This window comes from Serratia sp. PGPR-27 (assembly GCF_022678525.1).
Lineage (GTDB): Bacteria > Pseudomonadota > Gammaproteobacteria > Enterobacterales > Enterobacteriaceae > Serratia > Serratia nematodiphila.
Genome location: NZ_JALBYS010000006.1, coordinates 1 through 55,482, shown reverse-complemented (window position 1 = coordinate 55,482; position 55,482 = coordinate 1). Strand labels below are relative to the sequence as shown.

The window sequence follows — 55,482 nt, the reverse complement described above, 5'->3', positions numbered from 1 at the left end:
CGCGTAGCGCTGGTAATCCTTACGGGCACGCTCGTATTCCGCGTTCGCCCGCTGCACGTTGGCAGCGGACTCGCTGAGCGCCGCCCGGCGCGTTCTGATCTCCGCCTCTGCTCCGGCCAAGTCAGCCTCCAGCCTGGTGAGCCGCGCGCGGTAGCGGCTGTCGTCGAGCCGGAACAGCACCTCGCCTTTGCGCAGCAGCACGTTGGTTTTCTCCGTCACCTCAACGATCATGCCCGAGACCTGCGGCACCATCGGCACAGAAACGGCTATTTTCTGCGCCCGATCGCTGTACGGATGGTTGTAGTTCATCGTCAGAATCAGCGCGCCGACGATAACGATCCCGCCGAGCACAGCGGTCGGCACGGTCCATTTGTTGACCGGAATGCGGAACAGTTTAAATACGCCGTAGCTCAGCGCCACGTAGCTGAGAATAATGAGCAAATCCATAGGCTACGCTCAACTTACCGTGGGGCCGGGAACCGCCGTCGGCTTTTCCTGCAGGCGTTGTAATTCGGTTTCGAGCAGTGCGATGCGCGCCTGCAGATCCGTTGAGGATTCCGGCCTTTCACTCATGCCCCAGCCACGTTCCGGCCGATAGAGCGTCGCCCAGATCCACAGCAGCGGCCAAATGGCGTGCAGCGTAAACAGGCTGACCCAACCGGCAACGTGAATCGCATCCTGATGCGGGTGCCGGCGCTTTTTCGCCAGCAAATAAGGAATGTCATGAATAATAATGACGCCGTAGAATAATATCAGGAATACCGCAATCAGTACGCCTAACGCAAAATAGTTAAGAAACATGTAAAGTCCTGGTTGAGAATAATGGAAATAAATAATCTCTATAGCGTGTTATATTGTCTGATGTCGTTGGCGATGGTATCGATGGCATTCTTCACGTCGGTGACTTTCAGCTGTGCTTTCTCATTATTAAGATTTTCTCCCGAAGCCTTACGTACCACTTTAATCACTGGCTGGTTGGTCGCCGCATCGATAAACTCGCCTTCCATATAGACCGCGCTCTCCATAGTACGGTGCCCGGTTACGCTTTGCGTCGCGGCGATCAGCAGCGTGATTGGCAAGACTTCATAGACCTGCAGCCCTTTCTTCTGCGTGTCGATCGCTGTGATGGCGCCGCGGAAAATCAGGGTATGCTCGCGCGGCATGTCCACCAGCGTAAAGTGGGTGCCCATCGCCTGCTTAAACTGCTGGTTGGTGTAATTCAGGATATTGTCGAGCGCGCGTTGACTCACCATTTCGCTCGGTTTCGGCCGCGGGAAATAGATCATCGGTTGATAAACCAAATATTGATAACGGGAAAAATCGACGCTCTGATCTTTCCAATATAAAACGTCTTTGCCGGACGCGGATTGACCTTTATTGATATCGTCATAATTGGTCAGAAAGGTCGAGTATTTTTCTTTTTCGGTCACGGCGGACGAGCACGCGGCCAGTAATAACAGCGCAGGCAAAATCACCGTTCTTGTTACTTTCATTGACGGATTTCTCTTTATTTTTGTGGATAGCAAATAATCAAATCGAATGATACCCATCCACCCGTGATAAGTCATATGACAATGCCGCCAAAGATGTATATCATTTTTGATATACATACTCATACGAGCCGGCCAGTGAAAGAGAAAGACTTCCGTATTGAAGAGCTCAGGATTGTAAGCGTCATTGCTGAAACGGCGAGCGTCAGCAAAGCGGCGCAGCTGTTGGATATGCCGCAGTCCAATGTGTCGCGCGCCCTCACCGCGCTGGAGCGGCGGCTCGGGCTGGAGCTGTTCCTGCGCGGCCCGCGCACGTTGTCACTGACCGAGTTCGGCGAACAATTCTTGCGCCGCGCCTCGCAGTTGCTGAACGAGCATAGCGATCTGCTCGATATGGCCGGCACCTATAAGCGCAGTATGAGCGGCGTGGTCACGCTCGGCGCGCCGATAGGCATCCACGCTTTCCTGGCCAGCTATTTGCTGCCGCCGCTGCTGCACGCTGCGCCGGCGCTGACTGTCGATCTGGTGACCCGCAACCCCGACGAACGTGAGAAAAAATATGGCGCAGTATTCGACAGCGACTGCGATTTGCTGATCAGCTTTTTTCAGCCGCAAAACGAAAGCCTGATCGCCAGGCCCTTTACCCGTTTTCGCGTCGGGCTGTTCGCCGCGCCGGATTACATCGCCCGCATGCCGTTGAAGGAGCTGGATGAACTGTCGCAGCATCGCTGCATTACCTTGCGTATGCTGGGCGGCATCCGCAATACCTGGAGCGGCTACAATGCACAGGGGGAGTTGGTGCAGGTCGAGATCAACGGCACCAGTGTCTGCGATAACATTCTGCCGGCGATCGAGCTGGCCAAACAGGGCCTGGGCATCGTCTACGCCCCGTATTATTCCGTGGCCGCCGAGCTGGATGCCGGCACGCTGCAGCCTTGCCTGGCACGCGAACGCGGCATCGATATGCAGGCCTACCTGATCTACCGCCGGCGAGGCGTGTTGCCGCACCGCGTGCAGGTGACGATGGACAGCATCATGGAAAGCGTCAAACTGCACGCACACCGGCTGATGTAACCAAGAAAAACCCCGCCGCAACGGGGTTGAACGCCTCACATCGGCGCAAAATACCTCACCGCCCCTCTTTTTCCCCCAGGAAGAAATACCACAGCGGAATGGAAAGCAGCAGGGTGAACACCAGCGTATACAGCAGCACCATCAGGCTCTGCATGATCACCATCTGGGCGCTCCAGGCGCCGATCGGCAGCTGAAATTGCTCGACGGTACCGCCGAGGATCGCCCGGCCCATCACGCAACCGACCGCTACCGCCACCGTCGCCACCGCCGCGCGGAACTTGCGCACCTCGGCGCGGCGGGCGGCCGCTTCCGGCGTTTCGTCCCGCAAGCCTTGCCGCTGGCCGTGCCAGCGCCCTACGTCCACCAGCAGCAACGCCGCGAGGCTCACGCCCATCACCGGCAGACAATAACCCAGCGCCGCTGCCACCAGCAGCGTAACGGCGCGCGACGGCAGGGAAAGCGCCAGCCAGGCGGCGACCAGCGTATGCACCGGATGCTGCGCACCCGCCGCCGGGCGGCGGATCCACCACATGCGGTAACCCAACACGATCGTCAGGCACAGCCCAAGGCCAAACGCCGCCAGCAGCAGCTGATTCGGCAAGCCGAACAGAATACCCATGTGGGCGTCGATGCCCCAGCGGGTCAACTTGGCGATGAGCGGGAAGGTGTCGAACCGCACCTGGTCGACGACGGCGAAGCTTTGCGGCGCGATGGCGACCGCGTCCACCTGCGTTGGCCAGCTGCGATCCACTTCGGTCACCGTCCAGGCTTTGCCCTCGCCCTTCGGCTGGCGCAGCTCTATCTTGGCGGCATCGATCCCGGCGGCGCGCGCGGCGTGCAGCGCCCGATCCCAATCGCCGTTCAGCGCATTGGCCTGTGCGGCAGGGTTCATCTTCATGCCCGGCATCATCCCGCGGTGCTCGGCGTGCGGATCGGCCGGCGTCTGCGGCGCATCGGCCTGCAGGCTGGCGTTGACCTGCGGCGTCAGCCAGCCCAGGTTGGCCCGCAGCGCGTCGATGTTGCCGCCGGCCCACTGCGACCAGGTCAACCCGGTAGCCGAGAAGAACAGCAGCCCGGCCAGCAGCGCCACACCCAGCGTGATATGCCAATGGCGGTTAGCGGCGAAGCCCCCTTTCACCCTTTTCAGCTTGCGCTTCGGCCGCGTCGCCAGCCACAGCGCCACGCCGCCCAGCGCGGCCACCCACAGCCAGGATGCCGCCAGCTCACTGTAATTGCGGCCCATATCGCCGAGCAGCAGGCTGCTGTGCAGCTTATCCAGCCAGGTGCGCAGCGGCAGTACGCCGGAGGTGCCGTACACCGTCATGTCGCCCTTGATCGCCAGTGTGTAAGGATCGACAAACAGCGCGCGCGACTCGGAAGCGCCCAGATCGGCACTCACGAACTGCACGCGCGTGGTATCCGTCGCGCCGGGCGCCGGGCGCACGGCGTAAATGCGCGTCTCGGCACCCGCCACGCGGCGGGCGGCGGCGATTTGGTCGGCCAGCGATCTCGCCTGTCCGTGCGGTTCGGTGAAAAGCGCATCGCGATACAGCGCCTCTTCAAGCTGCGGGGTTAGCACATACAGCGTGCCGGTCAGTGCGGCGGCCAGAATAAAAGGGGCAACCAGCAGGCCGATATAAAAATGCAGCCGTCTGATCAGGTTCAGCATCGCGCCTCGCGGCGATGCGGCAGGTGGAGTTTTGGTTATTGAAGACATGGCCTTTCTCGTTTTTCAAACTGTGCACGCAGGCAAACCGTCCGCAGCGATACGGACGGCGTTACCCATGATCAAGCAATAAGGAAAAACGGCTGGCCGGGCGGCCCGCGCGGGCTTGGCCGCAGAGCAAGGCGCCGAATGGGCGGGGGGACGATGCGTGGCGCGCAAGGCAGGCGCGCAATACGCGCCATCAGCCACAGCAGCGGGACGAATACCCACAACAGCAGCGGCACGTGGATCAGCAGCTCACAATAGCCGCAGAAAATCATCTCCGCCGGATCCATGCCATGGTGGCCGGCATGCTCGGCGGCGGGCATCGCCATCCCATGCATGTCATGCGGCATGGCGGCTGCCGGCTGCGCCATGCCGCCCATCATCTGATGGTGCATCAGCGATTTCGACACCACCGGCGCAACAAACAGCAACAGCACCGCCATAATGGCGATGCAGGCGGTAAAGCGTTGCGGTAGCTGGCGTGGCACTCTCATCGCGGCGGCGAATTAACCCGGTCGGTGGCGAACAAGCGGCCAGTGTAACCCGCTCTACCTCCGGGGTGAACGAAAAAACGTTTCATTTCTCGCGGCATTCACCATGCCTAACTACATCTCTTGCTTATGCAAGGCGTCTGATTTTCATCCAAATCACTTCACCGTCAGCGTCACCGCATCCTGCTTGAAGCCATAGCGGCTCAGCGGCGTGATGACAACCGACGTCGGCTGCCCTTCCACCGCCAGCGTCTGCGTCTCGCCCGCCATCAGGTAGTAGTTCTCCAGCGTCACCACCTTGCCCGACGGCTGCAACGTCAGCTGCGGCGCCAGCCGCACCACGTGCAACCCGCCGTTGGTGAGCGTCAGCCGACCGGCTCCTGCGCTCAACCGCAGGTCGTCCCACGGCGTCTTGCTCACCGCCACCGCTTTCGGCTGCAGAATCAGCCCGATGCTCTGCCGTACCGGCATCCGCGCGCTGTTGTCCACCGCCTGCCCTATCCCCTCGAACGACGCCTTCAGCATCACCTCGTGCGGCAGCGCCGTACCCGGCTTCAGCACAAAGTTCACCTGCTGGCTCTGCCCCGCCTCGATGCGCGCTATCGGCGGCGACAGCAGCACCGCCTTGCTGAACCCTTTGCCATCCAAATCCTCCACCTTCGTCGCCAGCAATATCGGCTCCGACGAGCTGTTCCTGATGCTGAAGCTCACCCGCCCCGGGTTCTCCTCCAGCACGATGCCCATGCTCTCCAGCTGAAACGACGCCCCGGCGGAATGCGCCAGCCCCAGCGTCAACCACAGCCCGCCCAGCAGTTGCGCCAGTCTCCGTTTTATCGTCATGATTGCTCCTCTCTTCTCATCCATTATCGGACGAGCCGCCCGCCGCACGGCAGACGCCATCGCCCTCTTCGTACAACACCGACGGGTCGAACGCCGCCGGCACCGCGTAACTCACCACGCATTCGTTCATGTTCAGACGCCGCACCCGCAGCGCCTTGCCGATATCGTCGTTCACCAGCATCAGGTTACCCTCGCCTATCAGCGTGCCCAGCAGCTGCCCCCGCTCGTCGTGCACCGACGCCCCGGTCGGCAGCAGCGCGCCGCTCTCATCCCGCAGGGTCAGCAGCAGCTGGCGCACTTCGGTCACCCGAAAACGCCGCTCCGCCACAGTGCCGCGTGCCAGCTCAAGCGCCGCATCCGTGCTGTCCAGCCGTAGGTTCAGCGGTAGCGACAACGTATCGACCTGAGCACGCAGCGGCATGTAGGGCATCAGCACCGGCAGCAGCGCGTCACCGGCGAAATCCGTGACGCCATTGCCGCTGCCCGATATTTTCACACCGGACTGTCCTGGCACCTTCATCACCGCGAAGGTGTCGCCGATGCGCTGCGGCGACGTCACCCAGGTGCCGTTGGCCACCCCCAGCCCTCCCGACGACGACAGCGACAGCGATGTGCTACCTTGCCCGCTGCGCGAGGCGCCCAACCCAAGCCGGGTATAGGGCGTCTCGCCGTTCAGGTTGCCGGCGCTCTGATAGTCACCGTCCGCGTCCCGCGTCACGTCCAGATAGCCATTGAGCCGTTCGCTCAACGGCCCCTGCCAACTGCCGCCCAACGTCATTTGCTTGTTACGCCGCGCCTGCAACCGGCTGCTAACGCTGCCCGCCCCCCAAGGCAGACTCAACCCGGCATAGACCGCAGCACGATCATAAGCGGAAGACTGTAGGTTAACGCTTAACGTCGCCCGCCCCAGGCTCGCACCATATGCCAGTGCATGCGTCCAGCTGCGCCGGCTGCCGCGGTAATAGCGTTCATGCGACAGTGAGTAAGCCAGCACGCCGGCGTTCAGGGCTCGCCAGGAAAGTGCCAGCCCGCCGCTGTAGCGCAACCGTGCCGTCTCTGCCTCTACTGAGGACGGGTTTAGCAGCCCTTCGTCCGCCTCCCGGAAGCCTTCCGTGCGGTACTGTGACGACAGAGACAGCGCCAGACTCCGCCCCATAGCCACCTGCCCTTGGGTCTCCAGCTGCGCGCCAGGCTGCCGGCCACGGGTGAAAATAGCACTGCCCGATAACCAGTTGCCGCCGTCGTCTCCCAAACTGCCCTGCCAGCCCAGTCGTTTATAGGTATGAGCCAACAAACCGCCCACCGTTATCTGCCCCTGGCCGAGACGGAACGCCTTCTCCCCCAGCAGCAGCGCTGGCGGCGATGTCCCATAATGGTCGCCCCCGTAGGGCTGATAACGCCCTGCCGCCAAACGATAGCCGCCCGAGCGATCCGCTGGATCGCCTGTATCGGGCGTGACCGTAAAGCGTTGCCGCCGCCCGTCGGTTTCGATAACGGTGACCTCTGCCTCCACCCCGGCCATCACCGGCCCCAACTCGCTCAGCGAAAACGGCCCGGCTGGTAGCAGGGTGCGGAATATCAGTTGCCCGTGCTGTTTGACCTCTAACGTCGCCGGGTTCACAACGCTGCCCTGCAGCGGCACTGTCAGTGCAGCGTTGTGTCCTCCGATATCCACGGACGCCAGTTGCCCACCGCTCAGCGGCACGTTACCACTTAGTACGCCGCCGGCACTGAATTCGCCGAGCTGCACAAACGCACCCCAGCCAGGAAAATCTTTGCTCGCCGAGGTTTCGTACACCTCGAGCCGGCTACCGTTCTCGTCGTTGCTGTAGCTCGAACGGTTGCGCAGTACCCAGTTGCTGAGGTTGATGCCCGGCTCCAGCATCGCCTGCAGCGTCTGCTGATTGCCGTAGCGCCCCTGGCGGCGGTTGGCGTAAAGATCGTAGTTCAGCAGCAGCGCATGGCCACCTGACTGCTCGGTACGCAATTTATCCGGGTCGAACGCCACCTCCGGCAGGGTTATTTCCACCCGAAAGGCGCCGGGAAATACCCTCACCACCGCCTGCGGCCAATACGTCTCAAGACGTTCGCAGCGGCCTGGAGGCGACGCAACCCGTAAACGCAGCGTCTGTGCTAGCCGTTCATCCAGGCATAACTCACCTTCAGAGTCGAAGCGCACCTCCTCCTGGTAGCGCTGCGCCGCGTTGACCTCCAGCATCACCCGGTGTACGCCCGGCAAAAACCGAGCGGTATTGAAAAAGGCAGCGATGTCCGCGTTATACCCCAGTTGCGCCAGGGTTTTGACATCGAATCCGGAGGCAGCAGTTTTCGTCATCGGCCAGACCAACAGAAACAGCAGTGCCGATGCGCTTTGCCTGATAGACACGTCATCTTCTCTGGGTTAATTCAGGGAGTGATAGATTCAGAAAAAGGGGGAGAGAGCTCCCCCTGCGCTATCTATCCGGTATTACAGCCCGAAGCCGAACTCCAGCGTGGTAGACCCATCCAGACTAACGTCTTCACTCACCTCGCCGTGCATATCGCCGCTTTTGGCCAGGAAGGCTTCAACCAACAGCTGAGCGGTGAAGTTTTTACCGATAGCTAGCGTATTGCCTGAAGCTGAGGCCCAACCCACACGCTTACCGTGCTCAAGATTAACCACGGTTTGAGGTGAAGTGATCGACGTGTCTGAAGTAACGAACAATCTGCCAGTCACCCCATCAATCTGAGGGAAATAGGCCTGAATCGAATAGAACCCCAGCTTACCGGTAGTATTGACGTTACCGAGGCCAAAGGTTTTTCCTGTCTCACTGGCGCTGCCCAGACGGTTGTCGATAACGTTAAAAGTCATCGGTGTTTCAGCATCGCATTTCACCTCCATGGTACTGCCGCCTTTAACTCCCAGGCTAACCGGCTTGTCCTTGCTGATTCTCGTATGGCTGATGCTGCCATAATCGAAAATGCCCTCGTTAGGGAGTTTGACCTCACAGGTCGGCGCTATCAGTTCACCCACTACTTTAATTTCCGCGCTCGGGCCGGCGGCCAAACTCCCCCCGGTAACAAGCAGCGTGGCAGCTACCATCATGCGCAACGCAATTTTATTCATTAGTCGACATCCTTATATCGCTACAATCCAAATAACTTTTTCAGGCACTCAGATGCCGTACGCAAAATTAAGGGTGGAAGATCCATCCAGTTTTACGCTATCGGTAATAGGACCGTTCATGTCTTTAGAAGAAGCCAAATAAGGTTCAACCTCCAGCATTACGGAGAAGAGTCTTCCGCTGTTTTGAACATTACCCGACTTTGCCCAACCCGTGACGTTGTTTTTATCGACATAGGCCGAACTGACGGTAGAGAATGTCGTGGCGCCTTTCTGAACGCTGTACAGTGCTGAAGAAACGCCGTTAACTGCGGCATTAAGGGCATTGACTTTATAATAACCGAGTTTGCCGGAGCCATTGACACCACCCAGGCCAAAGTTGGCGCTGCCCGTTACGCTGGCAGTGCCTTCGCGGTTATCGACCACGGTGAAATTCAGAAAGGTTTCGGCTTCACAGTCAACGACCAACTGTTTTTGCGATTTAGCCAGCGCGGTGGCTGTCGTGGAGCTCACCAACGCATTGGACAGCTTGCCAAGATCGAAAACGCCATCGTTAACAATGGATACCTGACAAGACGGTACCGCCATTTGCCCTTTGACCTTCAGCTCTGGTGACATAGATGCCGCAGAAACCTGATTCGCCATCATCAAGACTGCGGCGATGCTTGCAGAGATTACTGTTTTTTTCATCATGAATATCCATACTCATAGTTAATATTATCCTGTTCAAAAAAGATGGCAGGATGTTAAACGAGGATAAATCCTCTCTTGCTCAATCAAATTCGTTGTCTTCACCCGCACAGGCGTAAAAACCATGTATGAATTTGACACTGCGCATTTATTGCTTTATTCAGAGCCCAAAAACAAAATTCAACGTTACCGAACCGTCCAGCTCCACTTTATCGGCAGTGGGAATGTCGGCAGCCAGAACCGGCGTCACCGAAATATCCATGGTATAAGTACGACCAAAGGCTCGCGTCGAATCCGCCAGCAACCAATCGGTACGCTCACCGGAAATCAACGCCACTTCGCTACCTGGTGAAGTCCCGGCCGCATTATGTGCGCGCAAAGCTGCCGGAACACTGTTCACCGTGGAACGAGACAGGCCCAACATAAAATACCCAATGGAGTTCCCATCGGACGCATTACCCAGCCCGAAACGACTCAGGTCCGACCCGTTGCGGCTGGCAGAGCGGTTATCCATCGGAATGAGCGTCAGGTAAGCATCGCCCTCACAGCGCACCTGCCAGGTTTGTTTCAAGGCCGGCAATCTCTGTACCTTCCCCCGGGGGCCTTCCCGCACGGTGCCAAAATCATAAACGCCATCGTTACCGGCAATAACGGTGCATCCTGAATGCTTTATTTTCCCGGACACTTTCAACTCAGCAGCAGGCGAGGCAATAAGTTGACCGGAAAAAAACATCAACAGGCTAAATACGCTTATTGGCCATAATTTATTTTGCAACAGTCTCTTTTTCATCACAGTGTGGTTTCCGTTCCCATTAGTCCATACCCTTTTAATCACACAAACCATTGACGAAATAAATAATTATTCATTCCAATGCGGAGGCGAAAAACATTCTCTCAATAGAGAGTCATCAATTTATTTTTCCAGGTACAGCTCAGTCGCGTCGTTTTCGCCACCGATACAGTAAGCGCTAATCTAGCGTCCCAGAGCTGGGATTAAAATATAAACCTAAACACCATCAACAATTCAGAACATAAGGTAAAAAAAATAGGTAAAAATAGATAAAAAGACATGAGAGCAGAAAAAAAACAACAATACAGCAGACAAACACCCATGATAATTATGCATAATTACCCAGCACAGATGTCAGTTAATGACATAAACAAAGCATTAAGCTCAAATGAAATAACCAAGATGAATCTTTTCATTAATTTCAATACAATAGCGAATAATATACCGTCAGTCAGACGCTCCCAATTCAGATTCAAAGAAAAAACGGCTCGCTTTTCCGCGTGCCGTTTTTTCCGTTGCAGATAATAAGCTGAATCTTGGTAAACAGCGGATCTGTTTACAGCACCCGCGAATAGACCCGCGAGGCCTCGCCCCAGGGGTGATACCCAAGCCCGTTATAAACGAAACCGCTGCGCTCGTAGTAACCCTCCAGATCGGTGCACAGGTGCAGCTGCGGGAAGCCCAACCGGCGAGTTTCCGCCGCCACATGCTCAATCAGCTTGGCGCCACAGCCCCGGCCGCGCTGCGTTTCCTCTACGTAGAGCGCACACAGCCAGGGATACAGCTCGCCGCGGCTGATAAAGTCGTTGGTAATCAGCCCCGCACAGCCGAGGATCTGGTCATTTTCCATCAACAGGTACCACTGCGGCAGCGGGTTGGCGGCGCCGAGGCTGCGGTTGATAGCGTCTTCATACATCATCAGCGTCTCTGCCGTGGCCCAGTGCCGCTGAAAATATGCAATGGCGCGCGGCGCCAGCTCGGGCGCTTGCCGCACCGAAATCATGTCCATCGTCATTCCCGTTATTCATGTTGTCAGCGTAGAATTATGCAGCAATATGCAGAGTATGGCAGCGGCATTCCGCCGCCGTCATTCATCCCAAGGAGTCATCATGACGCAAAACATCTATGACAATCAGGCTTTCTTCGACGGCTACGCGCAGCTCAGCCGCTCGCAGCACGGCCTGGACGGCGCGCCGGAATGGCCCGCCATCCGCCGCATCCTGCCGGACTTGCAGGGAAAAAGCGTGGTCGATCTCGGCTGCGGCTACGGCTGGTTTTGCCGCAGCGCGCGCGAACAGGGCGCAGCCAGCGTGCTGGGGCTGGACGTCTCGGAAAAGATGCTGGCCAAGGCGCGGGAGATGACTGCCGACGCGGGCATCGAGTACCGCCGGCAAGATTTGGCGCAGCTGCAGCTGCCGCCGGAAAGTTACGATCTGGTCTACAGCTCGCTGACGCTGCACTACCTCGAGGATCTGGCCGCGCTGTTCGCCACGGTTTACGCCGCGCTGAAACCCGGTGGGCAGTTCATCTTCACCGCCGAGCACCCGATCTACACCGCCCCGGCGCAGCAGGGCTGGCTGACCGACGGCAACGGGCAGAAATCCTGGCCGGTCAACGGCTACCAGCGGGAAGGCCAGCGCGTCTCCAACTGGCTGGCGGAAGGCGTCATCAAGCAGCACCGCACGCTCGGCAGCTATATCAACCCGCTGGCGCAGCAAGGATTTATCATCCAGCATTTGAACGAATGGGGCCCCAGCGCGCAGCAAATCGCCGCTACCCCGGCGCTGGACGAAGAGCAGGAACGCCCGATGATCTTCATTCTCGCCGCCCGCAAACCCGCCTGATGCTTGCCTGATTCACCTGCAGTACACCATTAACACCGCCAAATTTGGGGAGGCCGCCTTCCCCCAACGTTACTCACCAATCGGCAGATACCCCTGCCACAGCGGCCGGGCCGGTTTGCCGTGCGGGTTGGCCCGCAGATGAACGTGATACCCCTGCAACGCCTGCAGCAGCAGGCAGTCATCCACCTCGGCCAGGTCATCCTTGTGCTGCTGCGCGCTGTCGGTCAGCAGCACTCGTTTGGCTTTGTCTTTCGCCTCGTCGGCGGAGCGCGCCACGAACAGGCCGAACTGGTGCAGTTCCGCCAGCTCATCGCTGCGGTAACCGCCCACGTTAACGAAAAACAGCCTCTCTTCACCGGCGAACGGCGCGGGCTCCAGGCTCACGTCGTAACCGTCCGCCCAGTCGATGCGCGCATAGCCGTCGACATGCACCTTGCGTTTATCGCCGAACCACTTTTCGCGCAGCAGTGGATACGCCTCATCCGGCCGATCCGCCGCCGCGAACTGCACGTCGTGCAACTCAATATTGGCGCCCGGCGCCGTACCGCCCACATAAAACATCAATAATCCCGGCATGTTAGTCTGCTCTCCCTGGTGATAATCGCTGTATAAGTTAATACATAACGAAACATCTGCCAACGGTAGCGCCATTCTGTGTTATCAATAGGTGAGGTTTAATCTGTTGTGGAGGAACGCATGGCATTCAATATCGGTGATTTTGTACAACGCACCACCGGCGGCCCAAAGATGACCGTGGTGGCGATCGACGGCGAAACCCTGGTTTGCAGCTGGAATGAACTGGGTAAAGAGCAGCGCACGGAGGTGCAGGCCAGCGAGGTGGCGCTGTACCACGAAGACGGCGATTTCGGCGTCTGCTGAACGCTCGGGGCGCGCGCCGCGCCCCGTTATCGCCTCAGGCGCGAATGTCCTGATAGGCTGGCGTGGTATCAAACTCATGCTTGGCGAACGGGCACAGCGGAATGATTTTGCGCTGCTCCGCGCGCATTTTCTCCACCACCAGCGCCACCAGCTTTTTGCCGACGCCCTGCCCCTTCAATGACTCATCCACCCAGGTGTGATCGATAATGGTCAGCTTGTCACCGCTCGGCACGAAAGAGATCTCGGCGATCAGCTTGCCTTGCTCATCATTGATATAAAAACGCTTGTCGTCTGCCAAGATTTTATGATCCATACGATTTCTCCCTATATTTCAGTGCGCCGCTGGGGCAGCTGTCGATAACGCGTTTCACCTCGGCCGGCTCGGCATTGTCCGGCATAATCCACGGGCGGCGATTCAAGGTAAAAATAGCCGCGTTGCCATGCACGCAGTTGGCGGAATGGCGGCAAACTGCACTGTTAAAATAAACGTCAATCTTATCACCGGAATAACGGCGGTAACCGGCGGCGGTCAATTCCTCATCCATCACGACCTCACATTGCCTGTTTTATTGTTTTTGCTCCAGGCTCAAGTATAGGCAATGTCGCCGGCTTCACCACGCATCTCGCTCAACGAAAAAAGTGACGCAACCGCCCGTCGCCGCTAGAAAAAAACGTAAATTGTTCTAATCTTTATACAGTAAGACAACATAATTCCGACAGTGGCTAAGGAGTTCGAAATGGGTGATAGCTCAAAAGACGGCGTAATTCTGCTGTCCCGCATATTGCTGATGATTCTGTTTATCATTTTCGGTTGGATGAAACTGGTCAACTTCGGTGCGACCGTCACGGCGATGGAAGGTTACGGCACGCCGATGCCTTATTTGGCGGCGATCGTTGCCGTGGTGGTGGAGTTTATTTTCGGCATCGCGCTTATTCTCGGCCTGTTTACTCGCCCTATCGCGGTCATTTTCGCCCTCTATGTTTTGGGCACCGCGTTTATCGGCCATCCATTCTGGAAAATGACCGGTATGGAAATGATGGGCAACGAAATCAACTTCTTTAAAAACATCAGCATCATTGGTGGTTTGCTGTTACTGGCGGTGACCGGCGCCGGCCGTTATTCGCTGGACTATAAAATATTTAATAAATAATTCATCGATGGCCGGCGATATTCGCCGGCCATTTTATTTCGGCAATCCTTTCAACGGCTGCGCTTGGCGTGGCGCTCAAAGTTTTCCGCCCTGGCCTGCGCCGATTTACGCAGCGTGACGTAGCAGGCGCCCTCGCCGCCGTCGCGCGGTAAGGCGCGGCAAAACGCCTGCACCTGTTCAAACTGCGCCAGCCATTTGGCGACGTAACTGCGCACGATATTCGGATGGCTGTCGTTCTGCCGCCCGCGGCCATGCACGATCAGCAGCGAACGCAGGTTTTGCGCCTCCGCCTGCACGATGAAGCGAAACAGCGCCTGCCGGCTGGCTTCGACCGACTGACGCAGCAGGTTCAGCGACGCCTGCGGCGGGTAACGCCCGTTGCGCAGCTTGTCCAGCACGCCCTGCTGAATGCCTTCCCCTTTGAACTCCAGCGGCTGTTCGCAGGGGATCACCTCGAGAAAATCGGTGCTGAGGAAGTTTTCCTGCCGCAGCCGCTGTGCTTCGCGCCGCGCGCTTTTGTCCACCGTCTCCTGCGGCCGGAGGTGCAACGTCTGCCGCCCGTTCGCCAGCGGCACCACGTCCGCCATCGCCTGTTCAAAAAAGTCTTTTTCCTGCTCGCTCATGTTCCACCTCTCTTGAACGGCAGCCTTTACGGCCGGGAATGGGGTCGATTGTAAGACGCCTTGCCACGGTTGCAAGCCGGGAATTGTCAGCGGCATGTGTCTCATTTGTCGTCAACGGGTGAGCTTGCGAGCAGTTTTCGCTATACTGCTAAGCCATCATTGAGTGCCGCAAAGGATCGAGCCCATGACAATGCGCGAGCTGGAAATCCAGTTTCAAAATGCGATGAATGAGTTGCAGAGCAGCTTCGAACGGCAACACCGCGAATGGCAGCAGAGCTACCAGGCGCTGCAGCAACTGCTGGAAGAAGCCAAACAGCGCGAAGCCGCGCTGCGGGCGCAGAATGAACAACTGGCGCGCAAACTGAGCACCGCCAGTTCGGTGCCGGAACAACATGCGCTGGTCAAGCAGATCAAAATGCTTGGCGCCCATCTCGACGCGTTGGCCAAAGACGCGGCCACCTTTAACCACCATCTGCGCCAGCAGAGCGCGGTCGGTAATTTCAGCGGCGAACAGCATTGATAGCGGGCGCTGTCGCACAGCGCCTCTCCCTCTTCTGGCGTATTGAGAGTGTAATAAAGCCTAAATGACCTGGATCATCCTCGCCGTCCTGATCGTCGTATTTATTATCGGTTACCGCATTCTGACGTCCGACACCCGCAAAGCCATCGATTCGCTGGCCCATCTGCTGAGGGTCAAACCGATGCTGATCGAATCGATGATCCAGGAAATGGGCGGCCGCCAAAGCCAGACCTTTATCCGCATGCTGAACAACGGCTACACCGAAGAGATGCACCAGGCCGCTTACCTGCTGTTCATCTATCTGACGTTCATCAAACAGGCGGACGACGAACAGATTGCCCTGTGGCGCGACGTGCTGCTGCGCGCCGGGCTGTCGCCGGAGCTGCACGCCGAGCACACCGAAGCGGCGCTGTTTTACTTCGCCGAGCTGGATATCGATGCATTTGAACTGGCGCAGTTCCGCCGCGCCTACAATGAGCGTTTCAACCGCGAAGCGTTGGCCCACGGCTGATCGCGTCCCCCGGGCGGGGGACCGATTACAGGAACATGCTGTAGAGGTAGCGCGACAGCGCTTCGCGCGAGCTGAAGCCGTGTGCGATGCCGTAACGCAGGTTCGGGGCGTCGCTGCTTAAATCCAGGGGAAACTCCAGATACTGCTCGCTGGTGCGCACCGGCGAGGTCGGCGTGGCGAAATGCACGCTTCTCTCTTTCAACGCCGGGTGGATCACCAATGCGGTTCTGCCCATCCGCGCTTCGCGATTCACATACACATAATGCGTACCCTTGCGGTAGCCATAGGCCTGATCGGTGACATAATCACGCTCAAAGCCGGTATTCTCCAACACTTTAGCCACTTCATCCGGCCGTAAATACATCGATTCCTCCTCTCATTCTGGACCGCTGAGCGACCTTACCGTAATCATTCACCGAAACAACGATTTTCTGGGGAGGAATCCGGGTTTCGGACTATTCCTGAATCAGCGCCGGCTGCGCTGCAGCAGGCGCAGGGTGAGCAGCACCCCGATCGCCACCAGCAGCGCCGCCGCCAGATAGATCGACGGCACGCCCGCTTGCCCAATCAGCAGCCCGGCCAGCGGGCCGGTGATGCCCAACGCCAGGTCGAGGAACGCCGAATAAGTGCCGAGCGCCGTGCCCTGGTTCTGCGGCGGCACCTGTTTCACCGCCTCAACGCCCAGCGCCGGGAACACCAGCGAAAAACCGGCGCCGGCCAGCAACGCGCCTGTTTGCACTATCCAGGGTTCGCCGGCCTGCCAGATCAACAGCAGCCCGACGATCTCGACCAGAAACGACGCCAGCGTCACCTTCAACCCGCCGTGGCGGTTGATGACGTTGCTGAAGATCAGGCGGATGCCGACGAAGGCGCAGCTGAACAGCGTCAGCGAAAACGCCGCGCCGCTCCAGCCCTTGTCGGCGTAGTAAAGGGTGATGAACGTGGCGATGACGCCGAAGCCGACGGTGCCCATCGCCAGCCCGAGACCATAGGCCCAGATGCGGCCGAACACCGCGCTGAAGGCGATGCGCTGCCCGGCGGCGATCGAGACGTCCGGCTTGCCGCTCGCCAACAGCAGCGCCACCGCGACCGCCAGCACGATCAGCGCCGCCACCCCGGCCAAGCCCCACTGCTGATTCAGGTACACGCCGAGCGGCGCGCCAGCCGCCATCGCCCCGTAGGTGGCGACGCCGTTCCAGGAAATCACCCGTGCGGTGTGCATCGCCCCGACCCGGCCGATGCCCCACAGCGTGGAACCGGTGCTGGCGAAGCTTTCGCCGACGCCGAGAAACACCCGCCCCACGCACAGCAGCAGCAGGCTGAGCCACGGATAACCGTCAACGCCAAACGCCAGCGCGTAAAACAGCCCGCTGGCGCCGCAGCACGTCAGGCCGAACAGCACCACCTTCTTCGGCCCCAGCTGATCGGCGTAGCGCCCGGCATGCGGACGGCTGAACAGCGTGGCGAAGTATTGCGCACTGATGATAAGGCCCGCCAACACCGAGTTGTAGCCCAGGTGGTCATGCACAAATCCCGGCAGCACCGCCAGCGGCAGGCCGATGGTCAGGTAGCAGACGAAGGTGAACATCACCACGGACAGAATGCGTCGGTTCAGCTGGAAGTTATTTTCTGCGGTCATCGAAGGTGGCTCGCATCGGACGGGGTAGACGAAGCCCTCCAGCATACCCCGATGAGATTTGATGATAAATGAGAGAGTGATAACGAATTATTATTTCGCTAACGATTTTGCCGCCACCCGCGCGCGCAGAAAATCGATAAACGCCCGCACCTTCTCCGGCACATGGCGGGTATTCGGGTAGAGCGCATAGATGCTCTGCTCGGGGAAACGGTGATCCGGCAGCAACCGCTGCAGCCTGCCGGCGTCGATCTCGGGCTGCGCCAGCCACGCCGGCAGCAACGCCACCCCGGCGCCATGCAGGGCGAACGCCAGCAATGCCGCGGCGCTGTCGCCGGTAAGCGTGGCGGCGTCCGCCACCTTGAACAGCACCGCTTCGCGCTGCGGCGTGACCACCTGCCAGCTGAGGGGCGAACTGAGCCGGCTGTGGGCGATCCACTGCGCCTGCGCCAGATCCGTCAGCGAATGCATCGGCCGGTCGGCCAGATAATCCGGCGCCGCCACCGGAAAAATGGCGAAGCTGTCGATCAAGGCCGCGCGGTGGCTGGAATCCGCCAGCTGGCCCAGACGGATCGCCACGTCGAAGCGCTCCGAGATCAGATCGGCATGATAAGAAGAAGACACATGCTGGATGCGCAGGCGCGGATGCTGGCGCGAAAACGCCGCCAGCGCCGGCGCCACCACCTGCGCGCCGTACTCCGGCGTGCTGGTGATGCGCAGCACGCCGCTCAGCCCGTGATGATCGCGGCGCACGTCGTCGAGCACGTTCTCCGCCTCCTGCAACAACTGCAGGCTGCGCTGGTAGAAGCGTTCGCCGGCATCGGTCAGCGATAATCGGCGGGTGCTGCGCACCAGCAGTGACACCCCCAGCTCATTCTCCAGCTGCTTGACGTTAAAGCTCACCACCGCCTTGGTTTGCCCCAGCGCCACCGCTGCTGCGGTAAAGCTGCCCGCCTCCACCACCGCCGCGAAGATCGCCAGGCGCTGCAAATTCAGCATTTCGCCGCCCTTATTGTCAAAATGATTTTGACAGTGTAATCGCCCGCCGCCGATTTATCCGCACTTTTCCCCCCGCTACACTGCCCGCCTTCAACCGGAGGCACCATGTCTTATCGCAGCAAAGTGGCAATCGTCTATCTGCTCGGCTTTTTCGTCGATTTGATCAATATGTTTATCGCCAACGTCGCCTACCCCGCCATCGGCCAGGCGATGCGAGCATCGGTCAGCCAGCTGGCGTGGGTCAGCAACGGCTATATTCTCGGCCTGACGCTGGTGATCCCGCTCAGCGCCTGGCTGGCGCAGCGCATCGGCGGGCGGCGGGTGTTTCTGCTCTCCCTGGCGCTGTTCATGCTGGCCACCCTCGGCGCGGGCAACGCCGACAGCATCGGCGCGCTGATCGGCTGGCGCACCCTGCAGGGCATGGGCGGCGGCTTGCTGATCCCCATCGGCCAGACGCTGACCTATCAGCTGTACCGCAGCCATGAACGCGCCGGGCTGTCGGCCGCCATCATGTTGGTCGGGCTGCTGGCGCCGGCGCTGTCACCGGCGCTGGGCGGCTGGCTCGTCGATCGGTTGGACTGGCGCTGGGTGTTTTTCGCCAACCTGCCGCTGGCGGCCCTGGCCCTGGCACTGGCGGCGTTGTGGCTACGTGCGGAAACGCCGACGGCGGCGCGCAAACCGCTCGACGCGACTGGATTACTGAGCGCCTGCGCGGCGCTGACGCTGCTGCTGCTCGGCCTGACCCGGCTGAGCGAAGCCGGTCATCAGGTTTCCGGCGCGGCGCTGCTGGCCGCCGGCCTGCTGGTGCTGGCCTATTATCTGCGCCATAGCCTGCGCACCCCGCAGCCGCTGCTGAACCTGCGGCTGGTCGGCGATCCGCTGCTGCGCAACGCCATGGCGGTTTATTTGTGCATTCCCGGCCTGTTCATCGGCGTCAGCCTGGTGGCGATGCTGTATTTGCAAAACCAGCTGGGGATGCCCGCCGCGCAGGTCGGCGGCCTGATGCTGCCCTGGGCGCTGGCGTCGTTCCTGGCCATCACGCTGACCGGCAAAAGCTTTAATCGCCTCGGCCCGCGGCCGCTGCTGATCGCCGGCTGTCTGTTGCAAGGCGCCGGCATGCTGACGCTGGCGCAGATCGATCAGGCCGGGCAGCACGCGTGGCAGATCGCCGCCTTCGCCCTGATGGGGTTCGGCGGCAGCCTGTGCAGCAGCACCGCGCAGAGCAGCGCGTTTCTGCAGATCCCCGACGGCCAATTGGCGGACGCCAGCGCACTGTGGAATATCAACCGCCAGCTCAGTTTTTGCCTCGGCGTGGCGCTGCTCAGTCTGCTGCTGAATCTGCTGCTGGCCGTGTTGCCGCCCGCGGCGGCTTACCGAACCTGCTTCATTCTGGCGGGCGCCAGCACACTTATCCCGCTGTTGCTGTGTCTGCGCCTCGCCAACCGCGCCATCGTGCGCCAACTCAACGCTCAACAGGATGCTTTATGAACCCGTATTTTACCGAAGTGATCGACGCCCACATCGCCATTGAACGCTGGCTGGGCAAAGGCGCCGGAGAGGAGCAGGCGCTGCTGGCGCGCTTTACGCCGGATTTCAGCATGATCGCGCTGAACGGCGCCACGCTGGATTTCACCGCGCTGTGCGCTTTTTTCCGCGCGCATCGCGCCGCCAAACCGGGTCTGGAAATCGAGATAGAAGAGATGAAGCTGGTGGCCGAATGGCCGACGGGTGCGGTAGTCAGCTACCGGGAAAAACAGAGTCTGCCGGGACAAAGCGCCACGCTGCGCTACTCCACGGTGGTGTTTGAACGCCAGCGCAACGCGCTCGGCTGGCGGCATTTGCATGAAACCGCCGCGGCGCAATGATCACAAAAAGCTGCCGGCCAAAAACAGTTCCCAGCCGACGATCACCCCGCACAGGGTTACCGCGCTGAAAATGACTTCAAACAGATAGCGATTGATCATCGTGCGTCGCCTCAAAAGAAGACACCCGGAAGAACCGGGTGTCTGGAGTACGGACTGGAGCGTGCGGAACCTTTCGGTTCCGCAAACATCACTTAATTACGCTTTTTTACCGGCTTTTTTGTGGTGTTTTTTAGCGGCCTGAGCTTTCTGCACTGGCGCTTTTTTGTGGTGCTTTTTAGCTGCCTGGGCTTTCTGAGCCGGCGCTTTTTTGTGGTGCTTTTTAGCGGCCTGAGCTTTCTGGGCTGGCGCTTTTTTGTGGTGCTTGGCTTTCTTGTGGTGCGTCGCTTTAGCTGGCGCTTTTTCAGCAGCCGCCGCTGGCGCAGCGGTAGTGGTGGTCGCAGCTGGCGCGGTGGTGGTAGCCGGAGCAGTAGCTGCAGTATCAGCAGCGAAAGCAACAGAAGACAGACCCATAGTGGCAGCAACGATCAGCGCTAATACTTTTTTCATCTTTAAATCCTCAGAGTGTTGTTTCGGTAAGCTCCGGTGGAGCCGTTGAAACAGATACTAGTGGAATCAAACCGCCGCTTCCGTGAGTGATTGGTTTCGCCGAGTAACCAAATGTACAAAGCCCAGGCGCCGGCAAACACCTGCGTGACGGCGGTTTTTTTCCGTGATCGGCCACGCAAATCTCGACATGGTCTACACTTAAAAGACATGTGTCGAAATGGAGAGCTGAATGTTTAAGAAAGCGGAAAGAACAGAACGCGACATCGATCAGGACGTCACTCTGTTGGCCGATACGCTGGATGAAGTGTTGCGCGAGTCCGGTGACAAGACCAAAGAGGAACTGAAAGAGCTGCACAGCAAGGCGAAAGGCGTGTTGCGCGACGCCCGGGCGCGGTTCAATGGCTCCACCAGTCTGACACAGCATGCGCGCGACGCGGTCGATCAAGCCGACAGCTATGTGCGTGACAAACCTTGGCAGGGCGTAGGGATCGGTGCCGCCGTCGGCATCGTGCTCGGCGTGCTGCTGGCCCGGCGTTAACACCCCTGCAGTCATAAAGATAAAACAGATGTGCGTCTGGCCCGCGGAAATCGCGGGCCGTTTAATTTGCGTGTTTAAACAGCTGCGCTAGCCCCTGCACCGCCCGCTCCGCCTCCTCTCGCCGGCTGAAATTGGCGAACCCCAACAGTAACCCCTGCCCCGCCGGACGATCGATTTGCCAATCCGACAACGCCTGCGCCGCCAGCCCCTGCCGCCACGCTTTCGCCGCCAACGGCGCATCCGCCAGCCCGTGATGCAGCCGAGCCAACAGCTGAATGCCGCCCTGCTGCGGCACCACCGTCAGCCAGGCCCCCAGCTGCCGTTCCAGCGCCTGCGTCAACCACTCGCGACGCTGGCGGTACAGCGGCCGCATGCGTTTCAGGTGGCGGTAGAAATGCCCTTGGCGGATGAAATCCGCCACGCTTGCCTGCAGCAGCGGCGGGCAGCCGCAGCCGCGCAGCCGGCTGCTGCGCGCGAATGCCGCCGTCAGACCGGCGGGCACCACCAGATAAGCCATGCGCAGCGCCGGGAACAGCGTTTTGCTGAAAGTGCCGGCGTACAGCACCCGCCCCTGAACATCGAGGCTTTTCAGCGGCGGCAATGGTCGCCCGTGATAGCGAAACTCGCTGTCGTAGTCATCCTCGAGGATCCAGGCCCCGCGCTGCTGCGCCCAGTCGAGCAGCGCCATCCGCCGCGCCAGGCTGAGCGAGACGCCGAGCGGGCTCTGATGAGTCGGCGTGACCACCGCCAGCCGCGCCTCGGGCTCCGTCAGGATACCGGCGGCCACGTCCATTCCCTGTTCATCCACCGGCACGGCGACCGGCCTCACGCCGGCGGCCCGCAGCAGCGGGCGCGTAACCGGATAACCGGGATCTTCGATCCATACCGCGTCACCGGCGTGCAACAGCGTCTCCACCACCCAGTCCAACAGCGCCGGGTAGCCGGCGCAGAGGAAAATCTGCTCCGGCTGGCAGCTGATGCCGCGCGACAAATGCAGATAATGGGCGATCGCCTCACGCAGTTCAGGCAGGCCGCCGGCCGGCGGCAGCGCCAGGGAAGCCACCGTAGAACCGCGCAGCTGGCGGGCGACAATGCGCTGCCACAGCGCACGTGGAAACGCATCCAGCGCCGGCACGCCCAGTTGGAAAGGCTGCAGCATGCCCTGCGGCTGCAGCGGATCGGGCGCCACCGCCGGCAACGGCGGTGCAGCGGACGCCGCCCCCTGCATGGGCGGCAACTGCGGCGAGACATAGGTGCCTGCCTGCCCCCGGCTCTGCAAAAAACCTTCGGCGATCAGTTGAGCATAGGCGCTTTCCACCGTGGCGCGCGCCACGCCAAGATCGCTAGCCAACCCGCGTACCGAAGGCAGCCGGCTGCCCGCCGCCAGGTTGCCCTGGGCGATGGCGTCTTTGATTCGCAGATAAATCTGCCGGTACAGCGGTTCGGCGAGACGGCTGTCCAAACGCAGCGAGGTCAGGAAAGTTGGCATCATGGCCCGGTTAAATAATCATTTTATGGCCCTATAGCATAGACCATAAGGCCGCTAAAGTAGCGCCATGATTTCGTTACTATCGATTGAGGTTGACCATGATTAAGCAACGTTTGAATTACGCCGAGCTGGCGCCCGCCCCGTACAAAAATATGGTGAGCGCGCTGATGGCGCTGGAGAAAGGCGCTCTGGACAAAGCGACCATCGAGTTGATGTTTATGCGCGTTTCGCAGATCAACGGCTGCGCCTACTGCCTGGACATGCACGGTAAAGCGCTGCGCGAAAGCGGCTTCAGCCACGCCAAACTCGATACGCTGGCGGGCTGGCGCGTCAGCCATGAGTTCAGCGAGCGCGAACGCGCCGCGCTGGAATGGGCCGAGTCGGTGACGCTGATCGCCGCCACCGGCGCGCCGGACAGCGCTTTTGAGGCGCTGAAAGCGCACTTCAGCGATACCGAGATCGCCGATCTGACCTTCGCCATCAGCATCATGAACGCCTTCAACCGGCTGGCCGTCAGCATGCGCCAATAATGCGTTCGCCTCCCCCTCTTCTCTGAGAGGGGGGAATTTCCCACCCGAAAAAAAATTTTCCCCTCGCCTTCCCAGCTCCGACGCGGTCTGCGCACTTAACCCCACAAAACACCATATATAGCGTGGTTGATAAAACAAATATCAACATATAGTATTTTATAGGTCAGCCGCAGGGAATGTCGTTCGGTTGATAACGCCGTCAGAAACGCCAGGAACGATGCTCCGTTATCTGACTTGTCCGCCTTTCCTTCAGTCTAAAGGTAAATGCGAATCATGAGCATTATTATTTACAGTAAGCCGGACTGTGTCCAGTGCAACGCCACCTATCGCGCATTTGATAAGCAGGGGATTGATTATCAGGTGATCGATCTCACCCAGGATCAGCAGGCGCTGAACCACGTTAAATCATTGGGTTATCAGCAGGTTCCGGTGATTATCGCCGGTGACGATCACTGGTCCGGTTTCCGGCCGGACAAAATCGGCGCGCTGGCGCTCACCTGCTGAGGCTCGACGATGAATCCGCTGGTCTATTTCTCCAGCAGTTCGGAGAACACCCACCGATTCGTTGAGAAACTGGGCCTGCCGGCGATCCGCATTCCGATCGCCGGCGCCCGCAGCAAATTGCTGATGGAACAACCCTATATCTTGATCGTGCCCAGCTATGGCGGCGGCAGCGCCGTCGGCGCGGTGCCGATCCAGGTGATCCGCTTTCTCAACGTTCCGCAAAACCGTTCATACCTGCGCGGCGTCATCGCCGCCGGGAACACCAACTTCGGCGCAGCGTACGGCATCGCCGGCGACATCATCGCCAAAAAATGCCAGGTGCCTTTTTTGTACCGCTTCGAGCTGCTCGGCACCGCGCAAGACGTTGAAAACGTTCGACAGGGAGTAACCGCATTTTGGCAACGACAGAACTGACCAGGCCCGAGACGGGCGCGCTGGATTACCATTCGCTCAACGCGATGCTCAATCTTTACGATGCGGAAGGCCGGATCCAGTTCGACAAGGATCGGCTGGCGGCGCGGCACTACTTCCTGCAGCACGTCAACCAAAACACCGTGTTCTTCCATAACCTGGAGGAAAAGCTGCGCTATCTGGTGGAAGAAGGCTACTACGAGCCGCAGGTGCTGGCGCAGTACGAGTTCCCGTTTATCAAGCAGCTGTTCCAGCAGGCCTACGCCAAAAAATTCCGCTTCGAGACCTTCCTCGGCGCCTTCAAGTACTACACCAGCTATACGCTCAAAACCTTCGACGGCAAGCGCTATCTGGAACGCTACGAAGATCGGGTGTGCATGGTGGCGATGACGCTGGCGGCGGGCGATACCGCCCTGGCGCAGGATCTGGTGGAGGAGATGATTTCGGGCCGCTTCCAGCCGGCCACGCCGACCTTCCTCAACTGCGGCAAACGCCAGCGCGGCGAACTGGTCTCCTGCTTCCTGCTACGCATCGAAGACAATATGGAATCGATCGGCCGGGCGGTGAACTCCGCGCTGCAGCTGTCGAAACGCGGCGGCGGCGTGGCCTTCCTGCTGAGCAATATTCGCGAAGTGGGCGCGCCGATCAAGCGCATCGAGAACCAGTCTTCCGGCGTCATTCCGATCATGAAAATGCTCGAAGATGCCTTCTCCTACGCCAACCAGCTCGGCGCACGCCAGGGAGCCGGCGCGGTATATCTCAACGCCCACCACCCGGACATTCTGCGTTTTCTCGACACCAAGCGGGAAAACGCCGACGAGAAGATCCGCATCAAAACGCTGTCGCTGGGGGTGGTGATCCCGGATATCACCTTTGAGCTGGCGAAGAACAACGAGGAGATGTACCTGTTCTCGCCCTACGACGTCGAGCGGGTGTATGGCGTGCCGTTTTCGGAGATTGCCGTCAGCGAGAAGTACCGCGAGATGGTGGACGACAAGCGCATCCGCAAGTCGCGCATCAATGCGCGCGAATTCTTCCAGGTGCTGGCGGAGATCCAGTTCGAATCCGGCTACCCGTATGTCATGTTCGAGGACACGGTCAACCGGGAGAACCCGATCGCCGGTCGCATCAACATGAGCAACCTGTGTTCGGAGATCCTGCAGGTCAACCGCGCCAGTACGTATCATGAAGATCTGAGCTACGATCGCATCGGCAAGGACATCTCCTGCAACCTCGGCTCGCTGAACATCGCCAAAACCATGGACGCACCGGACTTCGGCAAAGCGATCGAGACCGCGATCCGCGCGCTGACCGCGGTGGCCGACATGAGCGACATCCGCTCGGTGCCGTCGATCGCCGAAGGCAACCGCAGCGCCCGCGCCATCGGTCTCGGTCAGATGAACCTGCACGGTTACCTGGCGCGCGAGCGTATCTTCTACGGCTCGGAAGAAGGCATCGACTTCACCAATCTCTATTTCTATACCGTGGCCTATCACGCCATCCGCGCCTCTAACCGGCTGGCGATCGAGCGCGGCGGCGCCTTTGACGGCTTTGAGCACTCTCGCTATGCCAGCGGCGAGTACTTTGACAAATACACCGAGCGCGACTGGCTGCCGCAGACCGAGCGGGTGCGCGAACTGTTCGCCGCCGCCGGCATCGCCATTCCGGGGCGCGACGAGTGGCGCGCGCTGCGCCAGTCGGTGATGATGCACGGGCTGTACAACCAGAACCTGCAGGCGGTGCCGCCGACCGGCTCCATCTCGTACATCAACAACGCCACCTCCAGCATTCATCCGATCGTTTCGCGCATCGAGATCCGCAAGGAAGGCAAGATCGGCCGCGTTTACTACCCGGCGCCTTACATGACCAACGACAACCTGGCGTATTACCAGGATGCCTACGAGATTGGCCCGGAGAAAATCATCGATACCTATGCCGCCGCCACGCAACACGTCGATCAGGGGCTGTCGCTGACGTTGTTCTTCCGCGATACCGCCACTACCCGCGACATCAACCGCGCGCAGATCTACGCCTGGCGCAAAGGCATCAAGACCATTTACTACATCCGCCTGCGCCAGATGGCGCTGGAAGGCACCGAGGTGCAGGGCTGCGTGTCCTGCTCGCTGTGAGGCAACTTATGACGACCGTAACATCGGCGCCGCTGGTGCGCGCCATCAACTGGAACATCATCGAAGACGACAAGGATCTGGAGGTGTGGAACCGTCTGACCTCCAACTTCTGGCTGCCGGAGAAGGTGCCGCTGTCCAACGATATCCCCTCCTGGGCCACGCTGACGCCGAAGGAGCAGCAGCTGACCATTCGGGTGTTCACCGGGCTGACGCTGCTGGACACCATCCAGAACACCGTCGGCGCGCCGGCCCTGATCGCCGATGCGCTGACGCCGCACGAAGAGGCGGTGTACTCCAACATCAGTTTTATGGAGGCGGTGCACGCCCGCTCTTACAGCTCAATCTTCTCCACCCTGTGCCAAACGCCGGACGTGGATGACGCCTATCGCTGGAGCGAGGAAAACCGCGCGCTGCAGAAGAAAGCCGGCATCATTCTGGCGCACTACCGCAGCGACGATCCGCTGCTGAAAAAAGTCGCCAGCGTCTTCCTCGAGTCGTTCCTGTTCTATTCGGGCTTTTACCTGCCGATGTACTGGTCCAGCCGCGCCAAGCTGACCAACACCGCCGATCTGATCCGTCTGATCATTCGCGACGAGGCGGTGCACGGCTACTATATCGGCTATAAGTTCCAGAAAGGGCTGGAGAAAGTGGACGCTGCACGGCGCCAACAGGTGAAAAACTTCGCCTTCGATCTGCTGCAGGATCTGTACGACAACGAGGTGCGTTACACCGAGGAGCTGTACGACGGCGTCGGCTGGACGGAAGACGTGAAGACCTTCCTGCACTACAACGCCAACAAGGCGCTGATGAACCTCGGGTATGAAGCGCTGTTCCCACCGGCGATGGCGGAGGTCAACCCGGCGATCCTGTCGGCGCTGTCGCCGAACGCCGACGAAAACCACGACTTCTTCTCCGGCTCAGGGTCGTCCTACGTCATCGGCAAGGCGGTCAACACCGAGGATGAGGACTGGGATTTCTGAGGCTGGCTAGCCGTATCAGGAATAAACCTTCACGGGAGTGCGGCGTGTCGTGCTCTCGCGACTATGTGTTTTGCTTGAATTCCGCACGCAGCTCAAGCCGCCGCCAGATGGCGCGTTTTTCCGCGTCGCTGGCGGTCGGCCAGGCGGCGATCTCCGCCCGCGTGCGCCGGCATCCGCGGCACTGCTGGGTTTCGTCGTCGATCCGGCACAGGCTGACGCAGGGCGATCTGACGCCAGGATAGGATTGCTGAGTGTGGCCCGCCATACGTTGCCCTTGATGTGATATGTTCCGCCACAGGATACCCGATCCGGCGGCGGCGCGTCGCCAATCAGATGATGCCGCCGTTGGCGCGCAGGGTTTGGCCATTGATCCAGCCGCCGTCGGCCCCGGCGAGGAAAGCCACCGCCGCGGCGATATCCTCCGGCGTGCCCAGGCGCTCCAGCGGCGCCATCTTCGCCAGCCGCTCGATAAGCTCCGGGGTTTTGCCGTCGAGGAACAAGCCGGTGGCGGTCGGCCCCGGCGCGACGGCGTTCACCGTGATGTTGCGGCCGCGCAGCTCTTTCGCCAGCACGCTGGTCAGCGCTTCGATCGCCGCCTTGCTGGCGGCATACATGCCGTAACCCGGCTGCAGCAACCCCACCACGCTGGAGGAGAAGTTGATGATGCGGCCATTGTCGCGCAGGCGCTTCGCCGCCTCGCGCATCGCATTGAAGCTGCCTTTCAGGTTGATGTCGAGCAGGCGATCCACGTCTTCATCCTTCATGTCCGCTATCGGCGCCAGCGCGATCACTCCGGCGTTATTGACCAGCACGTCGACGCCGCCAAACGCCTGTTCAGCACTGTCGAACAGCCGGACGACCGCAGACGCATCGCTGACGTCGGCCTTGACGCTCAAGGCGCGGCCGCCGCGCTGTTCTATCTTGCCCACCAGCTCATCGGCCGGCGCCGGATTGCCTGAATAGTTGATGATGACGGTAAAGCCATCGGCGGCCAGACGCTCGGCGATGGCCGCGCCGATGCCACGGGATGCGCCGGTGACGATGGCGACAGGAGGCGTTTTCTGGTTCATCGGGAGATCCTTAAAGAAAGCAACGGGCAGAGCGTTAATCATGCACTGTTTATCACGGCGAATCAGCCCCGATTCTCTGGCATCATCATCCCAAATTATCGAACAATGTCCCCAAGGCGCTTACGATGGCCGCCCGTTGGGCGGCCATCTCCATTACAGCGCGCCGTAGTTCAATGGCACCCAGGTGTAACCGTCGCCCTGGCGGTTCAAATACCCCAACCCCGGGAACGACAGGTGTGCGCCACCCACCAGCTCGCTCTGCCGCGCGCTGTTGCCAAATATCCGCAGCCGCTGAGCGACCGCCGCCTTGGCGTCGCTGTCAAAGCTGATAGCCACCTTAGGATGCGGCAACTGCACCGCCGCCACGTGGATCAGATCCCCCAACAGCAACAGCTTCTTGCCCTGGCTGGTCACCTGATACACGCTGTGCCCCGGCGTATGGCCGTGAGCGGCGAAGGCGGCAATGCCCGGCGACAGTTCGCCGTCGCCGCTGAACGGCTTAAAGTGGCCGGTCGCCTGGTACGGCTTGATCGCCGCCTGGGCCCGTTCGAAGTTGCTTTTACTCTCTGCTTTGGCCTGTTTCAGTTGGTCCGCGCTCAGCCAGAAGTCCGCGTCCTGGCTGGCGGCGCGCACCACCGCATTGGGGAATGCCGCCTTGCCGTCGTGCGTCAGGCCGCCGAGGTGATCCGGGTGCATGTGGGTCAGGTAGATTTCATCCACCTGCTCCGGCTGGTAGCCCGCCGCGCGCAGGTTATCCACCAGCTTGCCCAGGCCGTCGCCCAGCAGTTGGCCGGCGCCGCTGTCAATCATCACCAGCTTGTCGCCGGTGTTGATCAGATAGGCATTGACCGAGGTGACCACCGGCAGGCTTTGATGCCGCTCGGCCAACCCGGCGGCGATCTGCTGCGGCGTACTGTGCAGCAACAGCTTGTCCGCCGGCAGGCGAATGATGCCATCGGACAACGCGGTCACTTCAAAACTGCCCAGCATGATGCGGTAAAATCCCGGCGTCGGGGTTTTGGCCTGCGGCGCGGCGGCCCCGGTCTGTAATGACATAACGGCCAGCGCCGCGCCCAGCAGACAACGTTTCCAGAACATGATGACTCCTTGCGAGAATTGAACAGCGCTAAGTATTGACGCAAAAAGCCCGATGCGCCTGTTTAATAAATGCCTTTGATAAATATATAAATAATATATTTATTGTGAATAATTTTGTTTGCCGCCCCACACAACCCCAATCAATATTTTCTCGTTCGCCACTTGGTTATTTTCCTTACTCCCTAAACCACGAGTAAGGAAATAACATGAGCTATCAATTCGAAAATCTGGTCTTTGAAGGCGGCGGCGTAAAAGGCATCGCCTATGGCGGCGCGCTGGAACTGCTGGAAGCCAAAGGCATCATGCCGCAGATCAAGCAAACCTCCGGCGCCTCGGCGGGCGCCATCGCCGCGCTGCTGGTCGGCCTGGGCTGCAGCTCGGCGGACGTCACCAAAATTCTGTCGGCGATGGATTTTAAAAAATTCCTCGATTATAACGGCGGCTTTTTCGGTACGATCCAGGACGCCTATCGCCTGTTCAATCAATACGGCATCGCGCCCGGCGATTATTTCTATCAATGGTCGCGCGATATTATCAAGCAATATACCGGCAACCCGGATATTACCTTCGAGCAGTTCGAAGCGATGAAGGCGGCGAAAGGGTTCAAGTCGATTTACTTTATCGGCGCTAACCTCAACAGCGGCCAACGCGAAGTTTATTCGCACCGCACTACGCCGCGCATGAAAGTAGCGGACGGCCTGCGCATTTCGATGTCGTTCCCGTTCGCCTTCGTAGCGAAGAACAATACCCTGGGCGATCTGTGCATCGACGGCGGCATGATCGACAACTATCCGGTGCGGCTGTTCGACTATGACTTCTCCGCCACGCCGCCTTACATCGACAGCGCCAGCCAGCGCATCAACACCCGCACGCTGGGCATTCGCCTCGACTCCGCCAGCGAAATCGCCCAGGCCGCCGGCCAGGCCGGCCCGCGCACGCCGGTCAACAACCTGTTTGATTTCACCCTGGCGGTGGCCAACGTGATGCTGGACATCCAAACCAAGGTGCATCTGGACAGCGATGATTGGAAACGCACCGTGTATGTCGACACGCTCGACGTCGGCACGCTGGAGTTCGGCATCAGCGAGGAGAAGAAACGCGCGCTGATCGAATCCGGCCGCCGCGGCGTAGAGCGCTACTTCGCTTGGTACGACGCCGCCATGAAACAGGCGGCATAACCGGCGTTTCCCCTGCCCGCGCGTCTGGCCGGCGCGCGGGCAAAAAAAATCCCCGCGGGGGCGGGGAAAGGCAAAGTAACGCTAAGGATTTATAGGAGTTATACGAAGAACTTGGCTAACACCAGCAGCGACAGCGAGACGTTGATAGCGCCACCGATACGGGTTGCGATCTGGGCGAACGGCATCAGCGACATGCGATTGCCGGCGGTGAGGATCGCGACGTCGCCGGTGCCACCCTGCCCGCTCTGGCAACAGGAGACGATCGCCACGTCGATAGGGTGCATGCCGATTTTCTTGCCGACGAAGAAACCGGTCGCCACCAGCGCGCTGACGGTCGTGACGATCACGATCAGATTCTGGACGGTGAACGCATCCACCAGCTCCTGCCACGGCGTGATGGCCACCCCGACCGCGAACAGGATCGGATAAGTCACGGCGGTGCGGAAGAATTTGTACACCACCTGCGAACCTTCCTGAATGCGCGGCGACACCCCGTGCGCCAGCTTCACCGCTACGGCGGCGAACAGCATGCCCACCGGCGCCGGCAGGCCGATCAGGCGGTGCAACAGCATGCCCACCATATACAGCAGAATGGCCAACAGCGCGCCGCAGGCGATGGTGCTGACGTCCACCTTGCCGCTGATTTTTTCCACTGCGTTCATGTTGCTGTCGCCCTGCTTGCTCGGCATCAGGTTGCCTTCGCCGGTCAGGTGCGGATAACGCTTGCCCAGCTGGTTGAGCAGGCCGGCGATGACGATAGCGGTCAGGCTGCCGAGCATCACGATCGGCAGAATGCGCCCCAGCGCCACGCCCTGCTCCATGTGCAGGATCGCCGCGTAGCCCATCGATAGCGGGATCGCCCCTTCACCCACGCCGCCGGCCATGATCGGCAGGATCAGGAAGAAGAAGATCTGGAACGGCTCCAGGCCCAGCGCCATGCCGACGCCCATCCCCACCAGCATGCCGACGATCTCGCCGCACAGCATCGGAATGAAGATGCGCAGGAAACCCTGGATCAGCACCTGGCGGTTCATGCTCATGATGCTGCCGACGATGATGCAGCAAATGTAGAGATAAAGAATGTTGGTCGATTTGTAGAACTTGGTGGTCGACTCCACCACCACGTCCGGCAACAGGCCATAGTGCACCAGCGCGGAAGGAATAAAGGTGGCGCAGATCGCCGCCGCGCCCATTTTGCCGATCAACGGCAGGCGTTTGCCGAATTCGCCACAGGCGAAACCGAAGAACGCCAGGGTGGCCACCATCACCACGATATCGCTCGGCAATTTGCCTTCCAGGCAGTCGAGCAGAATCAATACGCCGGCCAGAATAAAGAACGGTAACGGAATAATCCCTACTTTATAATTGTCCAGTATCCGCCACCATTTCTCACGCAGAGGAATATCGGCGGTCTTGTCTTTGGCTACGAGGTAAGAATCATCTGTTGTGCTCATAATCTGGCCTCTTATTAGTTTGTTCAGCCATCATAGAGAAGCGCACGGATTATCTGCTGTGATTATGTTCAAAGTTAAAAAGGGTTTTTAATGGTGGTTATGGTTTCTATGGGGTTAATTAAGATTATGTAAAAACTGGCGTGGTTTTAATGGTGTTAATACCGTTTTTATTTTAAAGCTTATCAATTTTATCGCAGGCGAACAATTCTCGTCCGGTTCACTCTAATCCCGTGTGAAGGATCACAAGTTGATCGGGCGCAATATTACAGACCCCGCTTCTCGTGATAGGGTAAGGCTTCAGGATCTCTTTACGGTGAAGCTCCGCCATGCGCCTCAAACTCTCATTTCAAATCAAGCTGTTTCTGTGCCTGGTGGCCTTCTCCTGCCTGCTGCTGACCTGTATCGGCGCCTACACCTATTACCAGTTGGATGCGCAGCTGCACCGCGATCTCGGCGCCCGCGCCCAGGTGCAGGCGCGGGAAATCGCCCTCATTCCTTCGCTGGTGGACGCAGTGGAAAAACACGACGCAGCCAGAATTGCCGCGCTGATGAAAAAAATCCGCGCCAGCAGCGACGCCAGTTATATCGTCATCGGCGATAGTCATGCCCGCCACCTTTATCATTCCGAATACGAAGGCCGCTTGGGCACGCCGATGATCGGCGGCGATAATAAAGAGGTGCTGGAAGGGAAAAGCATTATTTCCATTCGCAAGGGCGGCATTGGCGTTTCATTGCGCAGCAAGGCGCCGATCCTGGATGAAAATAATCACGTGATCGGCATCGTTTCCGTCGGCTATTTGAAATCGCACATAGATAATTTAAATGCCAGGACGTTGACGCAAATTATCGGCTCCATCGTCCTGCTGCTGATCGCCCTGTTCGTCTTTTCCTGGCTGCTGTCGAAAAACCTCAAGCGCCAGATGTTCTGGCTGGAACCGAAAGAGATCGCGCTACTGGTGCGTCAGCAAAAAGCGCTGCTGGAAGCCATTTATGAGGGCGTGATCGCCATCGATCCACAGCAGCGGATCATCACCATCAACCATGCGGCGCGCGAGCTATTGGATCTGCACCAGCCCGCCGCCAGTTTGCTGGGCCGGCCGATCGGCGACGTGATCCAGGCGCAGCCTGACTTCTTCGCCGCCGCGCAACTGGGCCAGGATACGCACGACGAGGTGTGCCGCTTCAACCACGTGCGGGTGATCGCCAGCCGGGTGCGCATCATGCAGGAGCAGGAGCTGCAAGGCTGGGTGATCAGCTTCCGCGACAAGAACGATATCAATACCCTGAGCAGCCAGCTCAGTCAGGTGAAACGCTATGCCGACAACCTGCGCATCATGCGCCACGAGCAGCTGAACTGGACCGCCACGCTGGCCGGGCTGTTGCATATGCAGCGCTACGACGAGGCCATTCGCTATGTGGAAGCCCAGTCCGAGGGCGCACAGGAGATCCTCGATTTCATCTCGCAGCGCTTCAGTTCGGCGGCGCTGTGCGGCCTGCTGCTGGGCAAATATTCCAGCGCCAGAGAAAAAGGCATCGAGTTGCGCTTCGATCCGGCCTGCCAACTGCGGCAGATCCCGGCGGCGCTGAATGAGACCGAACTGATGTCGATCGTCGGCAACCTGCTGGATAATGCGGTGGAAGCGACGCTGCACTGCCCGGCGCCGCACGACGCGATCGAACTCTATATCAGCGATGGCAGCGACGAGCTGGTGATCGAGGTGGCGGATCGCGGCACCGGCATCGCCGAGGAGATTCGTGATACGCTGTTTGAACAGGGCGTCACCACCAAAGCGGATAAAAGCGACCACGGCATTGGCCTGCATCTGGTCGCCAGCCACGTGGCACAGGCGCACGGCAGCATAGAAGTGTCGGACAACGAGCCGCACGGCGCGATATTCTCTATATTTATCCCTAAATAAAACCCATAACCCGATTTTTTGAGCACCCGATTATGTCACACCTAACACTGGACGTTCTGATCGTGGAAGACGAGCCGCAACTGGCGACGCTGCACGCGGAGTTCATCGAGAAAAATTTCAACCTGCGGGTGGTGGCTTACGCCGCCACGCTGGCCGAAGCGCGGGCCAAAGCCAACGAGCATCAGCCTCGGCTGATCCTGCTGGATAACTTCCTGCCGGACGGCCAGGGCATCGAGTTGATGGAAGAACCGGCGGTAAAAAACCCCGCCTGTTCGGTGATCTTCATCACCGCCGCCAGCGACATGCATACCTGCAGCCAGGCGATCCGCAACGGCGCCTTCGATTACATCATCAAACCGGTGTCCTATAAGCGGCTGCGCAATTCGCTCGAACGCTTCATGCAGTTCGTGCAGACCCAGCGCACCTTCAAGATCATCGATCAGGACAACGTCGATGCGCTGTACAACCTGCAGTCGAAGCAGTTCTCCAGCGAGCCGAGCGCCAAAGGCATCGAAACCAATACCCTCGAGCTGGTGCAGGCGCTGTTTATCGCCCAGCCGGCGGTGGCGCATGCGGTGGAAGACGTGGTTGAGCAAGTCGGCATCAGCAAGACCACCGCCCGCCGGTATCTGGAATATTGCGTCGCCACCCAGTTCGTACGGGTGGAGATGCTGTACGGCAATATCGGCCATCCGCGGCGGCTGTATCGCAAGGCCTGAGGCTGCCATCTGGCTGTCATACTAAGGCGATAACATGACGCCCGACGATATCCCCCTCGATATCGGCACCTGTCGTTAAAACTGATGAAATACTGATGACTTTTGCCCGGCCTCTGGTCGGGTTTTTTATTATCCGAACGGCAGGCGCTGCGCCAAAATATCTCTCTGCGCCGCACCGTATTATTTTCCCAAAAACCAAACCATTATGCCGAATAATGGCCGTCAATTTTGAGTCACGGGCCAAATTACCATAACTAATTAAAACCTTGATGTAAACCACTAATATCCCATTTAAATGACATTGAGGGTTGTCTCAGATATTCACTGTGTTAGGGTAAAAAGCTCTTTTATTTTGCTAAGGACAGCCCATACCGCGTTAATTAAACCAGAGGAAACAGCAAATTGCATGGCAATTAAACTCGAAGTAAAAAACCTGTATAAGATATTTGGCGAACACCCGGAACGCGCATTCAAACTGCTGGATAAAGGTCTGACAAAAGATCGGCTGTTTGAAAAAACCGGCTTATCGCTCGGCGTAAAAGACGCCACTCTGGCCATTGAAGAAGGCGAGATATTTGTCATCATGGGGCTCTCCGGTTCCGGCAAGTCCACCCTGGTACGCCTTCTCAATCGTCTGATAGAACCCACCCGCGGTCAGGTGCTGATCGACGGTGAGGACATCGCCAAAATATCTGACACCGCGCTGCGCACCGTGCGGCGAAATAAGATCAGCATGGTATTTCAGTCATTCGCGCTAATGCCGCACATGAATGTCCTGAATAACACCGCTTTCGGTATGGAATTAGCCGGCATACCGCTGCAGGAGCGCCAGGAAAAAGCGCTGGATGCCCTGCGTCAGGTCGGGCTGGAGAATTATGCGCTGTCTTATCCGGATGAATTATCCGGCGGTATGCGCCAGCGCGTGGGATTAGCCCGCGCCCTGGCCAATAACCCGGATATATTATTGATGGACGAAGCCTTCTCGGCGCTCGATCCGTTAATTCGTACCGAAATGCAGGATGAGCTGGTGAAATTACAGGCTCAGCATCAGCGCACCATCGTGTTTATTTCCCACGATCTGGACGAAGCGATGCGCATTGGCGATCGCATCGCCATCATGCAGGGCGGTGAGGTGATCCAGGTCGGCACGCCGGACGAGATCCTGAACAACCCGGCCAACGACTATGTGCGCACCTTCTTCCGCGGCGTGGACATCAGTCATGTATTCAGCGCCAAGGATATCGCCCAACGGCGCCCGGTGACGCTGATCCGCAAAACCCCCGGTTTTGGCCCCCGCTCGGCGCTGCAGCTGCTGCGCGATGAGGACCGTGATTATGGTTATGTTGTTGAACGCGGGAAGAAATTTATCGGCGTGGTGTCGATAGAGTCGTTGAAAAAGGCGCTGTCCGCCAATCAAACGCTGGACGATGCCCTGCTCGAGGCCCCCGCCGCCGTGCCGGCCGACACGCCGCTCAGCGATCTGATTTCCCTGGTCGCCCAGGCACCGTGCGCGGTGCCGGTGGTGGGCGAAGAACATAACTATCTCGGCATCATCTCCAAGGCCATGCTGCTGCAGGCGTTGGACAAGGAGGGCTCAACCAATGAGTGATACCACGCAAACCCAAGATCCCTGGGCTACCGCACCGGCCGATACCGGCGCCGCACCTGCCAGCGATGCCGCCGCCAACGCCGGTGACGCCTGGTCCAGCGCGCCGCCGCCGGCCGCACATGACGCCGCCGGGCAAAGCGCCGATTGGCTCAGCGGCGCCCCGGCGCAGCCGGAGCACTTCAGCCTGCTCGATCCGTTCCACAAAGCCTGGGTGCCGTTCGACACCTGGGTCACGCAAGGCATCGACTGGCTGGTGCTGCACTTCCGCCCGCTGTTCCAGGGCATCCGCGTGCCGGTGGACATGATCCTGAGCGGCTTCCAACAACTGCTGCTGGGCATGCCGGCGCCGATCGCCATTCTGGTGTTCTCGCTGCTCGCCTGGCAGGTCTCGGGCCTCGGCATGGGCGCCGCGACGCTGCTCTCCCTGATCGCCATCGGCGCCATCGGCGCCTGGTCGCAGGCGATGGTCACGCTGGCGCTGGTGCTGACCGCGCTGTTCTTCTGCATCCTTATCGGCCTGCCGCTCGGCATCTGGCTGGCGCGCAGCAAGCATGCCGCCAAGGTGATTAGGCCGCTGCTCGACGCCATGCAAACCACTCCGGCCTTCGTCTATCTGGTGCCGATCGTCATGCTGTTCGGCATCGGCAACGTGCCGGGCGTGGTAGTGACCATCATCTTCGCACTGCCGCCGATCGTGCGTCTGACCATTCTCGGCATCAAGCAGGTGCCGGAGGATCTGATCGAGGCCGCCGAATCCTTTGGCGCCAGCCCGCGCCAGCTGCTGTTCAAAGTGCAGCTGCCGCTGGCGATGCCGACCATCATGGCCGGCGTTAACCAGACGCTGATGTTGGCGCTGTCGATGGTGGTCATCGCCTCGATGATCGCCGTCGGCGGCCTGGGACAGATGGTGCTGCGCGGCATCGGTCGGCTGGACATGGGCTTGGCCGCCGTCGGCGGGGTCGGCATCGTGATCCTGGCGATCATTCTCGATCGCCTCACCCAATCGCTGGGGCGCGATCGCCGCAGTAAAGGCATCGGCCGCTGGTATCGCCGCGGCCCCATCGGGTTACTGACTCGCCCGTTCATCAAGCAAGCCTGACGCTTTTCCCGCCGGCGGCTGCGGCCCCGGCGGGCTATGACACCACCACATCGAAAGAGGGGAAACACTATGCGCACCACGGGCATCTGGGCTCTCGCCCTGACGACGCTGATTGGCTCACAGAGCGTGAGCGCGGCAGATTTACCCGGCAAGGGGATCGCGGTACAGCCGGTGCAAAGCACCATTTCCGAAGAGACTTTCCAGACGCTGCTGGTCAGCAAGGCGCTGGAAAAATTGGGTTACGACGTGAAAGAACCGCGTGAAGTGGATTACAACGTCGCCTACACTTCGATCGCCTCCGGTGACGCGACCTTTATCGCGGTCAACTGGGATCCGCTGCACGCCGATCAGTACAAGGCCGCCGGCGGCGACGCCAAGTTCTACCGCGAAGGCGTCTACGTCAACGGCGCCGCGCAGGGCTACCTGATCGACAAGAAAACCGCCGAGCAATACCACATCACCAACGTCGAGCAGCTCAAGGATCCCAAGATCGCCAAGCTGTTCGACACCAACGGCGACGGCAAGGCCGATCTGACCGGCTGCACCCCGGGCTGGGGCTGCGAAGCGGTGATCAACCACCACATCAAGGCCTATGGCCTGAGCAACACCGTCGAGCACAATCAGGGCAACTACGCGGCGATGATCGCCGACACCATCACCCGCTACAAAGAGGGCAAACCGGTGCTGTATTACACCTGGACGCCGTACTGGGTCAGCGATGTGATGGTGCCGGGCCGCGACGTGGTCTGGCTGCAGGTGCCGTTTTCCTCCCTGCCGGGCGAGCAGAAAAACGTTGACACCAAACTGCCTAACGGCGCCAACTACGGCTTCCCGGTCAACACCATGCGCATCGCCGCCAACAAGCAGTGGGCCGCAGCCAATCCGGCGGCCGCCAAGCTGTTCGCCATCATGAAGCTGCCGATCGCCGACATCAACGCGCAAAACCTGCGCATGCATGAAGGCCAGGCTTCGGAAGCCGATATCCAGAACCACGTTAACGGCTGGATCAAGGCTCATCAGGCCACCTTCGACGGCTGGGTGAAAACCGCCGCCGCAGCGGCGAAGCCGTAACCGTTCAGGGGCGCCGCCTTTGCCGCGCCCCTACCCCGCCATATCGATGCCGCTGAACTGTAAAAAACGTGCGGCGGCGTTCGACAAGGGCTGCGGCCAAATGCAATACACCTGGCGCCGCGGCCCGTCTTCAATCGGAATCGACACCAACGCGCTTAAGCGTTGCGCGGTCGAGACAGGTACGATACCCGCCGCCAACCCGCGCCGCACCAGATTCTCCAGCCATTCGATATGATCGATCTCAAAACTGACGTGCCGGCGGATGCCCGCCGCCAGGAAGGCGCGATCGGTTTGGCGCCGCGCGCCGGTGCCGCTGTAGAAATCCACCAGCGGCACTTCCGCCAGCGCTTGCAGGTTGACCCGCTCACGGTTGGCCAGCGGGTGCTGCGGCGCCACCAGCGCCACCAGCGGCTCATCGGTCAACTGCCGGTGCGACATCGGCAGTAAATCGACATCGCCGGGCCAGATGCCGACGAACGCCATATCACACTTCTGCTGACGCACGTCCTCCAACAGGGCTTCGCTCATGCCAACGTAAAGGCGGATGTTCACCGCCGGATAGTGGCGATGAAACTTGTCGAGCTTTTCGGTCAGATCAATCGCGTTTATGGTTGAAATCGTGCCGATGGTCAGGGTGCCGGACACCGCATCGCCGGCGGCGGTCACCTCTTCCACCAGCGCCTGCTGCGCCGCCAACAGCCGCTGCGCCGACGGAATGAAAGCCTGGCCGGCCGGGGTCAACCGCACCCGGCGCGAGGTGCGTTCAAACAGCGTACAGCCCAGCTCTTCTTCCAGTTTGGCGATCTGGTGGCTGAGCGCCGACTGCACCGTATGGCAGCGCTGCGCCGCCCGGGTGAAACTCTGTTCTTCCGCCACCGCCAGCGCATAGCGGATCTGTTTCAGGTTCATGGCATCTATCTTGAAATGAGATAAATCAAATGAAAATTATACATTGGTTTCCGCAGACGCGTTGCCGGATACTGCGCGCTATCTTCTTCCCGTGATGAAAAAATCATGACCCCAAAAAACGCCCATCCGGGCCTCAGCCCGGCGCTGACCGTGCTGATCGCCATCGCCACCGGCCTGGCGGTCGCCAGCAACTATTACGCGCAACCGCTGCTGGAAACCATCGCCACCAGTTTCAACCTGTCGGTCAACCAGGCCGGCTTTATCGTCACCGCCGCGCAGCTCGGTTACGCCACCGGCCTGCTGCTGCTGGTGCCGCTCGGCGATATGTTCGAGCGCCGCGGACTGATCGTGTTCATGACGCTGCTGGCCGCCGGCGGCATGCTGATCACCGCCACTTCCGCCACGCTGCCGATGATGATCCTCGGCACCGCGCTCACCGGGCTGTTCTCGGTGGTGGCGCAGATCCTGGTGCCGCTGGCCGCCACGCTGGCCCACCCGGAAAAGCGCGGCAAGACCGTCGGCATCATCATGAGTGGCCTGCTGCTCGGCATCCTGCTGGCGCGCACCGTCGCGGGCGCACTGGCGTCGTTCGGCGGCTGGCGCACCATCTACTGGGTCGCCAGCGTGCTGATGATCCTGATGGCGCTGATCCTGTGGCGCGCGCTGCCGCGCTATAAGCAACACTCCGGGCTGAACTACCCGCAGCTGCTGGCCTCGATCTTCAGCCTGTTCTGCCGCACGCCGCTGCTGCGCACCCGCGCCATCCTCGGCGCCCTGTCGTTCGCCAACTTCAGCGTGCTCTGGACCTCAATGGCCTTTCTGCTCGCCGCGCCGCCGTTCAACTATTCCGAGGGAGTGATTGGGCTGTTCGGCCTGGTGGGCGCCGCCGGGGCGCTGGCCGCTTCGCGCGCCGGGCATCTGGCGGACAAAGGCAAGGCCGGGCTGACCACCACCGTCGGCCTGGTGTTGCTGCTGCTGTCCTGGATCCCTATCGCGTTCGCCAAACAATCGCTGTGGGCGCTGATCGCCGGCATCCTGATCCTCGATCTGGCGGTGCAGGCGGTGCACGTCACCAACCAGAGCGTGATGTACCGCATCATGCCGGACGCGCGCAACCGCCTGACCGCCGGCTACATGACCAGCTACTTTATCGGCGGCGCGCTCGGTTCACTGCTCTCCGCCTCGGCCTATCAACATGCCGGCTGGTACGGCGTGGCCGCCGCCGGCGGGGTGTTATGCCTGCTCAACCTGCTGACCTGGTGGCTCGGCAAGCACCACGATCCGCAGGGGCCGGCGACAATCTGATTATCGTGCAAATAGTCACTAAAGAAATTTATTAGCGGTGCAGGGTATAAACATTACTTACTCTCTGGTAATGTTCTGGGCATAAACTATTGAAGTCCTATCTACCCTGCGATCCACAACCATGCAAAGCCAAGCTGCAGACAGCCTCAACCCGCCCGCCGTCAGCGCCACCTTCGCCAACGGCGTCGTCGACAGTTTGCCGATCGTCATCGGGTATGTCCCGGTGGCGTTCGCCTTCGGCCTCAGCGCCGTCAAACTGGGTTTTTCCCCGCTGGAAAGCATTTTCTTCTCCTGCATCATCTACGCCGGCGCCAGCCAGTTCGTGATCACCGCTCTGCTGAGCGCCGGGATGTCGCTGTGGGTCTCCGCATTGACGGTGATGGCGATGGACGTGCGCCACCTGCTGTACGGCCCGGCGCTGCGTCACCGCATCGTCTCGCGCATGTCGCCCGGCAAAACGGCGATATGGGCCTTTGGCCTGACCGATGAGGTCTTCGCCGCCGCCACCGCCAGGCTGATGCGTAATAACCGCAGCTGGAGCGAAAACTGGATGCTGGGCATCGCGCTCTGTTCCTGGCTCTCCTGGGTGGCCGGCACCGCGCTCGGCGCGCTGTTCGGCAACGGCCCGCTGGAGCAGTTCCCGGTGATCGAGGCCTCGCTGTCCTTCATGCTGCCGGCGCTGTTTCTCAGTTTCCTGCTGGCCGCCTTCCGCCGCCCGCAGAGCCTGACTATCGCCGCCGCGCTGGCCGGCGCGCTGCTCGGCGTGGTGCTGTTCTCCATTCCGGTCGCCATTTTGGCCGGCATCGGCGCCGGCTGCATTGCCGCCCTGTTCCAGCCAGCCCCGGCGGAGGCCAGCCATGAACATTGATGTGCTGGTGATCGGCCTGGTGGTGGGCTGCGCCAATTACCTGTTCCGCTATCTGCCGCTGCGGCTGGCGCCGGCGCGCGCCCAGCCCGGCCTCAAACGCGGTAAAGCCGCCCTGTTGCTCGACAGCATCGGCATCGCCTCGATCTGCGCCCTGCTGGTGGTCTCCAGCACGCCGGTGGTGATGCGCGAGCCGGACAAGCTGCTGCCGACGTTGGTGGGGTTCGCCGCGCTGGCACTGTGCTTCTACCGCAGCAAAAGCATCATTCTGTCGACGCTGCTCGGCGCAACGGCCTTTGGCATCACATTAAAACTGTTAATGCTTTTCGGTGCAGGCTGACGCCGCTCCCGATCGTTTGGCTTCACACTGGCGTTTTCAGGCGCCACATCTTTACAAACACTGACAAATGACACGAATTGCTAAATTATCCGCACGGCTGAACATTTACATTATTTGTCACCGTCGTTACTATCTCGAACGAAATTAATGAGGCCCTAAATTATGGAAAGCTCGTTTGCCCCCATAGAACAAATGCTGAATTTCCGCGCCACGCGGCAGAAAGATTTCCCTTATCAGGAAATCCTGCTGACCCGCCTGTGCATGCACATGCAAGGCAAGCTGCTGGAAAACCGCAATAAGATGCTGAAAGCGCAGGGGATTAACGAAACACTGTTTATGGCGCTGATTACCCTGGATGCGCAGGAAAGCCACAGCATCCAACCTTCTGAGCTAAGCTCTGCCCTGGGCTCCTCGCGCACCAATGCAACCCGCATCGCCGACGAGCTGGAGAAGCGCGGCTGGATCGAACGCCGGGAAAGCGACAACGATCGCCGCTGCCTGCATCTGCATCTGACGCCGCAGGGGGAAGAATTTCTCAGTCAACTGCTGCCGCCGCAGCACCAATGTCTGCATTTCCTGTGGTCCACGCTGACCGACGATGAGCAAAAACAGCTGGAACAGCTGACGCGCAAATTGCTGGCACGTCTGGATCAAATGGAAATCACAGAACAGTTACCCTAATTCACAATTTCTGTTCAGGTACCTACTTATGCGATCCCCATTTCACTGGAGATTCACCCCGCTGTTCGCCGTGTTGCTGCTGGCCGGGTGTGCTTCGACCGATAATATTGCCCCGCAATCCACGCTGATGGATCCGCAGAGCCTGCAGTTGGCTCAGCCGAAAGTCAGTTCGCTGGCCGTCAGCCCGCAGTGGTGGCGCGCCCTCAAGGATCCGCAGCTGGACGCCTTGATGACGCAGACGCTGCAAAGCTCGCCGACCCTGCGTCAGGCCGCCGCCCGCGTGCGCGAAGCGCAGAGTGTGGTGGGCGAAGCCAGCGCCGCCAACGGGCCGAACCTGGATCTGAACGCCAGCACCCAGCGCCAGCGTGTGCCGCAGAACGTCAATATGGGTTTGGGGTATCCGCATAAGCCGATCTATTCAAGCTCCAACTCGCTGGGGTTGAACCTGGCGTACGAGTTCGACTGGTGGGGCAAATACCGCAACCAGGTGAACGCCGCCAAGGCGCAAGTGAACGCAGCGCGCGCCGAGCAGGAACAGGCGGCGCTGACGCTGACCAGCTCGGTGGCGTCCGCCTACTACCAGCTGCAGAGCAATCTGGCGCTCGAGAAGCTGCTGCAGCAGGAAGTGAACAACAACGAGCGCCTGACCGCGCTGCGCCAACAGCGCTATCAGGCCGGCCTGACCGGCGTCGACGTGCCGCAACAAACCCAGGCGCAGTCCGACGTCGCCAAACAGCAGATTCTGCAGCTGCAGTCGCAAATCGAACAGCTCAGACACCAGCTCGCCGCGCTGGCGGGCCAGGGGCCGAACGCCATGCAGCACCTGCGTCAGGTGCCGCTGCCTGCAGACAATCTGATGGCGCCGCAGGGCGAACTGACGGCGGATCTGCTGGGCAAACGCCCGGACATCGCCGCGCAACGCCAGCTGGTGGAGTCTTACAGCCAGCGCGTCAGCGCCGCGCGTAAAGAGTTTTACCCCAGCCTGACCATTTCAGCCTTCGCCGGCCTGATGACCACCAATACCAGTGGCACCAGCCCGAATCTGTTTGAAGCGGCCAGCCAGGCCTGGAACGTGATGCCGGCGATCTCGCTGCCGATCTTCCACGCCGGGGCGCTGCGCAGCAAGCTGGGCGAGGAATCCGCGCTGTATGACGAAGCGGTGGAATCCTACAACCAAACCATCCTGAATGCGGTACAGGAAACCGCCGACGCCATCACCATCCAGCAGAGCTCTGCACAACAGCAGCTGCAGGCGGCGTCCGCGGCCCAGTCGATGCAACAGGTGTATCAGGTCGCCAACGCCCGTTACCAGGCAGGGATTATCGGGCGCGACGATCTGTTGACCAGCCAGACGCAGCTATTGCAGCAGCAACAGGCGGAGTTGAATGCCAGCAGCAATTTACTGCAGGCGAAGATAGGACTGATCCGCGCGTTGGGCGGTGGCTATCAGGCCCCGGCCACAGCGGATTCGAAAGCATAATAATATAAGGCTTGGAGAACACCATGAGCGCAAGCGCGGAAACCCAAAACCCGCAGCAGCCGAGCGGCAAAAAGAAGCAGCGCAAATTTTGGCTGCTGTTGCTGACGGTTATTTTCATTGTTATAGGGGTGGCTTATTTAGTGTATTGGTTCTTGGTGCTGCGTCATCACCAGGAAACCGACGACGCCTACGTCTCCGGCAACCAGGTGCAGATCATGGCCCAGGTGTCCGGCAGCGTGAACAGCGTCAACTTCGACAACACCGACTACGTCAAGCAGGGCGACGTGCTGCTGACGCTCGACCCGACCGATGCCGAGCAGGCGTTTGAACGCGCCAAAACCGGCCTGGCCAACAGCGTGCGTCAGACCCACCAGCTGATCATCAACAGCAAGCAGTATCAGGCCAACATCGCCCTGCGCAAGACCGATCTGAGCAAGGCCGAGAACGATCTGAAACGCCGCGTGGTGCTGGGCAGCGTTGACGCCATCGGCCGCGAAGAGCTGCAACACGCGCGCGATGCGGTCGACAGCGCCAAAGCCGCGCTGGAAGTGGCGGTACAGCAATACAACGCCAACCAGGCGATGGTGCTGAACACCCCGCTGGAACAGCAGCCGGCGATCCAACAGGCCGCCGCGCAGATGCGCGACGCCTGGCTGGCGCTGCAGCGTACCAAGGTGATCAGCCCGATTACCGGCTATGTCTCGCGCCGCAGCGTGCAGGTCGGCGCGCAGATCGCCGCCGGTTCGCCGCTGATGGCGGTAGTGCCGGCCGATCACATCTGGGTTGACGCCAACTTCAAGGAAACGCAGATCGCCAATATGCGCATCGGCCAGCCGGCGACGGTGGTCAGCGACGTCTACGGTGACGACGTGGTGTATCAGGGCAAAGTGGCCGGTATCGACATGGGCACCGGCAGCGCCTTCTCGCTGCTGCCGGCCCAGAACGCCACCGGCAACTGGATCAAGGTGGTGCAACGCCTGCCGGTGCGTATTGAGCTCGACGCCAAGCAGGTGGCCGATCATCCGCTGCGCATCGGTCTTTCGACGCTGGTGACCGTCGACACCGCCAATCTGGACGGCCGCGTGCTGGCCGACGTGGTGCGCGACAAACCGCTGTATCAGAGCGACGCGCTGGCGTTGAATCTGGCGCCGGTTAACCAGCTGATCGCCGACGTGATCCATGCGAACGCCGGCTAAGCGCGCGGGAGGCCATCTTGCCACAGAAACCGCTTGAAGGTGCCCAGCTTGCCTGGATGACGGTCGCGCTCGCCATGGCGACCTTCATGCAGGTGCTGGACTCCACCATCGCCAACGTGGCGATCCCCACCATTTCCGGTAACCTCGGGTCTTCCAACTCGCAGGGTACCTGGGTGATCACCTCGTTCGGCGTGGCGAACGCCATCTCGATTCCGATCACCGGCTGGCTGGCGAAGCGTTTCGGCGAAGTGCGGCTGTTCCTTTGGTCCACCGCGCTGTTCGCCATCGCCTCCTGGCTGTGCGGCATCTCCAACAGCCTTGGCATGCTGATCTTCTTCCGCGTGATCCAGGGCGTGGTGGCCGGGCCGCTGATCCCGCTGTCGCAGAGTTTGTTGTTGAACAACTACCCGCCCGCCAAGCGAGCGATGGCCCTGGCGCTGTGGTCGATGACCGTTATCGTCGCGCCAATCTTCGGGCCGATCCTCGGCGGCTACATCAGCGACAACTACCATTGGGGCTGGATCTTCTTCATCAACATCCCGATCGGCGTCTTCGTGATCGTGGCGGCGATGGCGACGTTGAAGGGGCGGGAAACCAAAACCGAGATCAAACCGATCGACACCGTCGGCCTGGTATTGCTGATCGTCGGCATCGGTTCTCTGCAGATCATGCTCGATCAGGGCAAAGAGCTGGACTGGTTCAACTCGACCGAGATCATCACGCTCACCGTCGTGGCGGTGGTGGCGCTGCTGTTCCTCGTGGTGTGGGAGCTGACGGACGACCATCCGGTGGTGGATCTGTCGCTGTTCAAGTCGCGCAACTTCACCATCGGCTGCCTGTGCATCAGTCTGGCGTACATGCTGTACTTCGGCGCCATCGTGCTGTTGCCGCAGCTGTTGCAAGAGGTGTACGGCTATACCGCCACCTGGGCGGGGCTGGCGTCGGCGCCGGTCGGGCTGATCCCGGTGTTGCTGTCGCCGATCATCGGCAAGTTCGGCAACCGGCTCGACATGCGCCGGCTGGTGACCTTCAGCTTCATCATGTATGCCGTGTGCTTCTACTGGCGCGCCTATACGTTTGAACCGGGCATGGACTTCGGCGCATCCGCCTGGCCACAGTTCGTTCAGGGCTTCGCCATCGCCTGCTTCTTCATGCCGTTGACCACCATCACGCTGTCCGGCCTGCCGCCGGAACGCATGGCGGCGGCATCGAGCCTGTCGAACTTCACGCGAACGCTGGCGGGTTCGATCGGTACCTCGATCACCACCACCCTGTGGACGCAGCGCGAATCGCAGCACCATTCGCAACTGACGGAGTTCGTCAACCCGTACAACCCGCAGTCGCAGGAGATGTACCGGCAACTGGAGCAGCTCGGCATGAGCAAGCAGCAGGCGTCGGCGTATATCGCCAACGAGATCACCGCGCAGGGCCTGATCATCTCCGCCAACGAGATATTCTGGCTGTCGGCCGGGGTGTTCCTGGTGTTGCTGGTGCTGGTGTGGGTGGCGAAACCGCCATTCAGCTCCGGCGGCGGCGGGGGCGGCGGCGCTCACTAAGCTTCAATAAACGAAACGGGCGCCCTGGGGCGCCCGTTTTTTTATCCGACGTAGAAAATTACGCCTGATTCTGACGCCACCAGTCCGCCAGCAGAATGCCGGTCGCCACGGAAACGTTCAGGCTTTCCACCTTGCCGGTGCCGCCGATGGACACGTTCATATCGCCCTGCTGCCAGGCGCTGTCGCTCAGACCGTCGCGTTCCTGGCCCAGCACCAGCACCATCTTGGCCGGCAGCTTGGCCTGCGCCAGCGCGGTGCCTTTGTGGCTGGAGGTGGTGACGATGGTGTAACCCGCCTTGCGGAAGGTATCCAGCACCGACAGGAAATCATCGGCGTTGATCGCCTTGATGTGCTCCGCGCCGCCTTCTGCGGTGCGCACCGCCGCGCCGGATTCCAGCAGCGCCGGATCCTGCAGCAGCACGCCGTTGACGCCGAAGTGGGCGCAAGAACGAACGATGGCGCCCAGGTTATGCGGGTTGCCCACTTCTTCCAGCGCCAATACGCAGTCGGTCGCCGGCGCGCTTTTCAGGTAGGTCTGCGCATCCAGGCCCTGACGCTTTTTGATCAGGAAGCAGACGCCGCCGTGGTGCTCGGTGCCGGAAGCCTTGGCCAGTTCTTCTTCATCCACCACGTGGTAAGCTTTGCGGTTAGCCGCCATCCAGCGCAGCGCTTCGCGGAAGCGCGGGGTGACCGACTGCACGAACCAGGCGCGCACGATCGCTTCCGGACGGCTGGCGAACAGCGCCTGACAGGCGTTTTCACCGTAAACGCGGGTTTCTTCCGCGCGCTGGCGGCGCAGCTGCTCAGGATCGATAAAGCTTTTGCCGCTGATGCCGCCATGATCGAACGCCGGCTCTTCATTCGGCGCGCGCGAGACGGTTCTCCACGGCGACTCATTGCCACCGCGATCTTCAGAGCGCGCCGGACGGCGAGGACGATCGCTTTCACTGCGGCGGGAGTCGGCGCCGCGGCGATCGTTGCCGCCGCGCGCCTTGTCTTGACCGGTGCGGCCCGATCGCGCACCGTCAGCCGGGCGGCCTTTGCCGGCCGGACGTTTATTCTTGTTACGGTCGTCGCCGTTGTCGTCGTCACTGCGGACGTACATCACTTTGACTTTACCGTTCTTGCCACTAAATGAATCGTTCATTGTCTTCTCCACCAACGCGCAGGGCGCGAAGATTACCTGATGTTGGTGCACGAAGCCACCAACTTGCGCTAAAAGCTCCCAACTATCACATCCATTGAACAAACCTCATTGTTCACGCGCCGGGTTTTGCCGATAATTGTCAGCATTAAAGAAACATCTCCGCAACCGCGTTGCGGGGACCATGCTTTCTCTGTACCCGAGGTCAACATGAATACAGTTTGTGCAGCTTGCAATGCCACCAACCGCGTGCCGGAAGAACGTCTGGCGGACAATGCGAAATGCGGCCGCTGCGGCCATGAGCTCTTCGACGGTGAAGTGATCAACGCCACCGCCGCCACGCTGGACCAGTTGCTGCAGGACGATCTGCCGGTCGTGGTCGATTTCTGGGCGCCGTGGTGCGGCCCGTGCCGCAGCTTTGCGCCGATCTTTGAAGACGTGGCCGAAGAGCGCGCCGGCAAAGTGCGCTTCGTGAAAGTGAACACCGAAGCCGAGCCGGAGCTGAGCGCCCGTTTCCGCATCCGCAGCATCCCGACCATCATGGTGTTCCGTCAGGGCAAGATGGTCGACATGCTCAACGGCGCGATGCCGAAAGCGCCGTTTGACAACTGGCTCAACGAGTTAGTGTGATTCGGCAAGTATAGGCCGTATCCCGCCATTGCGCGCGAACGCCCCCGATCGAGCCCGCCCCTCCCGGCGGGCTTTTTTCTGCGTTACAATAGCGGTTTTTCCCCAGGATCGTTATGACCGACAACGCCGTACTTCGCCTGCGCCAATTCCGTTTAGACCGCGCCACCCGCCCTTTTTTGGCGCGCGGTTGCCGGGTGGCGCGTTGTCAGGGTTGCCTGCTGCCGCATAAAAACTGCCTGTGCGACACCATTCGCCCACAGCAGGCCGGCAGCCGTTTCTGCCTGATCATGTTCGGCGCCGAGCCGCTCAAGCCCAGCAACACCGGCCGCCTGATCGCCGATATCCTGCCGGACACCCAGGCGTTCCTCTGGTCGCGCACCGAGGTCGATCCCGCCCTGCTGGCGGCCATCAACGATCCGACACGGCAGCCTTATGTGGTGTTCCCCGCGTCCTACGCCAACGCCGAACGGCCGGTGTTCAGCGCGCTGCCCGTCGGCGGCAAACCGCCGCTGTTCATCATGCTGGACGGTACCTGGGCGGAGGCGCGCAAAATGTTCCGTAAAAGCCCGTATCTCAATCAATTCCCGGTGTTTTCCCTCAACGTCGACGCCGCATCGGACTACCAGCTGCGCGAAGCCAGCCGCGCCGAGCAACACTGCACGGCGGAAGTGGCCGCCGCCCTGCTGCAACAGGCGGGCGATCTGCCGGCCGCCGAAGGGTTGAATCAGCATTTTCGCTATTTCCGTCAACAGTATCTGGCGGGAAAACCGACCCGGCCGGAGGCACCGGTCACAGCAATGCAGCCATAAAGCGCCTAAAATCAGGCGTAACGTTGCCAAAAGGAGCCGTGCATGAGCCAGCGAGGGTTAGAAGCGCTACTACGTCCCAAATCGATCGCCGTGCTGGGCGCTTCGCAGCAGCCGGGCCGCGCCGGCAACCTGATGATGAGCAACCTGCTGGCCGGCGGTTTCGGCGGCCCCATCCTGCCGGTGACGCCGCGCTACAAGGCGGTATGCGGCGTCATGGCCTATCCCGACGTCGCCAGCCTGCCGCTGACGCCGGATCTGGCGATCATCTGTACCCACGCCAAGCGTAATCTGGCGCTGCTCGACGCGCTGGGGCAGCGCGGCTGTAAAACCGCCATCGTGCTCTCTTCACCGCCAGAACAGTTCGCCGAGCTGAAAGCCTGCGCGCAGCGCTACGCCATGCGGCTGCTGGGCCCCAACAGTCTGGGACTGCTGGCGCCGTGGCAGGGCATTAACGCCAGCTTCTCGCCGGTGCCGATCCAAAAAGGCAAGCTGGCGTTTATCTCGCAGTCCGCCGCCGTCGCCAACACCATTCTCGACTGGGCGCAGCAGCGCGAAGTCGGCTTCTCCTATTTCATTGCGCTGGGCGACAGCCTGGATATCGACGTCGACGATCTACTCGACTTTTTGGCGCGCGACGGCAAGACCAGCGCCATCCTGCTGTATCTGGAAAACATCAGCGACGCACGGCGCTTTCTCTCTGCCTCGCGCAGCGCCTCACGCAATAAGCCCATTCTGGTGATCAAAAGCGGCCGCAGCCAACAGGCGCAATTACTGCTCAACAGCCAGCAAGGGCTGGACGCCGCCTATGACGCCGCCATCCAGCGCGCCGGCCTGCTGCGCGTGCAGGATACCCATGAGCTGTTCTCAGCGGTGGAAACCCTCAGCCATATGCATCCGCTGCGCGGCGAACGGCTGATGATCGTCAGCAACGGGGCGGCGCCGGCGGCGATGGCGCTGGACGAGCTGCTCGGGCGCAACGGCAAGCTGGCGACGCTGAGCGAGGAGAGCCTGGCGAAGCTGAGCGATGCGCTGCCGGATTTCATTCGCGCCGGCAACCCGCTCGATCTGCGCGACGACGCCACGCCGCAGCGCTACCTGGCGGCTATTGAAGCGCTGCTCGACAGCCACGACTATGACGCGCTGCTGCTGATCCATGCGCCGAGCGCGGCGGCGCCGGGCACCGCCACGGCGCAGCGGCTGATCGACGCGCTGCACCGCCATGCGCGCGGCAAACGCATCACCTTGCTGACCAACTGGTGCGGCGAATACTCTTCTCAAGAGGCGCGCCGGCTGTTTACCGAGGCCGCCATTCCCACCTACCGCACGCCGGAAGGCGCTGTGACCGCTTTTATGCATATGGTGGAATACCGCCGCAACCAAAAGCAGCTGAAAGAGACGCCGGCGCTGCCGGTCGGCCTGACCGCCAATACCGCCGACGCCCACCGCCTGATCCATCAGGCGCTGGCCGAAGGCGCCACCCAGCTGGATACCCACGAGGTGCAATCCATTCTGCAGGCTTATGACCTGAGCACCCTGCCGACCTGGATCGCCGAAGACAGCGCCGAAGCGGTGCACATTGCCGAGCAGATCGGCTACCCGGTGGCGCTGAAGCTGCGCTCGCCGGATATCCCGCACAAGTCGGAAGTTCAGGGCGTGATGCTTTACCTGCGCACCGCGACCGAAGTGCAGCGCGCGGCGGAGGCGATCCTCGACCGCGTGAAGCGTACCTATCCTCAGGCGCGCATCCACGGCCTGTTGGTGCAGAGCATGGCCAACCGCGCCGGCGCCCAGGAGCTGCGCATCGCCGTGGAGCAGGATGCCATTTTCGGCCCGCTGATCATGCTGGGCGAAGGCGGCGTAGAGTGGCGCCAGGAAAATCAGGTGGCGGTCGCGCTGCCGCCGTTGAATATGGCGCTGGCGCGTTATCTGGTGCTGCAGGCGGTGAAAGGCGGCAAGATCCGCGGGCGCAGCGCACTGCGGCCTTTAGATATCCCCGGGCTGAGCCGCTTGCTGGTGCAGGTTTCCAACCTGATCCTTGACTGCCCGGAGATCGCCCGGCTGGATATTCACCCGGTGCTGGCTTCCGGCAGCGAATTCACCCTGCTGGACGTTTCGATGCAGCTCGCGCCGTTCAGCGGCGATCCGCAGGCGCGGCTGGCGATCCGCCCTTATCCGCATGAGCTGGAAGAGACCATCGCGTTGAAAGACGGCAGCCAGTGCCTGTTCCGCCCGATCCTGCCGGAAGACGAACCGGCGCTGAAGCATTTCATCGACCGGGTGACCAAGGAAGATCTCTATTATCGCTACTTCAGCGAGATCAATGAGTTTACCCATGACGATTTGGCCAACATGACGCAGATCGACTACGATCGAGAAATGGCCTTTGTGGCGGTGCGCGCAGAAGAGATCATCGGCGTGACCCGCGCGCTGTCCGATCCGGACAACACCGACGCCGAATTCGCCGTGCTGGTGCGTTCCGACCTGAAAGGCCTGGGCCTGGGGCGTCAGTTGCTGGAGAAAATGATCGCCTATGCGCGCGCTCATGGCCTGACCCGTCTGAGCGGCATCACCATGCCGAATAACCGCGGCATGATCGCACTGGCTCAGCGGCTGGGCTTTGGCATCGAGGTGCAGCTTGAGGACGGCATCGTCAATCTGACGCTGCCGCTGCGGGCCGCCGACGCGCAGTGACCTGCGTCGCAATGCGCTACGAATCCACCACTTAACGCCAAAACATACGCACAATCGGGGCAACTAATGGTATTATCGCCCGATTATTCGGTTTATTGTTTTTATGCCTGTGGCGTTCTGGCCATCAATCATGAGAGAAGAAACGCACTGTGATGTTGTCAAAATTTAAACGTAGCAAACATCAACAACACCTTGCACAACTGCCCAAACTCCCCCAGACGGTTGCTGATGTTCGTACGTTGTACGCGCCGTCCGATTTTCGCACCACGCTGCTGGACGCCATCGCCAACGCCACCCAACGCATCTATCTGGTGGCCCTGTATCTGGAGCATGACGACGCCGGGCGCGAGATCCTCAATGCGTTGTATCAAGCCAAACAGCGGCGGCCCGAGCTGGAAATCTGCGTACTGGTCGACTGGCACCGCGCACAGCGTGGGCGCATCGGCGCCGCCGCCGCCAATACCAACGCCGACTGGTACTGCGCCATGGCCAGCCAACATCCGGAACAGTCGGTACCGATCTACGGCGTGCCGGTCAATACCCGCGAAGCGCTGGGCGTACTGCATCTGAAAGGCTTTGTGGTCGACGATACCGCGATCTACAGCGGCGCCAGCATCAACGACGTTTATCTGCATCAGCATGAGAAATACCGTTACGATCGCTATCAGCTGATCACCAACGGCGTGCTGGCCGATACCCTGATCGATTACATCAAGCAGCATCTGCTCACTGCCGGCGCAGTACAACGCCTGGATCGCAGCGATCGGCCGAAAAGCCCGGAGATCAAAAACGAGACCCGTCTGTTCCGTTTCGCCCTGCGCCGCGCCGGTTATCACTTCCGCGGCAAAGCCGGCAACGATGAGCTGGCGGTGACGCCGATGGTTGGGCTAGGCAAACAAAGCGTGCTGAATAAAACCATTCATCACTTGATGTCGTGCGCCGACCAGAAACTGACGCTCTGTACCCCCTACTTCAACCTGCCGGCGCTGCTGGTGCGCAACATCATTTATCTGCTGCGACAGGGTAAGCAGGTGGAAATCATCGTCGGCGATAAAACCGCCAACGACTTCTATATTCCTGAAGACCAGCCGTTCAAAATCATCGGCGCGCTGCCCTACCTGTATGAGATCAACCTGCGCCGCTTCCTGAGCCGCTTGCAGCGTTACATCGACACCGGCCAACTGATCGTGCGGCTGTGGAAGGATGGCGATAACAGCTATCACCTGAAAGGCATGTGGGTAGACGAAGAGTGGCAGCTGATTACCGGCAATAACCTCAACCCGCGCGCCTGGCGGCTGGATCTGGAAAACGCCATTCTGATCCACGATCCCAAGCAAGAGCTGCGCGAGCAACGGCAGAAAGAGCTGGAATGCATCCGAACTCATACCACTGTAGTCGGCCATTATCAGGAACTGCAAAGCATTCAGCAGTATCCGATCAAGGTGCGTAAGCTGATTCGCCGTCTGCGCCGCATCCGCATCGATCGGCTGATTAGCCGCATCCTGTAAGCGGTACTCTGACCCCGGCCAAGGCCGGGGTTTTTATTACAGCTGTATCTCCTTGCCTTTGCGATGCAACCGAAGCGAAACCAGCAACGCCAGCAGGCACATGCCGGAAACGTACCAGAAGAAGGCATTCTCCACGCCGAATGATTTAAGCGACAACGCGACATATTCTGCCGAACCGCCGAACAGGGCGTTCGCCACCGCATAAGACAAGCCTACCCCTAACGCGCGCACCTCTGGCGGGAACATCTCGGCTTTAAGCAGCCCGCTGATCGCGGTGTAAAAGCTGACAACGAACAACGCCAACACGATCAGACCGAACGCCATAAAGGGGTTGGTCACTTCTTTCAAGGCAAACAGGATCGGCACCGTCAACACCGTGGCGAAGGCTGAGAAGATCAGCATCGAGCTGCGACGGCCGATTTTATCCGAAAACGCGCCTACTGCAGGCTGCAGCAGCATAAAGACGAATAGCGCAACGGTCATGATGGCGCTGGCCAGCTTGGCGTCCATACCGGCGGTGTTCACCAGGTATTTCTGCATGTAGGTGGTGAAGGTGTAAAAGGTCAGTGAACCGGCGGCGGTAAAGCCCAGCACCATCAGGAACGCCTTGCGATTTTTCCACAACCCCGTCAACGAACCGGCATCTTTGTGGTTACGCGTCTTCGCATCGGAGGTTTCATTCAGCGAGCGGCGCAGGTACAGCGCCACCACCGCCAACACGGCCCCCAGGGCAAACGGAATACGCCATCCCCAGGCCTTCAGCTCTTCAGCGGGCAATATCTGCTGCAGGATCACCAAGACCAGCAGCGCCAGCAGTTGCCCGCCGATCAGCGTGACATACTGAAACGAGGCGTAGAAGCCACGCCGCCCCTTGATCGCCACCTCACTCATGTAGGTGGCGCTGGTGCCATACTCGCCGCCCACCGACAACCCCTGGAACAATCGAGCGATCAGCAGCAGCGCCGGCGCCCAGCTGCCGATCGATTCATACGTCGGCAGGCAGGCGATCACCAGCGATCCGGCGCACATCATGCAGACTGAAAGCAGCATTGAGTTTTTTCTGCCATGCTTGTCGGCAATATAGCCGAACAGCCAGCCGCCGATCGGCCGCATAAAGAAGCCGGCGGCGAATACTCCGGCGGTTTGCAACAGCTGCGTGGTGCTGTTGCCCGCCGGAAAGAACGAGGCGGCAAAGTAAATGGAACAGAAGGAGTAAACGTAAAAATCAAACCACTCCACCAGATTGCCTGATGAAGCTCCGACGATAGCGAAAATGCGTTTCTTGTTATCCAGCGCCCCCTGTTCGACGCAGTGCTCATCCCCAAGAGCCGAGGTTGTTTCTGTCATGATATTTTCTCCGAGCCATAGCAATGATGAAATTCGGCTTCCTGCCGCCCTGGTTGTTACTTTATTGTTATTTATAAGTTAACAGCCAAACTTAATAGCGGACGAAGAATATCTGACATTCAGAGAAACAATGCGTTGGTTTTGTGATGAATATTAAACAGTACGATGAAAGCTGAAGCGGGTTACAACGGGGACTTTCCATTTTTCCCATAGCAAAAAGCCCTGAACGTCAGTTCAGGGCTTTCGGCTTTATTTGATGCCTGGCAGTTTATGGCGGGCGTCCTGCCCGCCCCCTTCGGGCCGTTGCTTCGCAACGTTCAAATCCGCTCCCGGCGGATTTGTCCTACACCATTCGTATCAGGATGCCCATGCTCGAGCAGAACGCCAGATAACAGACAAAACAACAAGCCCCATGCTTTCGCATGAGGCTTGTTGTTTTATTTGATGCCTGGCAGTGTCC

The 55,482-nt window shown here is 60.1% G+C and carries 59 protein-coding genes (1 of these 59 only partly in view); 31 read left to right on the top strand and 28 right to left on the bottom strand.

Annotated features, from left to right (window positions below; translation table 11 throughout):
* The 3 genes in view from MMS95_RS05220 to MMS95_RS05210 are tightly spaced (at most 38 nt apart) and all read right to left on the bottom strand, a layout consistent with a single transcriptional unit that may run on beyond the window.
* Positions 1-447 carry the start of an HlyD family secretion protein gene (locus tag MMS95_RS05220; protein ID WP_041036389.1) on the bottom strand. Its footprint begins 690 nt before the window's first position, so 447 of the gene's 1,137 nt are visible here — the first part of the coding sequence; it begins with the start codon at positions 445-447; the stop codon falls past the left edge of the window.
* A gap of 9 nt (positions 448-456) precedes the next feature.
* Positions 457-801: a DUF3302 domain-containing protein gene (locus MMS95_RS05215; RefSeq protein WP_004929008.1), complete on the bottom strand. Its 345-nt coding sequence runs from the start codon at positions 799-801 to the stop codon at positions 457-459.
* A 38-nt stretch (positions 802-839) separates the two neighbouring features.
* Positions 840-1,493 (bottom strand): DUF3313 domain-containing protein, encoded by a 654-nt coding sequence (locus MMS95_RS05210; protein WP_031300159.1) that lies wholly within the window; start codon positions 1,491-1,493, stop codon positions 840-842.
* Between the two features lie 135 nt (positions 1,494-1,628).
* On the opposite strand from MMS95_RS05210, the gene MMS95_RS05205 reads away from it, so the two are divergent.
* A complete protein-coding gene (locus tag MMS95_RS05205) occupies positions 1,629-2,564 on the top strand; it encodes a LysR family transcriptional regulator (RefSeq protein ID WP_118892679.1) in 936 nt (311 codons plus the stop codon).
* A gap of 55 nt (positions 2,565-2,619) precedes the next feature.
* On the opposite strand, the gene MMS95_RS05200 is transcribed toward MMS95_RS05205, so the two are convergent.
* The 8 genes from MMS95_RS05200 to MMS95_RS05165 all read right to left on the bottom strand — a co-directional run bounded on the left by MMS95_RS05200 (position 2,620) and on the right by MMS95_RS05165 (position 11,198).
* Positions 2,620-4,233, bottom strand: coding sequence for a DUF2534 family protein (locus MMS95_RS05200; RefSeq protein WP_242141445.1), 1,614 nt, complete (start codon positions 4,231-4,233; stop codon positions 2,620-2,622).
* A 119-nt stretch (positions 4,234-4,352) separates the two neighbouring features.
* Positions 4,353-4,769, bottom strand: a complete 417-nt coding sequence (locus MMS95_RS05195; RefSeq protein WP_217904338.1) for a DUF2946 domain-containing protein — start codon at positions 4,767-4,769, stop codon at positions 4,353-4,355.
* Between the two features lie 153 nt (positions 4,770-4,922).
* Positions 4,923-5,606 carry a fimbria/pilus chaperone family protein gene (locus MMS95_RS05190; RefSeq protein ID WP_021504963.1) on the bottom strand — a complete coding sequence of 228 codons (684 nt, stop codon included), beginning with the start codon at positions 5,604-5,606 and terminating at the stop codon, positions 4,923-4,925.
* 16 nt (positions 5,607-5,622) lie between these two features.
* On the bottom strand, positions 5,623-7,992 hold the full coding sequence (locus MMS95_RS05185; RefSeq protein WP_230199820.1) for a fimbria/pilus outer membrane usher protein: 2,370 nt from the start codon (positions 7,990-7,992) through the stop codon (positions 5,623-5,625).
* An 81-nt stretch (positions 7,993-8,073) separates the two neighbouring features.
* Positions 8,074-8,712, bottom strand: a complete 639-nt coding sequence (locus MMS95_RS05180; RefSeq protein ID WP_242141444.1) for a DUF1120 domain-containing protein — start codon at positions 8,710-8,712, stop codon at positions 8,074-8,076.
* 48 nt (positions 8,713-8,760) lie between these two features.
* Entirely contained in the window at positions 8,761-9,402 is a 642-nt protein-coding gene (locus tag MMS95_RS05175) for a DUF1120 domain-containing protein (protein ID WP_021504966.1), read from the bottom strand.
* A 157-nt stretch (positions 9,403-9,559) separates the two neighbouring features.
* Positions 9,560-10,189 carry a DUF1120 domain-containing protein gene (locus tag MMS95_RS05170; protein ID WP_082997521.1) on the bottom strand — a complete coding sequence of 210 codons (630 nt, stop codon included), beginning with the start codon at positions 10,187-10,189 and terminating at the stop codon, positions 9,560-9,562.
* 556 nt (positions 10,190-10,745) lie between these two features.
* On the bottom strand, positions 10,746-11,198 hold the full coding sequence (locus MMS95_RS05165) for a GNAT family N-acetyltransferase (RefSeq protein WP_079007667.1): 453 nt from the start codon (positions 11,196-11,198) through the stop codon (positions 10,746-10,748).
* A 100-nt stretch (positions 11,199-11,298) separates the two neighbouring features.
* On the opposite strand from MMS95_RS05165, the gene MMS95_RS05160 reads away from it, so the two are divergent.
* Positions 11,299-12,033: a methyltransferase domain-containing protein gene (locus MMS95_RS05160; RefSeq protein ID WP_004928990.1), complete on the top strand. Its 735-nt coding sequence runs from the start codon at positions 11,299-11,301 to the stop codon at positions 12,031-12,033.
* 69 nt (positions 12,034-12,102) lie between these two features.
* Here the strand turns inward: MMS95_RS05160 and MMS95_RS05155 are convergent, their stop codons facing one another.
* Positions 12,103-12,609: a DUF1543 domain-containing protein gene (locus MMS95_RS05155; protein WP_088381868.1), complete on the bottom strand. Its 507-nt coding sequence runs from the start codon at positions 12,607-12,609 to the stop codon at positions 12,103-12,105.
* 120 nt (positions 12,610-12,729) lie between these two features.
* On the opposite strand from MMS95_RS05155, the gene MMS95_RS05150 reads away from it, so the two are divergent.
* Positions 12,730-12,912, top strand: coding sequence for a DUF2158 domain-containing protein (locus MMS95_RS05150; protein ID WP_015378856.1), 183 nt, complete (start codon positions 12,730-12,732; stop codon positions 12,910-12,912).
* A 34-nt stretch (positions 12,913-12,946) separates the two neighbouring features.
* On the opposite strand, the gene MMS95_RS05145 is transcribed toward MMS95_RS05150, so the two are convergent.
* Together MMS95_RS05145 and MMS95_RS05140 are read right to left on the bottom strand one after the other, a co-directional pair.
* Positions 12,947-13,225: a GNAT family N-acetyltransferase gene (locus tag MMS95_RS05145; protein ID WP_004928983.1), complete on the bottom strand. Its 279-nt coding sequence runs from the start codon at positions 13,223-13,225 to the stop codon at positions 12,947-12,949.
* Entirely contained in the window at positions 13,215-13,457 is a 243-nt protein-coding gene (locus MMS95_RS05140) for a (4Fe-4S)-binding protein (protein WP_004928981.1), read from the bottom strand. Before MMS95_RS05140 ends, MMS95_RS05145 begins: the two co-directional genes overlap by 11 nt.
* A gap of 192 nt (positions 13,458-13,649) precedes the next feature.
* On the opposite strand from MMS95_RS05140, the gene MMS95_RS05135 reads away from it, so the two are divergent.
* The gene (locus tag MMS95_RS05135) at positions 13,650-14,063 is read left to right on the top strand and encodes a DoxX family protein (RefSeq protein ID WP_004928980.1); all 414 of its coding nucleotides are present in this window, start codon (positions 13,650-13,652) and stop codon (positions 14,061-14,063) included.
* A 50-nt stretch (positions 14,064-14,113) separates the two neighbouring features.
* Here MMS95_RS05135 and smrA read toward each other — a convergent pair whose 3' ends face one another.
* A complete protein-coding gene (gene smrA, locus MMS95_RS05130; protein ID WP_004928978.1) occupies positions 14,114-14,686 on the bottom strand; it encodes a DNA endonuclease SmrA in 573 nt (190 codons plus the stop codon).
* A 184-nt stretch (positions 14,687-14,870) separates the two neighbouring features.
* Between smrA and MMS95_RS05125 the strand changes: the two genes are divergently transcribed.
* Together MMS95_RS05125 and MMS95_RS05120 are read left to right on the top strand one after the other, a co-directional pair.
* Positions 14,871-15,206, top strand: coding sequence for an MbeD/MobD family mobilization/exclusion protein (locus tag MMS95_RS05125; protein WP_004928976.1), 336 nt, complete (start codon positions 14,871-14,873; stop codon positions 15,204-15,206).
* A gap of 64 nt (positions 15,207-15,270) precedes the next feature.
* A complete protein-coding gene (locus MMS95_RS05120) occupies positions 15,271-15,717 on the top strand; it encodes a DUF1198 family protein (protein WP_004928974.1) in 447 nt (148 codons plus the stop codon).
* Positions 15,718-15,742: 25 nt separating this feature from the next.
* Here the strand turns inward: MMS95_RS05120 and MMS95_RS05115 are convergent, their stop codons facing one another.
* The 3 genes from MMS95_RS05115 to MMS95_RS05105 form a co-directional block, all read right to left on the bottom strand.
* Positions 15,743-16,081 (bottom strand): DUF2002 family protein, encoded by a 339-nt coding sequence (locus MMS95_RS05115; RefSeq protein WP_004928971.1) that lies wholly within the window; start codon positions 16,079-16,081, stop codon positions 15,743-15,745.
* Positions 16,082-16,183: 102 nt separating this feature from the next.
* Positions 16,184-17,356, bottom strand: a complete 1,173-nt coding sequence (locus tag MMS95_RS05110) for an MFS transporter (protein WP_015378858.1) — start codon at positions 17,354-17,356, stop codon at positions 16,184-16,186.
* Positions 17,357-17,446: 90 nt separating this feature from the next.
* Positions 17,447-18,352: a LysR family transcriptional regulator gene (locus tag MMS95_RS05105; protein ID WP_015378859.1), complete on the bottom strand. Its 906-nt coding sequence runs from the start codon at positions 18,350-18,352 to the stop codon at positions 17,447-17,449.
* Between the two features lie 105 nt (positions 18,353-18,457).
* On the opposite strand from MMS95_RS05105, the gene MMS95_RS05100 reads away from it, so the two are divergent.
* A complete protein-coding gene (locus MMS95_RS05100) occupies positions 18,458-19,840 on the top strand; it encodes an MFS transporter (RefSeq protein ID WP_015378860.1) in 1,383 nt (460 codons plus the stop codon).
* Positions 19,837-20,217 (top strand): DUF4440 domain-containing protein, encoded by a 381-nt coding sequence (locus MMS95_RS05095; protein WP_015378861.1) that lies wholly within the window; start codon positions 19,837-19,839, stop codon positions 20,215-20,217. Before MMS95_RS05100 ends, MMS95_RS05095 begins: the two co-directional genes overlap by 4 nt.
* A 195-nt stretch (positions 20,218-20,412) precedes the next feature.
* On the opposite strand, the gene asr is transcribed toward MMS95_RS05095, so the two are convergent.
* On the bottom strand, positions 20,413-20,763 hold the full coding sequence (gene asr, locus MMS95_RS05090; protein WP_004928953.1) for an acid resistance repetitive basic protein Asr: 351 nt from the start codon (positions 20,761-20,763) through the stop codon (positions 20,413-20,415).
* A 229-nt stretch (positions 20,764-20,992) separates the two neighbouring features.
* Here asr and MMS95_RS05085 point away from each other — a divergent pair, with 229 nt between their 5' ends.
* Complete coding sequence (locus MMS95_RS05085) at positions 20,993-21,301, top strand: YqjD family protein (RefSeq protein WP_004928950.1); 309 nt, start codon at positions 20,993-20,995, stop codon at positions 21,299-21,301.
* Positions 21,302-21,362: 61 nt separating this feature from the next.
* Here the strand turns inward: MMS95_RS05085 and MMS95_RS05080 are convergent, their stop codons facing one another.
* Positions 21,363-22,793, bottom strand: a complete 1,431-nt coding sequence (locus MMS95_RS05080) for a PLP-dependent aminotransferase family protein (RefSeq protein ID WP_015378863.1) — start codon at positions 22,791-22,793, stop codon at positions 21,363-21,365.
* Between the two features lie 95 nt (positions 22,794-22,888).
* Here MMS95_RS05080 and MMS95_RS05075 point away from each other — a divergent pair, with 95 nt between their 5' ends.
* The 5 genes from MMS95_RS05075 to nrdF all read left to right on the top strand — a co-directional run bounded on the left by MMS95_RS05075 (position 22,889) and on the right by nrdF (position 27,344).
* Entirely contained in the window at positions 22,889-23,320 is a 432-nt protein-coding gene (locus MMS95_RS05075; RefSeq protein WP_015378864.1) for a carboxymuconolactone decarboxylase family protein, read from the top strand.
* 273 nt (positions 23,321-23,593) lie between these two features.
* Complete coding sequence (gene nrdH / locus MMS95_RS05070; protein ID WP_004928934.1) at positions 23,594-23,824, top strand: glutaredoxin-like protein NrdH; 231 nt, start codon at positions 23,594-23,596, stop codon at positions 23,822-23,824.
* Between the two features lie 9 nt (positions 23,825-23,833).
* Positions 23,834-24,238 (top strand): class Ib ribonucleoside-diphosphate reductase assembly flavoprotein NrdI, encoded by a 405-nt coding sequence (nrdI, locus tag MMS95_RS05065; protein WP_015378865.1) that lies wholly within the window; start codon positions 23,834-23,836, stop codon positions 24,236-24,238.
* Positions 24,220-26,364 (top strand): class 1b ribonucleoside-diphosphate reductase subunit alpha, encoded by a 2,145-nt coding sequence (gene nrdE, locus MMS95_RS05060; protein ID WP_015378866.1) that lies wholly within the window; start codon positions 24,220-24,222, stop codon positions 26,362-26,364. Before nrdI ends, nrdE begins: the two co-directional genes overlap by 19 nt.
* 8 nt (positions 26,365-26,372) lie before the next feature.
* Positions 26,373-27,344 (top strand): class 1b ribonucleoside-diphosphate reductase subunit beta, encoded by a 972-nt coding sequence (gene nrdF / locus MMS95_RS05055; RefSeq protein WP_004928917.1) that lies wholly within the window; start codon positions 26,373-26,375, stop codon positions 27,342-27,344.
* A gap of 61 nt (positions 27,345-27,405) precedes the next feature.
* Here the strand turns inward: nrdF and MMS95_RS05050 are convergent, their stop codons facing one another.
* From MMS95_RS05050 to MMS95_RS05040, 3 genes are all read right to left on the bottom strand, one after another.
* On the bottom strand, positions 27,406-27,609 hold the full coding sequence (locus MMS95_RS05050; protein ID WP_172574909.1) for a DUF1289 domain-containing protein: 204 nt from the start codon (positions 27,607-27,609) through the stop codon (positions 27,406-27,408).
* 64 nt (positions 27,610-27,673) lie between these two features.
* Positions 27,674-28,414, bottom strand: coding sequence for an SDR family oxidoreductase (locus MMS95_RS05045; protein WP_242141443.1), 741 nt, complete (start codon positions 28,412-28,414; stop codon positions 27,674-27,676).
* A gap of 153 nt (positions 28,415-28,567) precedes the next feature.
* Positions 28,568-29,512: an MBL fold metallo-hydrolase gene (locus MMS95_RS05040; protein ID WP_242141442.1), complete on the bottom strand. Its 945-nt coding sequence runs from the start codon at positions 29,510-29,512 to the stop codon at positions 28,568-28,570.
* 206 nt (positions 29,513-29,718) lie between these two features.
* On the opposite strand from MMS95_RS05040, the gene MMS95_RS05035 reads away from it, so the two are divergent.
* On the top strand, positions 29,719-30,690 hold the full coding sequence (locus MMS95_RS05035; RefSeq protein ID WP_033632273.1) for a patatin-like phospholipase family protein: 972 nt from the start codon (positions 29,719-29,721) through the stop codon (positions 30,688-30,690).
* Between the two features lie 98 nt (positions 30,691-30,788).
* On the opposite strand, the gene MMS95_RS05030 is transcribed toward MMS95_RS05035, so the two are convergent.
* Complete coding sequence (locus tag MMS95_RS05030; protein ID WP_048325105.1) at positions 30,789-32,144, bottom strand: 2-hydroxycarboxylate transporter family protein; 1,356 nt, start codon at positions 32,142-32,144, stop codon at positions 30,789-30,791.
* 326 nt (positions 32,145-32,470) lie between these two features.
* Here MMS95_RS05030 and MMS95_RS05025 point away from each other — a divergent pair, with 326 nt between their 5' ends.
* Positions 32,471-34,063, top strand: a complete 1,593-nt coding sequence (locus MMS95_RS05025) for a sensor histidine kinase (RefSeq protein ID WP_044030620.1) — start codon at positions 32,471-32,473, stop codon at positions 34,061-34,063.
* 32 nt (positions 34,064-34,095) lie between these two features.
* Complete coding sequence (locus MMS95_RS05020; protein ID WP_033632270.1) at positions 34,096-34,782, top strand: response regulator; 687 nt, start codon at positions 34,096-34,098, stop codon at positions 34,780-34,782.
* A 16-nt stretch (positions 34,783-34,798) separates the two neighbouring features.
* Here MMS95_RS05020 and MMS95_RS05015 read toward each other — a convergent pair whose 3' ends face one another.
* Positions 34,799-35,062, bottom strand: a complete 264-nt coding sequence (locus MMS95_RS05015; RefSeq protein ID WP_134942550.1) for a hypothetical protein — start codon at positions 35,060-35,062, stop codon at positions 34,799-34,801.
* Between the two features lie 126 nt (positions 35,063-35,188).
* On the opposite strand from MMS95_RS05015, the gene proV reads away from it, so the two are divergent.
* The 3 genes from proV to proX all read left to right on the top strand — a co-directional run bounded on the left by proV (position 35,189) and on the right by proX (position 38,561).
* Positions 35,189-36,391 carry a glycine betaine/L-proline ABC transporter ATP-binding protein ProV gene (proV, locus tag MMS95_RS05010; protein WP_004928900.1) on the top strand — a complete coding sequence of 401 codons (1,203 nt, stop codon included), beginning with the start codon at positions 35,189-35,191 and terminating at the stop codon, positions 36,389-36,391.
* Entirely contained in the window at positions 36,384-37,490 is a 1,107-nt protein-coding gene (gene proW / locus MMS95_RS05005) for a glycine betaine/L-proline ABC transporter permease ProW (protein WP_004928897.1), read from the top strand. Before proV ends, proW begins: the two co-directional genes overlap by 8 nt.
* Positions 37,491-37,559: 69 nt before the next feature.
* On the top strand, positions 37,560-38,561 hold the full coding sequence (proX, locus tag MMS95_RS05000) for a glycine betaine/L-proline ABC transporter substrate-binding protein ProX (protein WP_004928894.1): 1,002 nt from the start codon (positions 37,560-37,562) through the stop codon (positions 38,559-38,561).
* Between the two features lie 30 nt (positions 38,562-38,591).
* Here the strand turns inward: proX and MMS95_RS04995 are convergent, their stop codons facing one another.
* On the bottom strand, positions 38,592-39,470 hold the full coding sequence (locus MMS95_RS04995; protein WP_004928891.1) for a LysR family transcriptional regulator: 879 nt from the start codon (positions 39,468-39,470) through the stop codon (positions 38,592-38,594).
* A 105-nt stretch (positions 39,471-39,575) separates the two neighbouring features.
* Between MMS95_RS04995 and MMS95_RS04990 the strand changes: the two genes are divergently transcribed.
* From MMS95_RS04990 to emrB, 7 genes are all read left to right on the top strand, one after another.
* Complete coding sequence (locus MMS95_RS04990) at positions 39,576-40,775, top strand: MFS transporter (RefSeq protein ID WP_004928887.1); 1,200 nt, start codon at positions 39,576-39,578, stop codon at positions 40,773-40,775.
* Between the two features lie 121 nt (positions 40,776-40,896).
* Entirely contained in the window at positions 40,897-41,643 is a 747-nt protein-coding gene (locus MMS95_RS04985) for an AzlC family ABC transporter permease (RefSeq protein WP_033632266.1), read from the top strand.
* Positions 41,633-41,980 carry an L-valine transporter subunit YgaH gene (gene ygaH / locus MMS95_RS04980; RefSeq protein WP_060560104.1) on the top strand — a complete coding sequence of 116 codons (348 nt, stop codon included), beginning with the start codon at positions 41,633-41,635 and terminating at the stop codon, positions 41,978-41,980. Before MMS95_RS04985 ends, ygaH begins: the two co-directional genes overlap by 11 nt.
* A 162-nt stretch (positions 41,981-42,142) precedes the next feature.
* A complete protein-coding gene (gene mprA, locus MMS95_RS04975; RefSeq protein ID WP_004928879.1) occupies positions 42,143-42,661 on the top strand; it encodes a transcriptional repressor MprA in 519 nt (172 codons plus the stop codon).
* Positions 42,662-42,689: 28 nt separating this feature from the next.
* The gene (locus MMS95_RS04970; RefSeq protein ID WP_085058834.1) at positions 42,690-44,141 is read left to right on the top strand and encodes an efflux transporter outer membrane subunit; all 1,452 of its coding nucleotides are present in this window, start codon (positions 42,690-42,692) and stop codon (positions 44,139-44,141) included.
* Positions 44,142-44,164: 23 nt separating this feature from the next.
* Positions 44,165-45,337 (top strand): multidrug efflux MFS transporter periplasmic adaptor subunit EmrA, encoded by a 1,173-nt coding sequence (gene emrA / locus MMS95_RS04965; RefSeq protein ID WP_015378875.1) that lies wholly within the window; start codon positions 44,165-44,167, stop codon positions 45,335-45,337.
* A gap of 14 nt (positions 45,338-45,351) precedes the next feature.
* A complete protein-coding gene (gene emrB / locus MMS95_RS04960) occupies positions 45,352-46,893 on the top strand; it encodes a multidrug efflux MFS transporter permease subunit EmrB (protein ID WP_161800767.1) in 1,542 nt (513 codons plus the stop codon).
* 58 nt (positions 46,894-46,951) lie between these two features.
* Here the strand turns inward: emrB and MMS95_RS04955 are convergent, their stop codons facing one another.
* The gene (locus MMS95_RS04955) at positions 46,952-48,040 is read right to left on the bottom strand and encodes a tRNA/rRNA methyltransferase (RefSeq protein ID WP_015378876.1); all 1,089 of its coding nucleotides are present in this window, start codon (positions 48,038-48,040) and stop codon (positions 46,952-46,954) included.
* 207 nt (positions 48,041-48,247) lie between these two features.
* On the opposite strand from MMS95_RS04955, the gene trxC reads away from it, so the two are divergent.
* From trxC to pssA, 4 genes are all read left to right on the top strand, one after another.
* The gene (trxC, locus tag MMS95_RS04950) at positions 48,248-48,667 is read left to right on the top strand and encodes a thioredoxin TrxC (RefSeq protein ID WP_004928868.1); all 420 of its coding nucleotides are present in this window, start codon (positions 48,248-48,250) and stop codon (positions 48,665-48,667) included.
* 113 nt (positions 48,668-48,780) lie between these two features.
* On the top strand, positions 48,781-49,476 hold the full coding sequence (locus MMS95_RS04945; protein ID WP_156865727.1) for a tRNA-uridine aminocarboxypropyltransferase: 696 nt from the start codon (positions 48,781-48,783) through the stop codon (positions 49,474-49,476).
* Between the two features lie 42 nt (positions 49,477-49,518).
* A complete protein-coding gene (locus MMS95_RS04940; RefSeq protein ID WP_156865726.1) occupies positions 49,519-52,167 on the top strand; it encodes a bifunctional acetate--CoA ligase family protein/GNAT family N-acetyltransferase in 2,649 nt (882 codons plus the stop codon).
* Positions 52,168-52,319: 152 nt separating this feature from the next.
* On the top strand, positions 52,320-53,675 hold the full coding sequence (gene pssA, locus MMS95_RS04935) for a CDP-diacylglycerol--serine O-phosphatidyltransferase (RefSeq protein WP_015378878.1): 1,356 nt from the start codon (positions 52,320-52,322) through the stop codon (positions 53,673-53,675).
* Positions 53,676-53,711: 36 nt separating this feature from the next.
* Here the strand turns inward: pssA and MMS95_RS04930 are convergent, their stop codons facing one another.
* Positions 53,712-55,022, bottom strand: coding sequence for an MFS family transporter (locus tag MMS95_RS04930; protein WP_085337225.1), 1,311 nt, complete (start codon positions 55,020-55,022; stop codon positions 53,712-53,714).
* Positions 55,023-55,482: the final 460 nt, after the last annotated feature.

Coding starts and splice junctions, on each gene's coding strand:
- MMS95_RS05125 (WP_004928976.1), top strand. CDS start 14,871: ATGACAATGCGCGAGCTGGAAATCCAGTTTCAAAATGCGATGAATGAG.
- MMS95_RS05160 (WP_004928990.1), top strand. CDS start 11,299: ATGACGCAAAACATCTATGACAATCAGGCTTTCTTCGACGGCTACGCG.
- MMS95_RS05145 (WP_004928983.1), bottom strand. CDS start 13,225: ATGGATCATAAAATCTTGGCAGACGACAAGCGTTTTTATATCAATGAT.
- MMS95_RS04945 (WP_156865727.1), top strand. CDS start 48,781: ATGACCGACAACGCCGTACTTCGCCTGCGCCAATTCCGTTTAGACCGC.
- proX (WP_004928894.1), top strand. CDS start 37,560: ATGCGCACCACGGGCATCTGGGCTCTCGCCCTGACGACGCTGATTGGC.
- MMS95_RS04990 (WP_004928887.1), top strand. CDS start 39,576: ATGACCCCAAAAAACGCCCATCCGGGCCTCAGCCCGGCGCTGACCGTG.
- smrA (WP_004928978.1), bottom strand. CDS start 14,686: ATGAGCGAGCAGGAAAAAGACTTTTTTGAACAGGCGATGGCGGACGTG.
- mprA (WP_004928879.1), top strand. CDS start 42,143: ATGGAAAGCTCGTTTGCCCCCATAGAACAAATGCTGAATTTCCGCGCC.
- MMS95_RS05195 (WP_217904338.1), bottom strand. CDS start 4,769: ATGAGAGTGCCACGCCAGCTACCGCAACGCTTTACCGCCTGCATCGCC.
- MMS95_RS05110 (WP_015378858.1), bottom strand. CDS start 17,356: ATGACCGCAGAAAATAACTTCCAGCTGAACCGACGCATTCTGTCCGTG.
- MMS95_RS05050 (WP_172574909.1), bottom strand. CDS start 27,609: ATGGCGGGCCACACTCAGCAATCCTATCCTGGCGTCAGATCGCCCTGC.
- MMS95_RS05190 (WP_021504963.1), bottom strand. CDS start 5,606: ATGACGATAAAACGGAGACTGGCGCAACTGCTGGGCGGGCTGTGGTTG.
- MMS95_RS04970 (WP_085058834.1), top strand. CDS start 42,690: ATGCGATCCCCATTTCACTGGAGATTCACCCCGCTGTTCGCCGTGTTG.
- MMS95_RS05040 (WP_242141442.1), bottom strand. CDS start 29,512: ATGTTCTGGAAACGTTGTCTGCTGGGCGCGGCGCTGGCCGTTATGTCA.
- MMS95_RS05035 (WP_033632273.1), top strand. CDS start 29,719: ATGAGCTATCAATTCGAAAATCTGGTCTTTGAAGGCGGCGGCGTAAAA.
- MMS95_RS05020 (WP_033632270.1), top strand. CDS start 34,096: ATGTCACACCTAACACTGGACGTTCTGATCGTGGAAGACGAGCCGCAA.
- MMS95_RS05165 (WP_079007667.1), bottom strand. CDS start 11,198: ATGGACATGATTTCGGTGCGGCAAGCGCCCGAGCTGGCGCCGCGCGCC.
- MMS95_RS05175 (WP_021504966.1), bottom strand. CDS start 9,402: ATGATGAAAAAAACAGTAATCTCTGCAAGCATCGCCGCAGTCTTGATG.
- nrdI (WP_015378865.1), top strand. CDS start 23,834: ATGAATCCGCTGGTCTATTTCTCCAGCAGTTCGGAGAACACCCACCGA.
- MMS95_RS05045 (WP_242141443.1), bottom strand. CDS start 28,414: ATGAACCAGAAAACGCCTCCTGTCGCCATCGTCACCGGCGCATCCCGT.
- asr (WP_004928953.1), bottom strand. CDS start 20,763: ATGAAAAAAGTATTAGCGCTGATCGTTGCTGCCACTATGGGTCTGTCT.
- MMS95_RS05030 (WP_048325105.1), bottom strand. CDS start 32,144: ATGAGCACAACAGATGATTCTTACCTCGTAGCCAAAGACAAGACCGCC.
- nrdH (WP_004928934.1), top strand. CDS start 23,594: ATGAGCATTATTATTTACAGTAAGCCGGACTGTGTCCAGTGCAACGCC.
- MMS95_RS05180 (WP_242141444.1), bottom strand. CDS start 8,712: ATGAATAAAATTGCGTTGCGCATGATGGTAGCTGCCACGCTGCTTGTT.
- MMS95_RS05105 (WP_015378859.1), bottom strand. CDS start 18,352: ATGCTGAATTTGCAGCGCCTGGCGATCTTCGCGGCGGTGGTGGAGGCG.
- proV (WP_004928900.1), top strand. CDS start 35,189: ATGGCAATTAAACTCGAAGTAAAAAACCTGTATAAGATATTTGGCGAA.
- MMS95_RS04985 (WP_033632266.1), top strand. CDS start 40,897: ATGCAAAGCCAAGCTGCAGACAGCCTCAACCCGCCCGCCGTCAGCGCC.
- MMS95_RS05100 (WP_015378860.1), top strand. CDS start 18,458: ATGTCTTATCGCAGCAAAGTGGCAATCGTCTATCTGCTCGGCTTTTTC.
- MMS95_RS05075 (WP_015378864.1), top strand. CDS start 22,889: ATGATTAAGCAACGTTTGAATTACGCCGAGCTGGCGCCCGCCCCGTAC.
- MMS95_RS04930 (WP_085337225.1), bottom strand. CDS start 55,022: ATGACAGAAACAACCTCGGCTCTTGGGGATGAGCACTGCGTCGAACAG.
- ygaH (WP_060560104.1), top strand. CDS start 41,633: ATGAACATTGATGTGCTGGTGATCGGCCTGGTGGTGGGCTGCGCCAAT.
- MMS95_RS04940 (WP_156865726.1), top strand. CDS start 49,519: ATGAGCCAGCGAGGGTTAGAAGCGCTACTACGTCCCAAATCGATCGCC.
- MMS95_RS05115 (WP_004928971.1), bottom strand. CDS start 16,081: ATGTATTTACGGCCGGATGAAGTGGCTAAAGTGTTGGAGAATACCGGC.
- trxC (WP_004928868.1), top strand. CDS start 48,248: ATGAATACAGTTTGTGCAGCTTGCAATGCCACCAACCGCGTGCCGGAA.
- MMS95_RS05025 (WP_044030620.1), top strand. CDS start 32,471: ATGCGCCTCAAACTCTCATTTCAAATCAAGCTGTTTCTGTGCCTGGTG.
- MMS95_RS05135 (WP_004928980.1), top strand. CDS start 13,650: ATGGGTGATAGCTCAAAAGACGGCGTAATTCTGCTGTCCCGCATATTG.
- proW (WP_004928897.1), top strand. CDS start 36,384: ATGAGTGATACCACGCAAACCCAAGATCCCTGGGCTACCGCACCGGCC.
- MMS95_RS04955 (WP_015378876.1), bottom strand. CDS start 48,040: ATGAACGATTCATTTAGTGGCAAGAACGGTAAAGTCAAAGTGATGTAC.
- nrdF (WP_004928917.1), top strand. CDS start 26,373: ATGACGACCGTAACATCGGCGCCGCTGGTGCGCGCCATCAACTGGAAC.
- emrA (WP_015378875.1), top strand. CDS start 44,165: ATGAGCGCAAGCGCGGAAACCCAAAACCCGCAGCAGCCGAGCGGCAAA.
- MMS95_RS05200 (WP_242141445.1), bottom strand. CDS start 4,233: ATGCTGAACCTGATCAGACGGCTGCATTTTTATATCGGCCTGCTGGTT.
- pssA (WP_015378878.1), top strand. CDS start 52,320: ATGTTGTCAAAATTTAAACGTAGCAAACATCAACAACACCTTGCACAA.
- MMS95_RS05170 (WP_082997521.1), bottom strand. CDS start 10,189: ATGAAAAAGAGACTGTTGCAAAATAAATTATGGCCAATAAGCGTATTT.
- MMS95_RS05140 (WP_004928981.1), bottom strand. CDS start 13,457: ATGGATGAGGAATTGACCGCCGCCGGTTACCGCCGTTATTCCGGTGAT.
- MMS95_RS05120 (WP_004928974.1), top strand. CDS start 15,271: ATGACCTGGATCATCCTCGCCGTCCTGATCGTCGTATTTATTATCGGT.
- MMS95_RS04995 (WP_004928891.1), bottom strand. CDS start 39,470: ATGAACCTGAAACAGATCCGCTATGCGCTGGCGGTGGCGGAAGAACAG.
- MMS95_RS05095 (WP_015378861.1), top strand. CDS start 19,837: ATGAACCCGTATTTTACCGAAGTGATCGACGCCCACATCGCCATTGAA.
- MMS95_RS05150 (WP_015378856.1), top strand. CDS start 12,730: ATGGCATTCAATATCGGTGATTTTGTACAACGCACCACCGGCGGCCCA.
- MMS95_RS05080 (WP_015378863.1), bottom strand. CDS start 22,793: ATGATGCCAACTTTCCTGACCTCGCTGCGTTTGGACAGCCGTCTCGCC.
- MMS95_RS05210 (WP_031300159.1), bottom strand. CDS start 1,493: ATGAAAGTAACAAGAACGGTGATTTTGCCTGCGCTGTTATTACTGGCC.
- MMS95_RS05085 (WP_004928950.1), top strand. CDS start 20,993: ATGTTTAAGAAAGCGGAAAGAACAGAACGCGACATCGATCAGGACGTC.
- MMS95_RS05155 (WP_088381868.1), bottom strand. CDS start 12,609: ATGCCGGGATTATTGATGTTTTATGTGGGCGGTACGGCGCCGGGCGCC.
- MMS95_RS05215 (WP_004929008.1), bottom strand. CDS start 801: ATGTTTCTTAACTATTTTGCGTTAGGCGTACTGATTGCGGTATTCCTG.